This window comes from Streptomyces sp. NPDC087845, from assembly GCF_044742755.1.
Classification (GTDB): domain Bacteria; phylum Actinomycetota; class Actinomycetes; order Streptomycetales; family Streptomycetaceae; genus Streptomyces.
In genome coordinates, this window is the sequence record NZ_JBIUVC010000028.1 from 1 (window position 1) to 57,103 (window position 57,103).

Here is a 57,103-nt window from a genome sequence, read left to right on the forward strand (position 1 = left end):
AGCAGGCCGCGCAGGGCGGCGCGTTCGGTCTGCCGGCGCAGGACGACAAGAACTTCGAGCTGCCCGACGAGTTCAAGAAGTTCATGGGCTGAACGGCCGACGGCATCGGCATGTGCAAGGGGCGCTCACCGCGGGTGGGCGCCCCTTGCGCATGCCCGCCGTGCGGCCCGGCCGAGGCCGACCCGGCCCCAGCCGGGCCGCGGCAGGAAGCTCCGGTGCCTTGCGCGGACGTGATCGCGAACGGCGCGCCCGCCTTCCTCTTCAACGGCGCCGCGCGGCCCGGACGGGCATCCATCGGGCCTCGCTTCCCCCGGTGGGACCACTGGAAGGGTCCACCGGGGGCTCTGGGGCGTTTTCTCATCTAATGTCACATTCAGTTGCTGTCGGCAGAGGAGCGCGTGTGACCACCCCCGTACCTCCCCGCGACCGACCCGATCAGCCGTGGCGCTCCGAGGGTGCGCCGCCGCCCCCGCCACCGGGCCGGAAGATGCCGGGAGGCTGGGGCGGACTGCTGCTGACCGCGCTCGCCGTCTACCTGATCGCCAATCTGGTGCTGTCCTTCTTCAACGGGGAGGAGGAGCGCACGATCGCGTACACGGAATTCAGCAAGCAGGTCACCTCGGGCAATGTCTCCAAGATCTACTCCAAGGGCGACGCCATCGAGGGACAGCTCAAGAAGGAGGCGAAGGTCCCGGGAAGCGACAAGACGTACACCAAGTTCGTCACCCAGCGGCCCGCCTTCGCGGACGACAACCTCTGGGCCGAACTGGTCAAGGACGACGTCATGGTCACCGCCGAGCCCGTCGTCCAGCAGCGCAGCTTCCTCGCCAACCTGCTGATCTCGCTGGCCCCGATGCTGCTGCTCGTCCTGCTCTGGGTGTTCATCGCCCGGCGGATGGCCAAGGGCATGGGCGGCGGGATGGGCGGCTTCGGGCGCAAGGCCCCGCCCAAGCCCGTCGAGCTGGAGGCCGGCAAGCGCACCACCTTCGAGGACGTGGCCGGGATCGACGAGGTCGAGGGCGAGCTCAACGATGTCGTGGACTTCCTGAAGAACCCGCAGGCGTACCGGAAGATGGGCGCCCGGATGCCCGGGGGAGTGCTCCTCGCGGGACCGCCCGGCACCGGCAAGACCCTGCTCGCACGGGCCGTCGCGGGTGAGGCGGGGGTGCCGTTCTTCTCGGCATCGGCCTCCGAGTTCATCGAGATGATCGTCGGCGTCGGCGCGAGCCGGGTGCGGGAGCTCTTCGCGGAGGCGCGCAAGGTCGCCCCCGCCATTGTCTTCATCGACGAGATCGACACCATCGGCCGGGCCCGCGGCGGTGGCTCCGGCATGGGCGGGCACGACGAGCGCGAGCAGACGCTCAACCAGATCCTCACCGAGATGGACGGCTTCTCCGGTTCGGAGGGCGTCGTCGTCCTCGCCGCCACCAACCGCGCCGACGTCCTCGACCCCGCCCTCACCCGGCCCGGCCGCTTCGACCGGATCGTCCAGGTCAGCCCGCCGGACCGGACCGGCCGGGAGGCGATCCTGGAGATCCACACCCGGCAGATCCCGCTCGCCGACGACGTGAACCTGGCCCAGGTGGCCGGGACGACCCCGGGAATGACCGGCGCCGATCTCGCCAACCTCGCCAATGAGGCCGCTCTGCTCGCCGTCAAACGCCGGCAGCCCGAGGTCAGCCAGTCCGATCTCTCGGACGCCCTGGAGAAGGTCCAGCTGGGGGCGGAACGCTCGCTGGTCATGTCGGACGAGGAGCGCCACCGGACCGCGTACCACGAGAGCGGGCACGCCCTGCTCGGCATGGTCCAGCCGGGTGCCGACCCGGTCCGCAAGGTCACCATCGTGCCGCGCGGCCGGGCCCTGGGCGTCACCCTCTCGACGCCGGACGCCGACAAGTACGCCTACACCGAGGAGTACCTGCGCGGCCGTATCATCGGCGCGCTCGGCGGGATGGCCGCCGAACAGGTGGTCTTCGGCGTGGTCACCACCGGCGCGGAGAGCGACCTGGAACAGGTCACCAATCTGGCCCGCGGCATGGTCGGCCGCTGGGGCATGAGCCAGAAGGTGGGCAGGCTGACGGCGATCCCGAGCGATGCCCAGCAGGCGTACGGGCTCTCCGCGGCCCCCGCGACGCTCGACGCGGTGGACAGCGAGATGCGGCGCATCGTCGACGAGTGTTACGAGTCCGCGTGCCGGCTCCTGCGCGAGAACCGGGACAGGCTGGACTCGCTGGCCGCGGCACTGCTGGAGAACGAGACGCTGGACGAGGCCGCGGCCTACCGTGCGGCGGGCATCCCCCGCCTGGCCAAGTAGCCGCCGCGGCCCGAACGGCGCCCGCGGGGTTCAGGTGGTGCACACGAGGTAGCGGAAGACGTTCGGCATCCAGATCGTGCCGTCCCGGCGCAGGTGCGGATGGAGGGCCTCCGCGACCTCTTTCGCCACCTGGCCCCGGTCCGTCGCCCGTACCGCCGCGTCGAAGAGCCGCGTCGACAGCAGCCCGCGTACCGCGCTGTCGACGTCCGCGTACCCGAACGGGCACGCCACCCGGCCCGAGCCGTCCGGGTTCAGACCCGACCGGAACGCCACTTCCTCCAGATCGTCCCGCTCCCACGGCCGCCAGCCACCGCCGCGCGGCGCCCCGGAATCGTCGGAGAACCGGCCCGCCACCCGCAGTACCGGCGCCGTCGCACACCGTTCCGGCGGCCCCCACGCGGTCAGCACGACCGTGCCGCCCCGGGCGGCCAGCGGCACGGCGGCTCGCAGCGCGTCCACGAGTCGTTCGCCGTCACCGGACGAGCAGCCGATCGGGGTGAACGCCGTGATCAGGTCGTACGGGGCTCCGTCGGCCGGGGCGGCCGCGGACGGATCACCGTCGAGGAGCCGGGCGTGCCCGGCCGGGAGTCCGGCGTCGTTCCCCGCACCGGGCAGCAGCCGGGCCCGCGCGAGTGCCAGCCGTTCGGAATCGCTGTCGACGCCCGTGACGCGCGCCCCGCGCGCGGCCGCGATCAGCAGCGCGAGACCGGAGCCGCAGCCGAGGGAGAGCAGCCGGGTCCCGGTTCCCACTTCAAGCCGCTCGTACACCGCTTCGTACAGCGGTGCGAGCATCCGCTCCTGGATCTCGGCCCAGTCCCGGGCACGGGTCCCCGGGTCCACAGGGGTGGCCGTGTCCGCGTAGCTGTGGTGCCGGACGAGCGTTGGTGTCATGGAAGCGCCCCAATCCGCCGAGAGGTCGGTCGTGTCCGATCGGTCGTGCCCGAGTGGATGCTCCCCCCTGCGTGTCTGCGCCCGTTCCCCCCCGTATGTCAGAGAACTGCGCATCCGCGCCCGCGTCCAGAGGTCTGATGGCAATGGTTGTGTGCTGCGGTGATGCGCCCGTGGGTCCGGTCCGTGGAGGCAGGGCCCGTCGCTCCGTGTGGTGGGCGGTGTCGCCGTACGATGCGCGCCATGGCAAAGGCACCCGTTCTCACGCCCCAGGCCGAGGACTTTCCCCGCTGGTACCAGGATCTGATCAACAAGGCCGAACTCGCGGACAACGGTCCGGTGCGCGGCACCATGGTCATCCGGCCGTACGGATACGGCCTGTGGGAGCGGATGCAGCAGGAGATGGATGCCCGGATCAAACAGGCCGGCGCCCGGAACGCCTACTTCCCGCTCTTCATCCCCCAGTCTTACCTGACACGCGAGGCCGAGCACGTCGAGGGCTTCGCACCGGAGCTCGCGATCGTGACCCGCGCCGGTGGAAAAGAGCTCGAAGAGCCCGTGGTGGTGCGGCCGACGTCCGAAACGATCATCAACGAGTACTTCTCGAAATGGGTCCAGAGCCACCGCGATCTGCCGCTGCTGATCAACCAGTGGGCCAACGTCGTGCGCTGGGAGATGCGCCCGCGGGTCTTTCTCCGCACGACGGAGTTCCTCTGGCAGGAGGGCCACACCGCCCACGCCACGTACGAGGAGGCCCGCGACTACGCCGCGCACATCCACCGGGACGTCTACGCGGACTTCATGGTCAATGTCCTGGCCATCGATGTGGTCCTGGGCCGCAAGACCCCGGCCGAGCGCTTCGCGGGGGCCGTCAACACCCTGACGCTCGAAGGAATGATGCGGGACGGCAAGGCCCTGCAACTGGGTACGAGCCACGAACTCGGCACCAATTTCGCCAGGGCCTTCCACACCAGCTATCTGTCCAGGGAGGGCAGGCAGGAGCTCGTCTGGCAGACCTCCTGGGGCTCGTCGACCCGCATGGTCGGCGGCCTGATCATGGCGCACGGCGACGATCACGGCCTCCGGGTGCCGCCGCGTCTCGCCCCCGTCCAGGCCGTCGTCCTCGCGGTCAAGGAGGGCGACGCGGTACTGGCCGCGGTCCGGTCGATCGGGGAGCGGCTGCGCGCCGCCGGGATCAGGGCCGAGGTCGACGACCGCACCGACGTCCCGTTCGGCCGCCGCGCGGTCGACTGGGAGCTGAAGGGCGTGCCGGTACGGATCGAGGTCGGCCCGCGTGATCTGGAGAACGGCACCGCGATGCTGGCCCGGCGCGTCCCGGGCGGAAAGGAACCGGTGGCGATCGAGGCCCTGGCCGCGCTTCTCCCGGCCGTTTTGGAGGAGGATCAGGCAGCCCTGCTGTGGGAGTCCCGGAGCAGGCGCGAGTCGGCCACCAGCGAGGTCGCGTCGGTCGAGGAGGCCGTGGAAGCGGCGGCGGCGGGCGGTTGGGCGCGTATCGCCTGGTCGGCCCTCGGCCCGGCGGGGGAGGCCCGGCTCGCGGAGCACGGGGTGTCCGTGCGGTGCCTGGTCGCCGAGGACGGGTCGGTGCCGGATTCGGACGACGCCCCCGGTACTGTCGCCCTGGTGGCCCGCGCCTACTGACGCGCCACCCGCCTCCCGGGCCGACGGACGGCCCGGCGTACGGTTGCTCTCCACGCTGCTTTCTGCGCGTCCGGGCGTACGGGCCGCTACGTACCACCTTGGTGTGAGCTGTGAGACTTCTCCGCAGATCTGCGCACCCGCCCTCGTCAGGACGCATCAACGGCAACTGACTGGTACGTGCAAAATATTTGGGATGGCCCGGAATCGGAACACCGGGGCACTCGCGCTCGTTGTCACGACGTGAGCACGACACCACCTGTACTTGCCGCAGAGCTGGCGCAGGCGTGGGCCGACATTCAGCGGTACCACCCCGAGCTGCCGGATCTAGCCGCGCCCGAGTCCCTGATCGGAGAGTCCTCGTCCGCCTGCGGCGCCGAGCTCTCCTTCGAACGACTGCTCCATGAGGCAGTCCATGGCATCGCCGCCGCGAGAGGTGTCCGCGACACCTCGCGGGCCGGCCGTTACCACAACCGACGATTCCTCGCGATCGCCGAGGAGTTGGGCCTCGACCACGCCGAGGAGCCCCACCCCAGCAGCGGTTTCTCGCTGGTCGCGCTCAACCCCGAGGCCAAGCGGAGGTACCGCCCGACGATCGAGCGGCTGCAGCGCGCCCTCAAGGCGCACACGGTCGCCACCGCCGCCGACACCAAGCGTTCCTTCCGCGGGCCGGCCGCCCGGCACGGCTCCTCCGGTGGGGGCGTCCGCGTCAAGGCCGTCTGCGACTGCGGACGCAATGTGCGGGTCGTCCCGTCGGTGCTGGCGCAGGCGCCGATCGTCTGCGGCGGCTGCGGAAAGCCGTTCCGCATCCCCGAAGCCGCGGTCGCGGTGGGGTGACCCGATGCGGTGTGGCACAATAGCTAGCTGTACTCGACAGTCGCACAGGACCCCTCTCTCCTCCGGCTGACGCGTCCATCGGGCACCCGAGTACCGCAACCCCACGTGGCATCTTCGTTGTGCCCAACCACGTCATAGACCAGGAGACACCACTTCCGTGGCAGTCAAGATCAAGCTGAAGCGTCTGGGCAAGATCCGTTCGCCTCACTACCGCATCGTCGTCGCCGACTCCCGTACCCGCCGTGACGGCCGGGCCATCGAGGAGATCGGCCTGTACCACCCGGTGCAGAACCCCTCGCGCATCGAGGTCAACTCGGAGCGTGCGCAGTACTGGCTGTCCGTCGGCGCCCAGCCGACCGAGCCGGTTCTCGCGATCCTGAAGCTCACCGGTGACTGGCAGGCCCACAAGGGTCTTCCGGCCCCCGCGCCGCTGCTGCAGCCGGAGCCCAAGGCTGACAAGCGCGCCCTGTTCGAGGCCCTGGCCAAGGACACCGGCGAGGAGTCCAAGGGCGAGGCCATCACGCAGAAGGCGAAGAAGTCCGACAAGAAGGCGGACGAGGCTGCTGACGCGGCTGCGCCCGCCGAGTCGACCGAGGCCTGAGCATGCTCGAGGAGGCTCTCGAGCACCTCGTGAAGGGCATTGTCGACAACCCTGACGATGTGCAGGTCGCTTCGCGCAACCTGCGCCGCGGTCGCGTGCTGGAGGTCCGGGTCCACCCCGACGACCTCGGCAAGGTGATCGGCCGCAACGGCCGCACCGCTCGCGCGCTGCGTACCGTCGTGGGCGCCATCGGCGGCCGTGGCATCCGCGTCGACCTCGTCGATGTGGATCAGGTTCGCTGACAGAGTTGAACACCGGCACGGGCCGGGGAGGGCCAAGCGCCCGCCCCGGCCCGTCGTCGTATGACAGGAGAGACACAAGGTGCAGTTGGTAGTCGCGCGGATCGGCCGTGCCCATGGCATCAAGGGCGAGGTCACCGTCGAGGTGCGTACGGACGAGCCGGAGCTGCGGCTCGCGCCCGGGGCCGTACTCGCCACCGAACCGGCCGGCGCCGGACCGCTGACGATCGAGACCGGCCGGGTGCACAGCGGACGGCTGCTGCTGCGCTTCGAGGGCGTACGCGACCGTACGGCTGCCGAGGCCCTGCGCAACACGCTCCTGATCGCCGACGTCGACCCGGCGGAACTCCCCGAGGACCCCGAGGAGTTCTACGACCACCAGCTCATGGACCTCGATGTGGTCCTCGCCGACGGCACCGAGGTCGGCCGGATCACCGAGATCACGCATCTCCCGTCCCAGGACCTCTTCATCGTCGAGCGGCCCGACGGCAGCGAGGTGATGATCCCCTTCGTCGAGGAGATCGTCACCGAGATCGATCTCGACGAGCAGCGCGCGGTGATCACCCCGCCGCCCGGTCTGATCGACGAGAGCCAGGCCGTGATCGACTCCTCGCGCGACGAAGAGAGCGGCGGGGACGAGGCGCCCGGCACCGGGAAGGACGCCTGATGCGCCTCGACGTCGTCACGATCTTCCCGGAGTACCTGGAGCCGCTGAACGTCTCCCTCGTCGGCAAGGCCCGCGCGCGCGGCCGCCTCGACGTGCACGTGCACGACCTGCGTGACTGGACGCACGACCGGCACAACACGGTCGACGACACCCCGTACGGCGGCGGCCCCGGCATGGTCATGAAGACCGAGCCGTGGGGCGAGGCGCTGGACGACGCGCTGGCGTCCGGGTACGAGGCGGGGGCGCACTCCCCGGTGCTCGTGGTGCCCACGCCCAGCGGCCGTCCGTTCACCCAGGAGCTCGCCGTCGAGCTCTCCGGGCGGCCGTGGCTGATCTTCACTCCGGCCCGCTACGAGGGCATCGACCGACGGGTGATGGACGAGTACGCGACCCGCGTGCCGGTCGTCGAGGTATCCATCGGTGACTACGTGCTGGCCGGCGGGGAGGCCGCGGTACTGGTGATCACGGAGGCGGTGGCCCGGCTGCTGCCCGGCGTGCTCGGCAACGCCGAGTCGCACCGGGACGACTCGTTCGCCCCCGGCGCGATGGCCGACCTGCTGGAGGGACCCGTCTACACCAAGCCGCCCGAGTGGCGCGGCAGGGGCGTCCCGGACGTCCTGCTCAGCGGGCACCACGGGAAGATCGCCCGCTGGCGGCGGGACGAGGCGTTCCGTCGCACCGCGCTCCACCGACCCGATCTGATCGAGCGCTGCGAGGCGAGCGGCTTCGACAAGAAGGACCGCGAGATCCTCTCCATCCTCGGCTGGTCACCGGAGCCCGGGGGCCGATTTTGGCGCAGGCCCGAGGCCGTGGAACAATAGGCCGCTGCTGTACGTCCGACGTGCGCCCCTGCCACAGGGGGAAAGCGACCGTTGTGACCCCCGTGCGCATGGGGGTGGTCCCGACGCCCGTCCGGCGCGATCAGCACTCCCATCTCCTCACGAACTCCCGCCGATGACCTGTGGCATCGGCGAAGAAAGCAGACAACATGGCTTCCCTGCTCGATGGCGTCAACGCCGCATCGCTGCGTACCGACGTCCCGGCGTTCCGCCCCGGTGACACCGTCAACGTCCACGTGCGAGTGATCGAGGGCAACCGCTCCCGTATCCAGCAGTTCAAGGGCGTGGTCATCCGCCGCCAGGGCTCGGGCGTCAGCGAGACCTTCACGGTCCGCAAGGTCTCCTTCAGCGTCGGCGTCGAGCGCACCTTCCCGGTGCACAGCCCGATCTTCGAGAAGATCGAGCTCGTCACCCGCGGTGACGTCCGCCGCGCCAAGCTGTACTACCTCCGTGAGCTGCGCGGCAAGGCCGCGAAGATCAAGGAGAAGCGCGACAACTGAGCTGACTCCCAGGTCCACAGGGCGGCCGGTTAAGCTCTGGCCCCGATGGACACGGAAGCCAAGCCCTCGGAGCGCGACCGCTCCTTCGCACCCGCAGCAGGGTCGGAGGAGGGGTCGCGCTCCTCGCGTATCCCCGAGCGGTTGACCACCTCGACGTCGTGGCGGCGGACCGCCGTGCTCGGAGCCGTCTGCTCGGTCTTCGTGCTGCTCGTCAGCGCCTTCGTGGTGCAGCCCTTCCTGATCCCCAGCGGCTCGATGGAGTCCACCCTGCGGGTGGGGGACCGGGTGCTGGTGAACAAACTGGCGTACCGTTTCGGCTCCGAACCGCGCCGCGGCGACGTGGTGGTCTTCGACGGCACCGGTTCCTTCGTGCGGGAGCCGCCCCGGGAGAACCCCGTCACCGGACTGCTGCACGGCGCGGCAGCGTCCCTGGGCCTGGTGGAGCCCGCCGAGACCGACTACGTGAAGAGGGTGGTGGGCGTGGGGGGCGACCGGGTGGTCTGCTGCGACAAACGGGGAAGGGTCGAGGTGAACGGCCACCCGGTCGACGAGGACTATCTGTACCCGGGCGATGTGCCGTCCCGGGTGCGCTTCGACATCGTGGTCCCCGACGGCACGCTGTGGATGATGGGCGACCACCGCAGCAATTCCCGCGACTCGCGCGACCACCTGGGAGAGCCGGGCGGTGGCATGGTCCCGGTCGGCAGGGTGATCGGCCGGGTGGACTGGATCGGCTGGCCGCTGGGCCGGCTGGGCTCGCTGCCGGGCAGCGCGGCCTTCTCCGGTGTACGGGCGCCGGGCGGTGCCCATGAGTAGCCGCGACCGGGGGCAGGGTGGGGCCGCCGACTCGGAGATACCGCCGTCGACCGGCCCCCGGCCGACGGCCGCGCGCTCGCTGCCGACCAGGGCGGAGCGGCGCAGACTGGCCCGCAAGGTCGCGCGGCGGCGGCGCCGGTCGGCCGTCCGGGAGATACCCCTCCTCATCACCGTGGCGCTGCTGATCGCGCTCGTGCTCAAGACCTTCCTGGTGCAGGCCTTCGTGATCCCGTCGGGATCGATGGAGCAGACCATCCGGATCGGCGACCGGGTGCTCGTCGACAAACTGACCCCCTGGTTCGGATCCCGGCCCCAGCGCGGCGATGTGGTCGTCTTCAAGGACCCGGACCACTGGCTGAAGCAGGAGAACGCCGACAAGAAGACCCCGCCCGTCGTCGTCAAACAGATGAAGGAAGCCCTGACCTTCATCGGGCTGCTGCCGTCGGACGACGAGCAGGATCTGATCAAGCGGGTGGTCGCGGTCGGCGGCGACACCGTGAAGTGCTGTGACAAGGGCGGCCGGATCACCGTCAACGGCGTACCGCTCGACGAGCCCTATCTGAACCCCGGCAATCCGCCCTCCCTCATCAAATTCGAGGTAAAGGTTCCGGCCGGCCGGATCTTCGTGATGGGCGACCATCGGTCGGATTCGGCCGATTCGCGCTATCACCTGGACGAGCCGGGGCACGGAACGGTTTCCGAGGACGAGGTCGTGGGACGTGCTGTGGTCATCGCCTGGCCCTTCGGGCACTGGCGAAAACTGGAGGAACCGGAGACATTCGACTCGGTCCCTGACGCGCGCGCCGGGACGGCCGCTGTTTCGGGCCCGTCGAATAGTGTGTTGTCCAAGGATCCCAACGGAATGATCCCTCTCCCGACCCCTGCGGAACTCCCGCTCGTTATGGGAGTGGTGGGCCTGCACCGGCTAGGGCGCGGGCGGTGGCACGGAGTAAGGAGTGGATGTGGGGGATTTGGCGGTCGGCGCACGATCCGGACACGAGGAACCCGAGGACCGGCCGGAAAATCCGGAGAATGTCGAGTCAGCCGGGGCGACAGGCCGTACGGAGAGTGACGGCGACTCTCCGGACAGCGGCGGTACGGCCCTGAAGAAGCCGCGCTCCTTCTGGAAGGAGCTGCCTCTGCTCATCGGTATCGCGCTGGTTCTCGCGCTGCTGATCAAGACGTTTCTGGTGCAGGCGTTCTCCATCCCCTCGGACTCGATGCAGAACACGCTCCAGCGGGGCGACCGGGTGCTGGTCGACAAGTTGACCCCGTGGTTCGGCGCGGAGCCCAAGCGGGGCGAGGTCGTGGTCTTCCACGACCCGGGCGGCTGGCTGGAGGACACCCAGGCGGCCAATCCGAATGTGGTGCAGAAGTTCCTCAGCTTCATCGGACTGATGCCGTCCGCCGAGGAGAAGGACCTCATCAAGCGGGTCATCGCGGTCGGTGGCGACACGGTGGAGTGCAAGAAGGACGGCCCTGTCGTCGTCAACGGCAAGGCTCTGGACGACAAGTCGTTCATCTTCCCGGGGAACACCGCCTGCAACGACGAGCCGTTCGGCCCGATCAAGGTGCCCGAGGGCCGGATCTGGGTGATGGGCGACCACCGTCAGAACTCCCTCGACTCCCGCTACCACCAGGAGCTGCCGGGCGGCGGCACGGTCTCCGACGACGAGGTCGTCGGCCGGGCCATCGTCGTGGCGTGGCCGATCAACCGCTGGGCGACGCTGCCCGTCCCGAAGACCTTCGACCAGCCGGGGATCAACGCGGCGATGGGCCTGGCGCCCGGAGCGCTCGGTGCGGCCGGTGCGATCCCCATTGTGCTGTGGCGTCGCAGGAGGCTGACCAGCGGGCGTACCGCCGGGTAGTGTGCCGACTCGGATCAGCGGGTGTCGATCTCCGAGGTGGGGGCGCTGGGATGAGTGGAACAGGAAGTACGGGTGACGGCCACGGTCGGCTCGGCAGCAAGCTGTCGGGGCTGGCCGTGGCCGTCGGCTGTGTGCTCTTCCTCGGCGGTTTCGCCTGGGGAGCCGTGGTGTACCGGCCGTACACCGTGCCGACCGCGTCGATGACGCCGACGGTGCACGCCGGCGACCGGGTGCTCGCCCAGCGGATCGACGGCAGCGAGGTGCACCGCGGCGACGTGGTGGTCTTCACGGATCCGGCGTGGGGCGCGGTACCGATGGTGAAGCGGGTCGTCGGGATCGGCGGCGACAAGATCGCCTGCTGCGACAAGGGCCGGCTCACCGTCAACGGCACATCCATTGAGGAACCGTATCTGCACACCAAAAACCTCGCCTCGGTGAACGACTTCACGGCGGACGTGCCCGAGGGACAGCTCTTCCTGCTCGGTGACGAGCGCGCCTCCTCGCTGGACTCGCGGGTCCATCTGGACGACCCGGGACAGGGCTCCGTGCCGCGCAGCGCGGTGCAGGCCCGGGTGGACGCCGTCGCCTGGCCGATGGGCGGCATGATCGGGCGGCCGCAGGCCTTCGCCACCCTCCCGGGCGGGGTGTCGTCACCGGGGCCGCTGCGGTTGCAGCTCGGTGCCGTGGTGGCCGGTGTGGTGCTCATCCTCGGCGGTGCCGCGTACGGCCCGATCGCGGCACGGTCCACGCGATCGGCACAGAGCAGGCGGGCAGGGGCAGCGACCGGTGCACACTGAGAAGCGGAAGGTCGCCCGGGTGGTGCTCCTGGATCCCGACGACCGCATCCTCCTCGTGCACGGGTTCGAACCGGAGGACCCCGCGAGCACCTGGTGGTTCACCCCGGGGGGCGGCCTGGAGGGCGAGGAGACCCGGGAGCAGGCCGCGCTTCGCGAACTCGCCGAGGAGACCGGGATCACCGAGGTCGAGCTGGGCCCGCTGCTCTGGCAACGGATGTGCTCGTTCCCGTTCGACGGGCGCCGCTGGGACCAGGACGAGTGGTACTACCTGGCACGTACGACGCAGACCGCCACCGACACCAGTGGGCTGACCGGGCTGGAGCAGCGCAGCGTCACGGGTCTGAGGTGGTGGACCTCCGCCGAACTGTCGGCGGCGCGTGAGACGGTGTACCCGACCAGGCTCGCCGAGCTGCTGCGCACGCTGCTCGACGAGGGTCCTCCGCGTACGCCACTGGTCCTGGCCCCCGAAATCGCCTAAGCGCCCAGGGGCGCCGGGGTCTGGCGCACAATGGGGGCACGCACGGCTGAAGGGGAACATGCCAATGAGCGCCGAGGACCTCGAAAAGTACGAGACCGAGATGGAGCTGAAGCTCTACCGGGAGTACCGAGATGTCGTCGGTCTGTTCAAATATGTGATCGAGACCGAACGGCGCTTCTACCTCACCAACGACTACGAGATGCAGGTGCACTCGGTTCAGGGCGAGGTGTTTTTCGAAGTTTCCATGGCGGACGCCTGGGTCTGGGACATGTACCGGCCCGCACGCTTCGTCAAGCAGGTACGGGTATTGACGTTCAAGGACGTCAACATCGAGGAGCTCAACAAGAGCGATCTTGAACTTCCGGGCGGCTGAGCCCGTTCTCCGCGGGGATACGGGAAGGATTGATTCCCGCTTCCGAGGAATGATTCCCCCTTCCGGGGACTGACTCCGCCTCGGGGGGTTGATTCCCACCTTCGGGTGGTCGGGTTGTCCACAATCCCGGAGTTGTCCACCAAGATCCACGAGCCGGGACCGAACGCGTCAGAGTCGGTCCCGGAGGTGGTGCCGATATGAACGCACGGGGGGCACTCGGGCGGTACGGCGAGGATCTGGCAGCGCGGCTGCTGACCGACGCCGGTATGTCCGTACTGGAACGGAACTGGCGCTGTCGTGCCGGTGAGATCGACATCGTCGCGATGGACGCCGGCGCACTCGTGGTCTGCGAGGTGAAGACCCGCAGGAAGGGTGCCTTCGAGCATCCGATGGCAGCCGTCACCCCGGTCAAGGCGGAGCGGCTGCGACGGCTGGCCGGGATCTGGCTCCACCGGCACGGCGGCCCGCCGTCCGGCGGGGTCCGGATCGACCTGGTCGGCGTGGTACTGCCCAGGCGAGGGGCGCCCGTTGTCGAGCATGCGCGCGGGGTGGCCTGATGGGGTTCGCACGGGCGTGTTCGGTGGCGCTCGTCGGTGTCGAGGGCGTGGTGGTGGAGGTCCAGGCGGACCTGGAGGCGGGGGTGGCCGCGTTCACCCTGGTGGGGCTGCCGGACAAGAGCCTGGTGGAGAGCCGGGACCGGGTCAGGGCCGCGGTGGTGAATTCCGGGGCCGAGTGGCCGCAGAAGAAGCTCACGGTGGGTCTGTCACCGGCTTCGGTGCCGAAGGGCGGCTCCGGTTTTGATCTGGCGGTCGCCTGCGCGGTGCTGGGAGCGGCCGAGCGGATCGATCCGGCGTCCGTCGCCGATGTGGTGATGATCGGTGAGCTCGGGCTGGACGGCCGGGTGCGGCCGGTGCGCGGGGTGCTGCCCGCCGTGCTCGCCGCGGCGGACGCCGGATACCGCCAGGTCGTCGTGCCCGAGCAGACCGCGGGGGAGGCGGCGCTGGTGCCCGGGGTCTCGGTTCTCGGGGTGCGGAGCCTGCGGCAGCTGATCGCGGTGCTCTGCGACGAGCCCGTGCCGGAGGAGCAGCGGCCCGATGACGACGGGCGCCCCGACACCCTGCTGGCCGGGCTGATGGTGCCCGGCGCGGGCATCGGCACCGGGCTCGCCCGGGGGACCGGGCAGGGGGACGGCAATTCGCCGGACCTCGCGGACGTGGCGGGACAGCGGCGGCCCCGCAAGGCCCTGGAGGTGGCCGCGGCGGGCGGTCACCACCTGCTGCTCTCCGGACCGCCCGGAGCCGGCAAGACCATGCTGGCCGAGCGGTTGCCGGCAATCCTGCCGACGCTCACCAGAAAGGAGTCCCTGGAAGTCACCGCGGTGCACTCCGTGGCCGGCATTCTGCCGCCGGGGGAACCGCTCGTCACCCGCGCGCCGTACTGCGCACCGCACCACTCGGCGACGATGCAGTCGCTGGTCGGCGGGGGCAACGGGCTGCCGCGGCCGGGTGCGGTATCCCTCGCGCACAGGGGAATTCTCTTTCTGGACGAGGCGCCGGAATTCTCCATGCGGGTGCTGGACGCCCTGCGCCAGCCGTTGGAGTCGGGGCATGTGGTGGTGGCACGCAGCGCCGGGGTGGTGCGGCTGCCCGCCAGATTCCTGATGGTGCTGGCCGCCAACCCCTGTCCGTGCGGTCGGCACTCGCTCAGCGGCGCCGGTTGCGAGTGCCCGCCGTCGACGGTCAGGCGTTATCAGGCGAGACTCTCCGGGCCGCTGCTCGACCGGGTGGATCTGCGGGTGGCCGTCGATCCCGTCGGACGCGCGGACCTGATGGGGCACGGCGGCAGGGGCGAGACGACGGCCACCGTCGCGGCCCGCGTCCAGGCGGCCAGGGCACGGGCGGCGAAGCGGTTGGCCGGCACGGCGTGGACGACCAACAGCGAGGTGCCCGGCCATGAGCTGCGGACCCGGCTGGTCGCGGCACCGGGAGCGCTCCTGGAGGCCGAACGGGACATGGAGCGCGGCATGCTCACCGCTCGCGGCCTGGACCGGGTGCTCAGGGTGGCATGGACGGTCGCCGATCTGCGCGGTGCCGGTCGTCCGGAGGCGTCCGACATCGCGGTGGCGCTGGAACTGCGGACCGGGATTCCACGGGGCGCCCTGACGAAGGCCGGAGCGTCATGACACTGCGGGCGGACCATGGCCCGGGGCAACGGCCGCGGCGCCCGCCGGGGCAAGGCCCGGAGCACGGCGCGGGGACCGGACCGGAGGCGGGGCCGGAACCGGAAGCGGGGCCGGGAGTGGCGGTGAGCGATCGGGAACGCCTGGCTCGGGCCGCGCTGACCCGCGTCCTGGAACCTGGGGACGAGCGCGGGGGCCGATGGCTGCGCGAGCTCGGCGCCGTCGAGCTGATACGGCGGATCACCACCGGGGACGGGGCCGCGGAGCAACTGAACGGCATGACTCCGAAACGCCTCGCCGGATACCGGTTGCGGGCCGCGGACTTGGAGCCCGAGCGGGACCTGGCGGCGGTCGCCGCGCTCGGCGGGCGGTTCGTCTGTCCGGGCGAGCGCGAGTGGCCCAGCCAGCTCGACGACCTGGGGGACGCCAGGCCGACCGGTCTGTGGGTGCGGGGGCCACGCGATCTGCGGCTCTGGGCGCTGCGTTCGGTCGCCCTCGTGGGAGCCCGTGCCTGCACACCGTACGGGGCCCACATGGCGGCGAGCCTCGGCGCCGGGCTCGCCGAGCTGGGGTGGGTGGTCGTGTCGGGAGCGGCGTTCGGGGTGGACGGGGCGGCTCATCGTGGTGCGCTCGCCGTCGGCGGGGCGACGATGGCGGTCCTGGCCTGCGGAGTGGACGTCGCCTATCCCCGGGGACACGCCGAGCTGATCGGGCGGATGGCGGAACAGGGTCTCGTCATCGGCGAATTACCACCGTCCGATCATCCGACCCGCAGCAGATTCATTCTCCGGAACCGCGTCATCGCCGCGTTGACGCGCGGGACCGTCGTGGTCGAGGCCGAATATCGCAGCGGTTCGCTGGTCACCGCACGCAGCGCGCAGCGGCTCGGCCGCTTCACCATGGGCGTGCCGGGACCCGCCACCAGCGGGTTGTCGGCAGGAGTCCATGAGCTCCTGCGCGGGGAGGGGGTCCTGGTGACGGACGCCGCGGAGATCGCCGAACTCGTGGGGGACATCGGCGAACTCGCTCCGGCCAGGCGCGGCCCCGTACACCCCAGGGATCTGCTGGACGCGGTCTCCGCCAGGATCCTCGATGCGCTGCCGTCCCGCGGCGCCGCCGGCGGGCGAGACGTGGCCCGCGCGGCGGGAACCAGCGTCGACGAAGCACTCGGCAGGCTGTACGAACTGCACTCACTGGGGTTCGTCGAACGCGAGGGCGATGGATGGCAGTTGACGCCGCGGCGTATATGCAATGGCGACGCGCGGCGAGGCGGTACTTGACCTGGAGCATTCGGGTGAAAAGGTGATGCCGATGACCTCGGCGGATCCTTCAGCGACGCCTCCGGGGCCGGCGCACACCGCGACGGCCCCGGACTTCAGTCATGTTCGACCGGCCGGAATCGCGCAGTGCCGATCCGCAGGCCTGCGCGGACCGCAACGCCTCGGTCACGCTACGCTCACAAGGATCCCGACTCAGACACAAGTCCCCCCGCACTCCACAGCAGAACGGCTCAAGGCACCACATGCCCCAGCACACCTCCGGGTCTGACCGCGCGGCAGTACCACCGGCTGCGCGTGGCACTGTGCGTCCCCCCGCCCCCTCCTCGCTCGACGAGTTGTGGCGTTCATACAAGTCCACGGGCGACGAGCGGCTGCGGGAGCAGCTGATCCTGCACTACTCGCCGCTGGTGAAGTACGTCGCGGGCCGGGTGAGCGTGGGCCTGCCTTCCAATGTCGAGCAGGCGGACTTCGTCTCCTCGGGCGTCTTCGGACTGATCGACGCGATCGAGAAGTTCGACATCGAGCGCGCGATCAAATTCGAGACGTACGCGATCACCCGCATCCGGGGCGCGATGATCGACGAACTCCGGGCGCTGGACTGGATCCCGCGCTCGGTGCGCCAGAAGGCGCGGGCCGTGGAACGCGCCTATGCCACGCTGGAGGCGCAGCTGCGACGCACCCCTTCCGAGCCGGAGGTCGCTGCGGAAATGGGCATCGCGCTGGAGGAACTGCACGCGGTTTTCAGCCAGTTGTCGCTGGCGAACGTGGTCGCGCTGGAGGAGCTGCTGCATGTCGGTGGCGAGGGCGGCGACCGGCTGAGCCTGATGGACACGCTCGAGGACACCGCCGCCGACGATCCGGTGGAGGTCGCCGAGGGCCGTGAGCTCAGACGGCTGCTCGCCCGGGCGATCAATACTCTTCCGGAGCGCGAGAAGACAGTCGTCACGCTCTACTACTACGAGGGCCTCACCCTCGCCGAGATCGGCAACGTGCTCGGGGTCACCGAGAGTCGTGTCAGCCAGATCCACACCAAATCGGTGCTGCAACTGCGGGCGAAACTGGCCGACGCCGGACGCTGAGGCCACCGGGCGGCCGCTGCGGACCCTGGCCGCTTCGGCCACCGATCGGGGCCGTACGCGCCCTCTCGAACACCGGTCGCCGTAGAGTGGACGGGTGCCCAGGATTCGAGCGGCCTCGGTGGCCGAGCACCGGACCATGCAGCGCGGCGCCCTCCTGGACGCCGCCCGCTCCCTGCTGTCCGAGGGCGGTACGGAAGCGTTGACCTTCCCTGCCCTCGCCGAACGCACGGGCCTCGCCAGGTCCTCCGTGTATGAGTACTTCCGCTCCCGTGCGGCCGTCGTCGAAGAGCTCTGCGCCGTCGACTTCCCCGTCTGGGCGGCCGAGGTCGAGAGCGCGATGGAGCAGGCCACCACGCCGGAGGCGAAGATCGAGGCCTACGTGCGACGGCAGCTCGATCTCGTGGGTGACCGCCGCCACCGGGCGGTCGTCGCGATCTCGGCGAGCGAACTGGACGCGGGCGCCCGCGAGAAGATCAGGGCCGCGCACGGCGGGCTGATCGCCATGATCGTCGAGGCGCTCGGCGACCTCGGCCATGAACAGCCGAGGCTGGCGGCGATGCTGCTGCAGGGCTCGGTGGACGCCGCGGTGCGGCGTATCGAACTCGGTGTGGCGGAGGAGCCGGGCGTGATCGCGGACACCGCCGTTGCCATGGTCCTGCGAGGCGTGCGGGGCGTACAGGACTGACGTCGGCGCCGCACCGCGGCGACGGCGAGCAGAACGCCGGGGGCGGCGAGTCCGTCCCCGGCCCCCTCGGCCGAGGACCGCGGCTCCGGCACGCCGAACACCGGCAGCAGCCGGGACGGTCCGCGCCGCAGCAGTCCGGGTGGCAGCAGCGACAGCGGATCCAGATACGCGTCACCGCGCCGCAGCCCCCAGTGCAGACACCCCGACGCGCAGTGGAAGGGCCCCGCCTCCACGATCGCCACGACCTGTCCCGCCGCCACCTCCTCGTCCTCCTCGACCAGCGCGCGCACCGGCTCGTACGTGGTCCGCAGGGGCGGATCGCCGGTCCCCGACACCTCGATCGCCACCACCCCGCGCCCCGCCACGGACCCGGCGAACGAGACCCGGCCCGAGGCCGCGGCGAGCACCGCCGTACCCGGCTGCGCGGCGAGGTCCACCCCGCGGTGACCGCGCCCGTACGGGCCGGCCGGCGGCTCCCAGCCCCGTACGACCGCGGGCCGCCCGGCAAGCGGCCACACGGCTGGGGGCGCGGACCCCGCCGTCGCTGCCGCCGCGGCCTGCGTGCCGCACAGCGCCGCGAGGAGGGTCGCCACCGTCGTGAGGAGGGCCGTCACCGCCACGAGCGCGGGCTCGCGGAACCGGAGTCCGCGCAGGAAGAGGGAGACGGTCGGGCCAGGTGTGCATCGCATGGCAGAACGGTCCCGCGCCGCGCGGATTCGCGGGGATCATGAACCGGATCTGTGGACTACCGACCGGTTGTGGACAACGCCGTCACCCGGTGCCCGGACCGTCCCGTACACTTCCTATGGCGATCCGGGTCACCGGGTCGACTTCGCACGCCCCGCCACCTCCCTCTCTGCGGACGGTGGCCGCGCTCCTCGGTCCCTTGTGGCACGGCGCGTCGGGGCGTCAGGCGCGACAGCAATCCTGCTGTCGCGGCAACCGAGTACCTCAAGGAGTACGGCCATGGCCGTCGTCACGATGCGGGAGCTGCTGGAAAGCGGCGTCCACTTCGGTCACCAGACCCGTCGCTGGAACCCGAAGATGAAGCGCTTCATCTTCACCGAGCGCAACGGCATCTACATCATCGACCTGCTCCAGTCGCTGTCGTACATCGACCGCGCCTACGAGTTCGTCAAGGAGACCGTCGCCCACGGCGGCTCCATCATGTTCGTGGGTACCAAGAAGCAGGCCCAGGAGGCCATCGCCGAGCAGGCGACGCGCGTCGGCATGCCGTACGTCAACCAGCGTTGGCTCGGTGGCATGCTCACCAACTTCTCCACCGTCTACAAGCGCCTTCAGCGTCTGAAGGAGCTCGAGCTCATCGACTTCGAGGACGTGGCCGCCTCCGGCCTCACCAAGAAGGAGCTCCTGGTCCTCTCCCGCGAGAAGGCCAAGCTGGAGAAGACCCTCGGTGGTATCCGCGAGATGCAGAAGGTGCCGAGCGCCGTCTGGATCGTCGACACCAAGAAGGAGCACATCGCCGTCGGTGAGGCGCGCAAGCTCCACATCCCGGTCGTCGCGATCCTCGACACCAACTGCGACCCCGACGAGGTCGACTACAAGATTCCGGGCAACGACGACGCGATCCGCTCCGTCACCCTGCTCACCCGCGTGATCGCCGACGCCGTCGCCGAGGGCCTCATCGCCCGTTCCGGTGCCGCCACCGGTGACTCGAAGCCGGGCGAGAAGGCCGCCGGCGAGCCGCTCGCCGAGTGGGAGCGCGACCTGCTCGAGGGCGACAAGAAGGCCGACGCCGAGGTGCAGACCTCCGCCGAGACCGAGAAGGTCGCGGACGCCGCCGAGACGCCGGCCGAGGCCGCTGCCGAGGCCTCTGCCGCCGAGGCCCCCGCCGCCGACGCCCCGGCCGCGGACGCCGAGCAGGCCTGACACCTCTGTCACGGCTGAATGACGGCGGGGGCAGGTGCCACAAGCACCGCCCCCGCCGTTCACCCGTAGATCTTTCAGACTTCGAGAGAGAAACACAGACTCATGGCGAACTACACCGCCGCTGACGTCAAGAAGCTCCGCGAGCTGACCGGCGCCGGCATGATGGACTGCAAGAAGGCGCTCGACGAGGCCGACGGCAACGTCGACAAGGCCGTCGAGGCGCTCCGTATCAAGGGCCAGAAGGGCGTCGCCAAGCGCGAGGGCCGTTCTGCCGAGAACGGCGCCGTCGTCTCCCTCATCTCCGAGGACAAGACCTCCGGCGTTCTGCTCGAGCTGAAGTGCGAGACGGACTTCGTCGCCAAGGGCGAGAAGTTCCAGGCCGTCGCCAACACGCTCGCCGCCCACGTCGCCGCGACCTCCCCGGCCGACCTGGCCGCGCTGCTCGCCTCCGAGATCGAGGCCGGCAAGACCGTCCAGGCGTACGTCGACGAGGCCAACGCCAACCTCGGCGAGAAGATCGTCCTGGACCGCTTCGCGCAGTTCACCGGCGGATACGTGGCTGCGTACATGCACCGCACGATGCCCGACCTCCCGCCGCAGGTCGGCGTCCTGGTCGACCTCGACAAGGGCACCGCCTCGGACGAGGCGGCCGCGACGGCCGCCAAGGACGTCGCGCAGCACATCGCCGCCTTCGCCCCGAAGTACCTCAACCGCGACGAGGTCCCGGCCGAGACGGTCGAGAACGAGCGTCGTGTCGCCGAGGCCACCTCTCGCGAGGAGGGCAAGCCCGAGGCCGCCCTTCCGAAGATCGTCGAGGGTCGCGTCAACGGCTTCTTCAAGGAAGTCGTCGTCCTGGAGCAGGCGTTCGCCAAGGACAACAAGAAGTCCGTCCAGAAGGTCCTGGACGAGGCCGGTGTCACCCTGAAGCGCTTCTCGCGCATCAAGGTCGGCATCTGAGTCCGTCCGCGAACAACGGTGGGCCCCGATAGGGTCCAGTGCAGTCGTCGGCCGCACACATGCCGTACGACCGCAGATCTGACGAGGAGGCCATTGCCGCTGAGGGACACCAGACCCACAGGCAATGGCCTTCTTCGTATGTGCACGAGGAGAATCTCCATGAACAAGGGCGCGGACGCCGCAAAAGGTGACCACAAGCGCGACGACGGCAAGGTGCCCGGACGCTTCATGCTGAAGCTGTCCGGAGAGGCGTTCGCCGGCGGCGGGGGTCTCGGTGTCGACCCCGACGTCGTACACGCCATCGCCCGGGAAATCGCGGCAGTCGTCCGCGACGGCGCGCAAATCGCGATCGTCATCGGCGGCGGCAACTTCTTCCGCGGTGCCGAGCTCCAGCAGCGCGGCATGGACCGGGCCCGGTCCGACTACATGGGCATGCTCGGCACGGTCATGAACTGCCTGGCGCTCCAGGACTTCCTGGAGAAGGAGGGCATCGACTCCCGCGTCCAGACCGCCATCACCATGGGGCAGGTCGCGGAGCCGTACATCCCGCTGCGCGCCGTGCGCCACCTGGAGAAGGGCCGCGTCGTCATCTTCGGCGCCGGCATGGGGATGCCGTACTTCTCCACCGACACCACCGCCGCCCAGCGCGCCCTGGAGATCGACGCCCAGGGTCTGCTCATGGGCAAGAACGGGGTGGACGGGGTCTACGACTCCGACCCGAAGACCAACCCCGGCGCGGTGAAGTTCGACGCCCTTGAGTACAGCGAGGTGCTCGCCCGCGATCTCAAGGTCGCCGACGCCACCGCCATCACGCTCTGCCGTGACAACCAGCTGCCGATCCTTGTCTTCGAGCTGACCGCCACGGGCAATATCGCCCGCGCGGTCAAGGGTGAGAAGATCGGCACGCTCGTGAGTGACCAGGGCACCCGGGCCTGAGAACCGGGGGGCCTTCCCGGGAAGCCGCGGGAGGGCCCGGGGCCTGCGGGGAACACCCCGGGACAGGTCCCGAAGGATGGACAACGGCCTGCCGGTCGGACACCGTGCAGGTGAGGACGCGACCCAGGACCCGTCGGGCCCGAGCACGCAGGGCCCACTCAAGACACGCAGGAGCACGTGGTGATCGAAGAAACCCTCCTTGAGGCCGAGGAGAAGATGGAGAAGGCCGTCGTCGTAGCGAAGGAGGACTTCGCCGCGATCCGTACCGGCCGTGCCCACCCGGCGATGTTCAACAAGATCGTCGCCGACTACTACGGCGCGCTGACCCCGATCAACCAGCTCGCCTCGTTCTCGGTGCCCGAGCCGCGCATGGCCGTCGTGACGCCGTTCGACAAGACCGCGCTGCGCAACATCGAGCAGGCCATCCGCGACTCGGACCTCGGCGTCAACCCGAGCAACGACGGCAATATCATCCGGGTGACCTTCCCGGACCTCACCGAAGAGCGTCGTCGCGACTACATCAAGGTCGCGAAGACGAAGGCGGAGGACTCGAAGATCTCCATCCGGGCCGTGCGCCGCAAGGCCAAGGAGACGCTCGACAAGCTGGTCAAGGACAAGGAGACCGGCGAGGACGAGGTGCGTCGTGCCGAGAAGGAGCTCGACGACACCACCGCGAAGTACGTCGCCCAGGTCGACGAGCTGCTCAAGCACAAGGAAGCCGAGCTGCTCGAAGTCTGATGAACGACTCTTCCTGGGGCGCCCCGCAGGGAGCCGGCCACTGGGGTCCGCCCGAGATGCGGGCCGCTCCGGCGGGTCCTGCATACGATGTGCACGGCGCCCAGCAGACTCGGCCCATGCCCATCGTGCCGGACGCTCCCGACGCAGGTAGAGACGCTGACGACCGTGATGACAGGGACCAGGGGGCCGCACGCCTGAGTGGCGGCCCCCTGTTCCGCGACGAGAAGCCGCAGGAGCCCATGTCCACCGCACCACCGCCCCCGCAGAAGAAACGTGCGGGCCGTGATCTGCGAGCCGCCATAGGGGTCGGTGTGGGGCTCGGCGCCGTCATCGTCGCCTCGCTGTTCATCGTGAAGGCCGTCTTCGTCGGTGTGGTCGCCGTCGCTGTCGTCGTGGGCCTGTGGGAGCTCACCTCCCGGTTGGAGGAGCGCAAGGGCATCAAGGCGCCGCTCGTCCCGCTGGCTGTCGGCGGTGCGGCCATGGTCGTGGCCGGATACTGGCGGGGCGCCGAGGGAGCCTGGGTGGCGATGGCGCTGACGGCACTCGCGGTGCTCGTCTGGCGGATGACCCAGCCTCCGGAGGGCTACCTCAAGGACGTCACGGCCGGCGTGTTCGCCGCGTTCTACGTACCGTTCCTGGCCACCTTCGTCGCCATGCTCCTGACCGCGGACGACGGACCGCAGCGGGTGCTCACCTTCCTGCTGCTGACGGTGGTCAGCGACACGGGTGCGTACGCCGTGGGCTGGCGCTTCGGGAAGCACAAGCTCGCGCCGCGCATCAGCCCCGGGAAGACCCGCGAGGGCCTGTTCGGGGCCATCGCCTTCGCGATGGTCGCCGGTGCGCTGTGCATGCAGTTCCTGATCGACGGCGGTTCCTGGTGGCAGGGGCTGCTGCTGGGGCTCGCGGTCGCGGCCAGCGCCACCCTCGGCGACCTGGGCGAGTCGATGATCAAGCGGGATCTCGGCATCAAGGACATGGGCACGCTCCTGCCGGGGCACGGCGGCATCATGGACCGGCTGGACTCGCTGCTGCCGACCGCTCCGGTGGTGTGGCTGCTGCTGGTGCTGTTCGTGGGATCCGGCTGATCCTGAGGGCGGTTCACCGCCCTGACCTGGGCATGTGCGAGTGAGGGTCCGTTGTCCACAGGGCGGCGGGCCCTCACTGCTTTGTCTGCGACACTGGATGAACCATGCCTAAGCCCGGAGAACTCACTTTCGTCGCGCCCCGCGGAGCCAAGAAGCCGCCGCGGCACCTCGCCGACCTCACGCCCGCCGAGCGCAAGGAAGCCGTCGTCGCGATCGGCGAGAAGCCGTTCCGCGCCCAGCAGCTCTCGCAGCACTACTTCGCTCGGTATGCGCACGATCCGGCCGAGTGGACCAACATCCCGGCCGCTTCGCGGGACAGGCTCGCCGAGGCGATGTTCCCCGGCCTGATGTCGGTGGTCCGCCACATCAGCTGCGACGACGACACCACCCGCAAGACGCTGTGGAAGCTGCATGACGGGACGCTCGTCGAATCCGTCCTGATGCGCTACCCGGAGCGGGTGACGATGTGCATCTCGTCGCAGGCGGGTTGCGGGATGAACTGCCCGTTCTGCGCCACGGGGCAGGCCGGTCTCGACCGCAATCTGTCGACCGCCGAGATCGTCCACCAGATCGTGGACGGCATGCGGGCGCTGCGCGACGGGGAGGTCCCGGGAGGCCCGGCACGCCTCTCCAACATCGTCTTCATGGGCATGGGCGAGCCGCTCGCCAACTACAAGCGGGTGGTCGGCGCGATCCGTCGGCTGACCGATCCGGAGCCGGACGGGCTGGGGCTTTCGCAGCGCGGGATCACCGTCTCCACCGTCGGCCTGGTGCCCGCGATGCTCCGCTTCGCCGACGAGGGGTTCAAGTGCCGCCTCGCCGTCTCGCTGCACGCACCGGACGACGAGCTGCGCGACACACTCGTCCCCGTGAACACGCGGTGGAAGGTGCGCGAGGTGCTGGACGCCGCGTGGGAGTACGCGGAGAAGTCCGGCCGCCGGATCTCCATCGAGTACGCGCTGATCCGGGACATCAACGACCAGGCATGGCGTGGTGACCTGCTCGGCCGACTCCTCAAGGGCAAGCGGGTGCATGTCAACCTGATCCCGCTGAACCCGACCCCCGGGTCCAAGTGGACGGCCTCGCGGCCCGAGGACGAGAAGGCTTTCGTCGAGGCGATCGCGGCACACGGGGTGCCGGTGACCGTGCGGGACACCCGAGGCCAGGAGATCGACGGAGCCTGCGGTCAGTTGGCGGCAGCCGAGCGCTGAGGCCGGAACGGCCCGTGTAACCTGGGCCTGAAATCAACTTCATACAAATCAACTTCATATTCCGACAGGGGAGCGCCACAGCGCTGAGAGTGCGGCACCGAGAACAGGTCGGCCGCAGACCCTCTGAACCTCGCCCGGGTCATTCCGGGTAGGAAGTTCGGTCATCAACTCATGCTGTTGCGCCCTGCCCGCTTTTCGCGGGCGGGGCCGCGTCTCTTCCTGGCCAAAACCCAGGAGGAATCCACATTGAGCACCACGCGCAGAACCACGCACCTCGCGGCGACGGCCGTCGCCGCCGCGCTCGGCGTCACGGCACTGGCCGGATGCGGGAGTTCCGATACGTCGGACTCCGGTTCCGGCGGCACGAAGAGCTCCGGCTCGAAGACCGTGACGCTCGTCAGCCATGACTCCTTCAACGTCTCCAAGGATGTGCTGAAGGAGTTCACCGAGCAGACCGGCTACACCGTCAAGGTGCTGAAGAGCGGCGACGCGGGTGTCGCGCTCAACCAGGAGATCCTGACCAAGGGATCACCGCGCGGCGATGTGTTCTTCGGTGTCGACAACACCCTGCTTTCCCGCGCCCTCGACAGCGGTCTCTTCACGCCGTACGAGGCGAAGGGCATCGACCAGGTGGCGGCCGGCACCCGACTCGACGCCGAGCACCGGGTCACCCCGATCGACACCGGTGACATCTGCGTCAACTACGACAAGGAGTACTTCGCCGAGAAGAAGCTCGCGCCGCCGCGGACCTTCGACGACCTGGCGAAGCCCGCGTACAAGAACCTCCTCGTCACCGAGAACGCCGAGACCTCCTCGCCCGGCCTCGGTTTCCTTCTCGGTACCGTCGCCACCTACGGCGAGAAGGGCTACCAGGACTACTGGAAGAAGCTGAAGGACAACGGCGTCAAGGTCGTCGACGGCTGGGAGCAGGCGTACAACGAGGAGTTCTCCGGTTCCGCGGGCGGCAAGAAGGCCAAGGCCGACCGGCCGCTCGTCGTGTCGTACGCCTCCAGCCCACCCGTCGAGGTGCTCTACGCGAAGCCGCAGCCGGCCGAGGCACCGACCGGGGTCGCCACCGGGACCTGCTTCCGCCAGATCGAGTTCGCGGGCCTGCTGAAGGGTGCGAAGAACGAGGCGGGGGGCAAGGCCCTGCTGGACTTCCTGATCAGCAAGAGGTTCCAGGAGGACATGCCGCTCAGCATGTTCGTGAACCCGGTCGACGAGAGCGCGAAACTGCCGGAACTCTTCACGAAGTTCGGCGCGACGGTCGACACGCCGGCGACCGTCGCCCCCGACAAGATCTCCAAGAACCGTGAGCAGTGGGTCCAGTCGTGGTCCTCGCTCGTAGTGAAGTAACGCGGACCCCCGTACGCGGAACGGACGCGGGCGGGAAGGGCGCGCCCGAGGAGGGGCCGCGGGGGGAGAAGCCGCGCGCCCGCTCTGGGCACGCGGACTTCGCGCGCGCGAAGGCGCGGCGCGGGAGTGCGGTGCGGCTCGGCCTGATGGCCGTGCCCGTCGCGTTCTTCGCGCTGTTCTTCGCCTACCCCGTCACCGCGATCGTCGGCCGCGGGCTGAAGGCGGACGGTGTCTGGCAGTTCGGCCGGGTTGCCGAAGTGCTGACCCGGCCGGACATCCGCGACGTCCTCTGGTTCACGACCTGGCAGGCGCTCGCCTCGACCGCGCTGACTCTGCTGATCGCGCTGCCCGGCGCCTATGTCTTCGCCCGCTTCGACTTCCCCGGCAAGCAGCTGCTGCGGGCGGTCGTCACCGTGCCGTTCGTCCTGCCGACCGTCGTCGTCGGGACGGCCTTCCTGGCGCTGCTGGGACGCGGCGGGTTCCTCGACGAACTCTGGGGCGTACGCCTCGACACCACCGTCTGGGCGATTCTGCTCGCCCATGTCTTCTTCAACTACGCGGTGGTCGTACGGACCGTGGGCGGGCTGTGGTCACAACTCGACCCGCGGCAGGAGGAGGCCGCGCGGGTGCTGGGTGCCGGGCGGTTCGCCGCCTGGCGGCGGGTCACCCTGCCGGCCCTCGCACCCGCCGTGGCCGCCGCCGCGTTGATGGTCTTCCTCTTCACCTTCACCTCCTTCGGGGTCGTACAGATCCTCGGCGGTCCGGGGTACTCCACGCTGGAGGTGGAGATCTACCGGCAGACGGCCCAGTTGCTCGCCCTGCCGACGGCGGCCGTGCTGACGCTGGTGCAGTTCGCCGCGGTCGGCGCGATCCTCGCCGTGCACGCGTGGACCGTACGGCGCAGGGAGACCGCGCTGAGACTGGTCGACCCGGCGCAGACCGCCCGCAGGCCGCGCGGCGCCGGAGCGTGGGCGCTGCTCTGCGGCGTACTGCTGACCGTGCTGGTGCTGATCCTGCTGCCGCTCGGGGTGCTGGTGGAGCGCTCGCTGGACACCCCCGGCGGCCATGGCTTCGACTACTACCGAGCCCTGCGGTCCGTGGACGCGGGCGGCGGTACATTCCTGGTCGCGCCGCTCGAAGCGGTGTGGAACTCACTGCAGTACGCACTCGTCGCGACGGTCGTCGCGCTGGTAGTCGGCGGGCTCGCCGCCGCGGCGCTGACCCGGCGCGGGGGCCGGCTCGTGCGCGGTTTCGACGCCCTGCTGATGCTGCCGCTCGGGGTGTCCGCGGTCACCGTCGGCTTCGGTTTCCTGATCACCCTGGACAAGCCACCGCTGGATCTGCGGACGTCATGGATTCTGGTGCCGCTCGCCCAGGCGCTGGTCGGTGTGCCCTTCGTCGTACGGACCATGCTGCCGGTCCTGCGCGCGGTGGACGGGCGGCTGAGGGAGGCGGCCGCGGTGCTCGGCGCATCACCCCTGCGGGCCTGGCGGGAGGTCGATCTGCCGCTGGTGCGACGGGCAGTGCTGGTCGCGGCCGGCTTCGCGTTCGCCGTGTCGCTCGGCGAGTTCGGCGCGACGGTGTTCATCGCGCGGCCCGACCGCCCGACGCTGCCGGTCGCCGTGGCCCGGCTGCTGGGGCGGGCCGGGGAGCTCAACTACGGCCAGGCGATGGCCCTCAGCACCCTTCTGATGGTGGTCTGCGCCCTCTCGCTGCTGCTGCTCGAACGTATGCGCACGGACCGGTCCGGGGAGTTCTAGAGATGCTGACACTGGAATCGGCCACGGTCCGCTTCGGCGAGCGAGCCGCGCTCGACCGGGTGGACCTGGAGGTCGCCGAGCACGAGATCGTGTGCGTGCTGGGGCCGAGCGGCAGCGGCAAGTCGACCCTGCTGCGGGTGGTCGCCGGGCTGCACCCGCCGGACGGCGGCCGGGTGTTGCTGGACGGCGCGGACCAGGCGGGCGTGCCGGTGCACCGGCGCGGTCTCGGCCTGATGTTCCAGGACCACCAGCTGTTCCCGCACCGGGACGTCGGCGCCAATGTCGCCTTCGGGCTGCGGATGCGGGGGATGCCGCGACGCGATCAGGCGAGCAGGGTCGGTGAACTCCTCGACCTGGTGGGCCTGCCCGGCGCCGAGCGGCGGGCCGTCGGCGCGCTGTCCGGCGGTGAGCAGCAGCGTGTCGCCCTCGCGCGGGCGCTCGCCCCGCGCCCCAAACTGCTGATGCTGGACGAGCCGCTCGGCCAGCTCGACCGCGGCCTGCGTGAACGGCTCGTCGTCGAACTGCGCACGCTCTTCGGACGGTTGGGTACGACGGTGCTCGCCGTCACCCACGACCAGGGCGAGGCGTTCGCCCTCGCCGACCGGGTGGTGGTGATGCGCGACGGACGGATCGCCCAGGTGGGAACCCCGCTGGAGGTCTGGCAGCGGCCCGCGTCCGCCTTCGTCGCCCGGTTCCTCGGCTTCGACAACGTGGTGGAGGCGACGGTGACCGGCACGGCCGCCGACACGGTGTGGGGCGAGGTGCCGGTGCCCGAGGGCTCGCCGCAGGGGGCGTGCGATCTGCTGGTGCGCCCGGCCGGGGTCCGGATCGTCGCCCCGGACGACGGGCTGCGCTGCACGGTGGGAACGCGTACGTTCCGGGGCAACCATGTCGCCGTACAGCTGATGCCCGAGGACGGTCCGGTGCTGGAGGCGGAGTACCCGTTGCGGGACGCCCCCGAGGAGGGCGCGACGGTCGGGGTCGGTTTCGACGCGGCGGAGACCGTCGTCCTGCCCGCCGTCCGCTGACCGGACTCGCGCCCGACGAGGGCCCGCCCGCGTTCACTGGACCGGCCGAGCCGTGTCCGACGCCCGCGCCCGCCGTTTCCGGCCGTCCGGGACTGCCGGGCGGTCCGGACCGGGTCGTTCGCGCCAGGTCGGCACGGTGGTGTCCGTGCAAGCTGGGGAGGACATGCGGAAGATCCGGAGCGACTCCGGGAAGGACGGGAACAATGACCGGTTCAGCACGCGAGGGCATCGACATCACCCGGGTCCTCGACGCCCCGCCGGAGCGCGTCTTCGAGGCGTGGACGACCCCCGAGCACTTCGCCGCCTGGTACGGCGGGGACGCCGAGGTTCCGCTCGACCGGGTGTCGATGGACGTCAGGCCGGGCGGCGCCTGGAGCCTGGTCATCGTGGTGCCGGGCACCGAGATGCCGTTCCACGGGGTCTACCGCGAGGTGGTCGCGCCCGAGCGGCTGGTCTTCACGCTGAAGGACGCCACCGCGCCCGCCGGCATCGAGGGCGAGACCGTCACCGTCACCCTCGCCGACCGCGGCGGGAAGACCACCGAAATGGTCTTCAGACAGCGCGGGGGCAACCTCACGGCCGAGCAGTACGCGGCGGCCGAGGACGGCTGGGAGGCCTTCTTCGACGCGCTGGTGGCCCGCCTCGCGTCCCGCTGAACCCGCCGCGGCCGGTCGCCGGCCGGCGACCGGCCCCGGCTACCCGTCCGCCGACAGCCGGGCGAGTGCCTCGGGCGCCTCGTCCACCGTGTCGACGAGTGCGATGCGGGACTCCATCGTCCGGCCGCCGGCCAGCGCGCGCAGCAGGGGCCACGCGGGCAGCCCCCGCGTCCAGTGGGCGCGGCCGACCAGCACCATCGGGGTCGGACCGCCGCGCGAGCCGTAGTAGTTCGGCGTCGCGTTGTCGAAGATCTCCTGTACGGTGCCGGCCGCGCCGGGCAGGAAGATCACGCCCGCCGTGGAGCGGGTGAGCAGCCCGTCCTCGCGCAGGGCGTTGGCGAAGTACTTGGCGATGTGGTCGGCGAACGGGTTCGGCGGCTCGTGCCCGTAGAACCAGGTGGGGATCGACACCGAGCCGCCGCCACCGCGCCAGCTTTCCCGCACGGCGAAGGCGGCCAGCGCCCACTCGGTGACGGATGGGATGAACGAGGGGGTCGAGGCCAGCATCCTGCAGGCCTTGTCCAGCATCGGGTCGGGGTGCGGCGCCGCGTACGCCCCGAGGTTCGCGGCCTCCATGGCGCCCGGCCCGCCGCCGGTCACCACGGTCAGGCCGCCCCGGGCCAGAGCCCGGCCCAGCCGGGCCGCCGCCGCGTACTGCGCGCTGCCGCGCGCCGTGGCGTGGCCGCCCATCACCCCGACGACGCGGGCACCGAGGAGGTGTTCGTCCAGGGCGTCGGAGACCGCGTCGTCATGGAGCGCGCGCAGCATCGACGCGAAGGCGTCGCCACTCGCCCGGGTCTCCTGGAACCAGCGGTACGCGCGGGCGTCGGGCGTCGCCGCGTAGCCGCCGTCCGTCAGCCCTTCGTAGAGCGCGTCGGGGGAGTAGAGCAGGCCCCGGTACGGATCGAAGGGCAGTCCGGGCACCGGCGGGAAGACGATCGCGCCGTCCGCCCGTACCTTCGCCGCCGCTCCGGGCGCCATCCGGCAGCCGAGGAAGACCGTGCCGGTCGTGTCGGCGGCCAGCAGCGCGGCGCTCCGGTCCGTCAGGTCGACGGACTGGATCCGGCGTCCGGCCAGCGTTCCGGCGGAAACGGCCGCATCGAATGCGGCGAGCGACTCGATCTCGGGGCGGGACGGGCCCGCCGGGCTGGACGGCCCCGGCGAGCCGGATACGGGACTGCTTTCGTCCGGAATGTCCACGGTGTCATGCTACGTAGCGGCCGAGGTGCGCGGGCGCCGCCGGGTGGCGACGTCCTCAGGCCGTCAGCGGCAACGCCGCCAGCTGGGCGATCAGCCAGGTCAGCGGGGCGAAGACGACCAGCAGGGTGGCGGCGCGCAGCGCCGTCGCCACCCGCAGCGCCGGGGCCGCGGCGCCGAGCCTCCGCAGCACCTGCACCGTCCTGGCGCGGTCCTGCCTCGCCTCCAGGGCCGAGGTCAGCAGCGTCGCTGCCGTACAGCCGAGGACGAGCACCGCGCCCAGTTCCGTGAGCGGGCCGAAGGGGCGCGGCCCCGTCCCGTACAGCGCGTAGGCGGCGGTCACCGCGGAGAGCACCGCGCAGACCACGCCGAGCGGCCCGCCGATCCGGCGCGCCTCGTCCATCAGCACCCGGCCGGCCAGCAGGCGTACGGCGCCGGGGCGCACCGACTGCAGCAGCCGCCCGCACAGATACGCCAGGCCGGGGCCGGCCATGGCCAGGCCGATCGCCGACAGCGTCCACCCCGCCAGCACTCCGGCCGGGGTGGCGTCGAGCCTGCCGGGGAGCGGCAGCAGGCTGCGCCCGTCGCCGCGGCTCATGTACGCCTCGACGGCGAGGCCGACCGCGATCAGCGCCACCCCCCACGGCAGACCGGCCGGGGGCGCCGCGGGCACGGGCACCAGGTCGTCCGGCAGGGCGTCCGCGGAGGCGTCGTCCTCGACCGTCGCGGAGGCCGGGGCCGTCGAGACCGGCCGGGCGCGCAGCGCCAGCGCGCTCGCCGTCGCCGCGGACACCGGGACCAGGGTCAGCAGCACGAGCACCGCCGCGAGCGGCAGCGGGGCATCCGCGTCGAGCAGCCCGGCCGCGGCCCCGTCGAACGGCAGCCCGGACAGATCGCCGCGCAGATGCAGGAAGAGCAGCAGGGCCACCACCGACCCGAGGGTGCAGGAGACGGCGGTGGAGACCGCGGCGAGCACGGTGAGCTTCACCGGCCCGAGGCCCACGGCGGACAGCCCGGAACGCGGCCGGGTGCCCGGGTCCGTACGGGCCACCGCGACCGCGAACTGCACGGTGGCGGCGAGCGGGACGAAGCACCACAGCAGCCGCACCACGGCACCGGTGGAGTGCGCCGGGTGCCCCGAGGCGTAGCCCAGGGCGCACAGCAGCAGGAGGCCGACCCCGGCGGACGCGGCTGCGACCAGCAGCCGCCGCATCAGGACCAGCGGATGGGAACCCCGGGCTAGACGGAGAGCGAGCACGCCGCGCGGCCCTCCGCATCGGATACGGCGGGCAGCGCGACGGTGGCGACGCGGCGGCCGTCCAGCAGCGGGACCGTACGGTCGGCGAGGGCGGCGACCTCCGCGTCATGGGTGGCCAGGACGACCGTGATGCCGTGCGAACGGGCCGCACTGGTGAGCGTGCGCAGCACATGCGTCCGGTCGGTGCGGTGCAGGGTCGCGGTCGGCTCGTCGGCGAAGATCACCGCGGGTGAGGCCACCAGCGCGCGGGCCACGGCGATCCGCTGGCGCTGTCCCTGGAGCAGCGTGTGCGGTCGCTTCTTGGCGCACGGGCCGATGTCGAGCCGCTCCAGCCATTCCAGGCCGGCCTTCTTGGCCACCCGGTGCGAGGCGCCGCGCAGCAGCAGCGGAAGGGCCACGTTCTCCCAGGTGTTCAGCTCCGGCACGAGCTGGGGCTCGGGGGCGATCCAGCCGAACCTGTCGCGGCGCAGCCGTTCGCGCATCCGGGGGCCCATGGTGTGGACGGGGACGCTGTTGAACCACACTTCGCCCTGCTGGGGCACCAGTTGACCGGACAGGCAGTGCAGCAGGGTGGTCTTGCCGCTGCCTCTGGGGCCGGTCACGGCGAGGATCTCGCCGTCGTGGACGCCCATGGAGACACCGCCGAGCGCGGGTGAGCCGTTGTGGGAGTGCTGCAGGGAACGCGCCCAGATCACGTCGTTGTCCGGCGGGGCCACCATGGCGTACACCTCGGTTCAGATCGTCATTCCCGTCCCCCGTACGGGGGAACGAAGAGGGGGCCGGTCGGTCACTCGGCACCGTAAGGATTCGAACCGCGGTGTGGGCACAGCACACGGCCCGGGTGCGCCCCTTCCCACTCGAATGGGCGCATCCGGGCCGTGTGGACCGTATGGAACGACGGCTGGAAGCCGGTCGTGCGGTGGTCAAGCGAGGGTCAAGCCGCAGTGTCCGGCCGGCCGGCCGGTCCGTGGTCGGCCGACCGGCCGGACCACTGTCAGAGCTTGGTCCACGCCTCGGTGAGGACGCTCCGCAGAATGCCCTCGATCTCGTCGAACGTCGACTGGTCGGAGACCAGCGGCGGCGCGAGCTGGACGACCGGGTCGCCGCGGTCGTCGGCCCGGCAGTACAGGCCGTTGTCGTACAGCGCCTTGGAGAGGAACCCGTACAGGACGCGCTCGGTCTCCTCGTCGGTGAAGGTCTCCTTGGTGGCCTTGTCCTTCACCAGCTCGATGCCGTAGAAGAAGCCGTTGCCGCGGACGTCGCCGACGATCGGCAGGTCGAGCAGCTTCTGCAGCGTCGTGAAGAACGCGTTCTCGTTGTCCAGGACGTGCTGGTTGAGGCCCTCGCGCTCGAAGATGTCGAGGTTGGCGAGGCCGACCGCCGCGGAGACCGGGTGGCCGCCGAAGGTGTAGCCGTGCAGGAAGGTGTTGTCGCCCTCGTAGAACGGTGCGGCGACGCGGTCCGAGACGATGCAGGCACCGATCGGGGAGTAGCCCGAGGTCATGCCCTTGGCGCAGGTGATCATGTCCGGCACGTAGCCGAACTTGTCGCAGGCGAACATCGTGCCGAGACGGCCGAAGGCGCAGATGACCTCGTCGGAGACGAGCAGCACGTCGTACTTGTCGCAGATCTCGCGCACGCGCTGGAAGTATCCGGGCGGCGGCGGGAAGCAGCCACCGGCGTTCTGCACCGGCTCCAGGAAGACCGCGGCGACGGTGTCCGGGCCCTCGAAGAGGATCTCCTGCTCGATCTGGTCGGCGGCCCAGCGGCCGAAGGCCTCCGGGTCGTCGCCGTGGATCGGGGCGCGGTAGATGTTGGTGTTCGGCACCTTGTGGGCGCCGGGGACCAGCGGCTCGAAGGGGGCCTTCAGGGCCGGCAGGCCGGTGATCGACAGGGCGCCCTGCGGGGTGCCGTGGTAGGCGACCGCACGCGAGATGACCTTGTACTTGGTCGGCTTGCCCTGGAGCTTGAAGTACTGCTTGGCCAGCTTCCAGGCGGTCTCGACGGCCTCGCCGCCACCGGTGGTGAAGAAGACCTTGTTGAGGTCGCCCGGCGCGTAGTCGGCGAGACGCTCGGCCAGCTCGACGGCCTTCGGGTGGGCGTAGGACCACACCGGGAAGAAGGCCAGCTCCTGGCCCTGCTTGTACGCCGCCTCGGCGAGCTCGTGACGGCCGTGACCGGCGTTGACCACGAACAGGCCGGACAGGCCGTCGAGGTAGCGCTTGCCCTGGTCGTCGTAGATGTAGGTGCCCTCGCCACGCACGATGGTGGGAACGGGCGCGTTCTCGTAGTCCGACATGCGGGTGAAATGCATCCACAGGTGGTCGTACGCGGTTCGGCTGAGGTCCTTGCTCACGGCTATCGGGTTCCCCACATATAGGTCTGCTTCTTGAGCTTCAGGTACACGAAGCTCTCGGTGGAGCGCACGCCGGGGATGGCCCGGATGCGTTTGTTGATCGTTTCCAGCAGGTGGTCGTCGTCCTCGCAGACGATCTCCACCATCAGGTCGAAGGAGCCCGCGGTCATCACCACGTACTCGCACTCGGCCATGGCCGACAGTGCCTCGGCGACGGGATCGAGGTCGCCGTCGACATTGATGCCCACCATCGCCTGCCGCCGGAATCCCACGGTGAGCGGGTCCGTGACGGCGACGATCTGCATCACGCCCTGGTCGAGCAGCTTCTGGACACGCTGCCGTACGGCCGCCTCGGAGAGGCCGACGGCCTTGCCGATCGCGGCGTACGGGCGACGCCCGTCCTCCTGGAGCTGCTCGATGATTGCGAGGGACACGGCATCGACCGCTGGGGACGATCCGTTCCCGGTCCTGGAGTCTGCGCTGCGACTGGCCACGTATCCACTGTGCACTGGGACTCGTCTGTCTGGCAACCCCAAATCGATGAAATTCGTTGTCTGAGGGTCTAGATCTAACTGAATCCGAAGTTCACGGCGGGTGGGCATGTCGAAAGCGACACCTGAGCGACTAGGCTGGTCATCTCACCCATTGGACGTGTCGACAGGAGGGGTGGTTGTGACCACCGAGGTGCGCCGTCTGCGCAACTACATCAACGGAGAGTTCCGGGACGCCGCCGACGGGCGGACCATCGACGTGGTCAACCCGGTGACGGAAGAGGTCTATGCGACCTCGCCGCTCTCCGGCCAGGCCGATGTCGATGCCGCGATGGAAGCCGCCGCAGCCGCTTTCCCCGCCTGGCGCGACATCACGCCCGCCGAGCGCCAGAAGGCCCTGCTGAAGATCGCGGACGCCTTCGAGGAGCGTGCCGAGGACCTCATCGCCGCCGAGTCGGAGAACACCGGCAAGCCGATCGAGCTCACCCGCACCGAAGAGCTCCCGCCGATGGTGGACCAGATCCGCTTCTTCGCGGGTGCGGCGCGGATGCTCGAAGGCCGCTCGGCCGGCGAGTACATGGAGGGCCTCACCTCCATCGTCCGGCGTGAGCCGGTCGGCGTCTGCGCGCAGGTCGCGCCGTGGAACTACCCGATGATGATGGCCGTCTGGAAGTTCGCCCCGGCGCTGGCCGCAGGCAACACCGTCGTCATCAAGCCGTCCGACACCACTCCGGCGTCGACCGTCCTGATCGCCGAGATCATCGGCCAGATCCTTCCCAAGGGCGTCTTCAACGTCATCTGCGGCGACCGCGACACCGGCCGCGCGATGGTCGAGCACCCGATCCCGGCGATGGCCTCCATCACCGGTTCGGTACGGGCCGGCATGCAGGTCGCCGAGTCCGCCGCCAAGGACGTCAAGCGGGTCCACCTGGAGCTCGGCGGCAAGGCCCCGGTCGTCGTGTTCGAGGACACCGACATCGCCAAGGCCGTCGAGGGCATCTCCGTCGCGGGCTACTTCAACGCGGGCCAGGACTGTACGGCCGCGACCCGCGTCCTGGTCCACGAGTCCATCCACGACGAGTTCGTCACCGCCCTCGCCAAGGCCGCCGCCGAGACCAAGACGGGGCAGCCGGACGACGAGGACGTGCTGTACGGTCCGCTCAACAACGCCAACCAGCTGAAGCAGGTCAGCGGCTTCATCGACCGCCTCCCCGCCCACGCCAAGGTCGAGGCGGGCGGCCACCGGGTCGGCGAGAAGGGCTACTTCTACGCCCCGACCGTCGTCTCCGGCCTCAAGCAGGACGACGAGATCATCCAGAACGAGGTGTTCGGCCCGGTCATCACCGTCCAGAAGTTCACGGACGAGGCCCAGGCCGTCGCGTACGCCAACGGCGTCGAGTACGCCCTGGCCTCCTCGGTGTGGACCAAGGACCACTCCCGCGCCATGCGGATGTCCAAGAACCTCGACTTCGGCTGTGTGTGGATCAACACCCACATTCCGCTCGTCGCCGAGATGCCGCACGGCGGGTTCAAGAAGTCCGGCTACGGCAAGGACCTCTCCGCGTACGGCTTCGAGGACTACACCCGCATCAAGCACGTCATGACCTCGCTCGACGGCTGACACTCCGTCCGCCGACGCGTACGGCCCCGGGCCCGGCCCGGGGCCGTACGCATGCCGGAGAGCGGGGGACGGCATCGACAGGGTGTGCGGACGGAGCGGGTGCCGCTGGACGGTTGGTCCATTGCCCGCGCCGACCTGCGACCGGCATCCTGCGCGGGTGCGAGCAACCCCGAACCACCCCATGTCCCGCCGGTCCCTGCTGCGCGCCTTCGGGGCAACAGCGGCCGGTGCCGCTCTGGCCGGCTGCGGAGTGCCCGCCGCCTATGTGCAGCCCGGTGACCGCGCCGGACGCGACACCTCCGCGAGCGACCGTTCCCTGCACTTCTCGAACTGGCCCCTCTACATCGACACCGACGACAAGGACACGTCGAAGCGGCCCACCCTCGACGCGTTCGGCAGGCGCACCGGGATCTCGGTCACGTACACCGAGGAGATCAACGACAACGACGAGTTCTTCGGGAAGATCAGCCCGGCGCTGATGAACCACCAGGAGACCGGCCGGGACCTGATCGTCATCAGCGACTGGATGGCCGCCCGGTTCGTACGGCTCGGCTGGGTGCAGGAGATGGACCGGGCCGAGCAGCCCAACGTCACCAAGTACCTGGACCCGCAGCTGCGTTCGCCCGCCTTCGACAAGGGCCGGATGCACAGCGTCCCCTGGCAGTCCGGGATCACCGGCATCGCGTACAACCGCAAGAAGCTCGGCCGCGAGATCAAGCACACCGGCGATCTGTGGGCGGACGACCTGCGCGGCAAGGTCACGCTGCTGTCCGGTCTCGACGAGTCCTTCGCACTCCTGATGCAGGGCAACGGCGTCGATGTCACCCGCTGGGAACGCGACGACTTCTACCAGGTGTGCGACCAGGTGGAGAAGCTGGTGAAGAAGAGGCACATCCGCCGCTTCACCGGCAACGACTACATCAAGGACCTGTCGACCGGCGATGTGCTCGCCTGCCAGGCCTACTCCGGCGACGTCATCCAGCTCCAGGCCGACAACCCGGAGATCGAGTTCGTGGTGCCCGAGGAGGGCGCCGAGCTCTGGGCGGAATCGCTCATGATCCCCAACCTCGCCCACCACAAGCGCAACGCCGAGAAACTCATCGACTACTACTACGAACCGGAGGTCGCCGCGGAACTGGCGACCTGGGTCAACTACGTCTGCCCGGTGCCGGCCGCCCGTGAGGTGCTGGCCTCGTCCAAGGACGAGGAGACCGCCGCACTCGCCGAGGACCCGCTGATCTTTCCGGACGGCGCGATCCGCCGGCGACTGGCGATCGCCCGCGACATCACGTCCGAGGAACGCACCGAGTTCGCGAAGAAGTGGAACTCCGTCGTCGGCCTGTGAGCCGTGGCCGGGGTGGTGTGAAGAGCGGGTGAACGCGGGCGTACGCTGCGGCCATGAGCGAGCGGAGAGCCCTGCTGAGGCGCATACGCGTGTGGTTGGCCGTCTTTGTCGTCTGTCTGGCGCTGAGCGGGCTGACCGCCTTCCCGCTGGTTCATGAACTCCACTGGGCCGAGGACCTGCTGAGGTCCTCGGCCTCTCCCGTGCCCGAGCACTTCCCGGCCCTGATGGAGTGGATCACCCGGGTCCGCACCGGTCTCGACGAGGCCGACGCGGAGTATCCCTTCGTGCTGTACGGCACCGACTGGCTGGCCTTCGCGCACCTCGTCATCGCGGTCGCCTTCTACGGCCCCTACCGCGACCCGGTCCGCAACATCTGGGTCGTCGAGTTCGGCATGATCGCCTGTGCCGGGATCATCCCGCTCGCCCTGATCTGCGGACCGATCCGCGGCATTCCCTTCTGGTGGTCCGTCATCGACATGTCGTTCGGGGTCTTCGGGGTGATCCCGCTGCTCGTCGTCCGCCGCATGATCAAACGGCTGGAGGCGCTGCCGCAGGCACCGTCACCGGAACCGCTCGCCGCCGCGGCGGCCGGCTGAGTCACTCCCGCGCCGGGGCCCGAGGCGCCGGCTGCCAGGCCCATCACGACGCCGTCGGTGCCCTGCCCCTTCGCGTCCGTGGAGTTCATGCTGTGGACGAGGGCGCGGGAGAGATCGCGGGTGCCCCCGTCCCCGCGTTGCCGCCCCGGCGGCCACCGGTCTCGGGGCCGCCCCGATGTCCGCCGCCCGGGGCCGAGGCTCCCCACTCCCCGGGCGCGCGCCCACCCCGGTGTGCCCACTACGGCTTCCGGGCCACCGCGCCGAACTGCGCGACCTCCACCGCGCCCGGCTCGGCGCGCCAGCGCGCGCAGGACACGATGCCCGGCTCCACCACGTCGAGCCCCGTCAGGAACCCGGTGAACTCGGCCCGGCTGCGCGCGGTGATCGCAGGCGTGGCGTTCTCGTTCCAGAACCGCATCGCCGCCTCGTTGCCCTCGCCGCCCAGCTCCAGTGTGGGGTGGGTGAGCACCAGATGGCTGCCGGACGGCACCGCGTCCATCAGCGTGCGCACGATGCGCCGGGCCTCACCGGTGTCGAGGACGAAGTTGAGGATGCCGAGCAGCATGACCGCGACCGGCTTCTTCAGGTCCAGCGTCGGTTCGACGGCCCGCAGGATCGACTCCGGGTCGTGGGCGTCCGCGTCGATGTACTCGGTCGCGCCCTCCGGTGAGCTGGTGAGCAGCGCCCGGGCGTGGGCCAGGACGATCGGGTCGTTGTCGACGTACACGACGCGGGAATCGGGCGCCGTGTGCTGGGCGACCTCGTGGGTGTTGTCGGCGGTGGGCAGGCCGGTGCCGATGTCCAGGAACTGGCCGATCCCGGCGTCACCGGCCAGATACCGGACCGCTCGCCCCAGGAACGCCCGGTCGGCGCGCGCCACTTCACCGATGCTCGGGTACATGCCGGTGACCTGGTCGCCGACCGCGCGGTCCACCGGGTAGTTGTCCTTGCCGCCGAGCCAGTAGTTCCAGACCCGCGCGTTGTGGGCGATGTCGGAACGGACGCGGGCGGGGTGGGGGATGGTGCGGGGATCGGTCACGTCTGTGCTCCTCTTGATCCGGGCCTGGCATCGCGGTGGATGCGGCGCTGTCCATGATGCAGGACCGATCAAGAGGGGTTGCCGGACGGGGAGTTTCCGAGGACGTCGCGCAGGGCGTCGACCCGGTTGGTGGTGATCGAGTCCACGCCCTGCCGGACCAGGCGGCGCATGGTGCGCTTGGTGTCGGCGGTCCAGACGGAGACCAGCAGCCCGTCCCGGTGGAGCCGGTCCGTCAGCTCCCGGTCCACCAGGCCGAACCGGTAGTTCAGCCACCGCGGCCGCACCGCGTCGAGCAGTGCGGCGCGCGGCGGCGCGAGCGTCGTCCGGGTCAGGGCGATCTCCGCGGACGGGTCGGCGGCACGCACCCGCAGCATGGCCTCGGAACCCGCGCAGTAGTACACCCGCTCACCCGCGCCGCACTCGCGCACCACCGCGACGGTCTCGCGGACCGAAGCATCCGTGGAGCCGGGCAGATCGACCATGACGCGGTGGCTCCCGGCGGCGAGCAGCGCGTCGCGCAGGGTGGGCACACCGCCCGCGGTCAGCCCGGTGAGCTCCTCGTGGGTCAGCCGGTCCAGACGCAGGTCGTGGCCCCACAGCCGTCCCAGCGTGGCGTCGTGCAGCAGGACCGGTACGCCGTCGCGGGTGACCCGCACATCGATCTCGACCGCGTCCGCCCCCCGGTCGAGGGCGGAGCGGATCGAGAGGAGCGTGTTCTCGCGGACCCGGTACGGATCGCCGCGGTGGGCGACGGCGGTGACAGTGGTGGCCATGGGGCCATTGTCACCAACGGGGTCAGCGGCCCGTACGCGCCGACCAGTTCGTCGTGTACGTGTCGATCTCGGCGGCCAGCGCCCGCTTGCCGGCCGCGTCGAGGTACGACGCGTCGACCGCGTTCTTCGCCAGCGCGGCGAGGCCCCGCTCGTCCAGGTCGAGGAGGCGGGCGGCGACCGCGTACTCGTTGTTGAGGTCCGTGCCGAACATCGGCGGGTCGTCGCTGTTGATGGTGACCAGGACGCCCGCCCGCACCATCTCCTTGACCGGGTGCTTCTCGATGTCCGCCACCGCCCGGGTCGCGATGTTCGACGTCGGACAGACCTCCAGCGGGATGCGGTGCTCGGCGAGGTGGGCCAGCAGTTCCGGGTCCTGGACGGAGTGGGTGCCGTGGCCGATGCGCTCGGCGCGCAGATGGGTCAGCGCGTCCCAGACGGTCTGCGGCCCGGTGGTCTCCCCGGCGTGCGGCACGGAGTGCAGGCCCTCGGCGATGGCCCGGTCGAAGTAGGGCTTGAACTGCGGGCGCTCCACACCGACCTCCGGACCGCCGAGCCCGAACGAGACGAGCCCCTCGGGCCGCAGGTCCACGGCCAGCCGGGTGGTCTCCTCGGCAGCTTCGAGCCCGGCCTCACCGGGAATGTCGAAGCACCAGCGCAGGACGACCCCGAGCTCGGCCTCGGCGGCCCTGCGGGCGTCCTCTATCGCCTCCATGAACCCCTGCTCCGGGATGCCGCGCCGGGTCGAGCTGAACGGGGTGACGGTCAGTTCCGCGTACCGGATGTTCTGCCGGGCCATGTCACGGGCGACCTCGAAGGTCAGCAGCCGGACGTCCTCCGGGGTGCGGATCAGGTCCACGACGGAGAGGTACACGTCGATGAAGTGCCGGAAGTCCGTGAAGGTGAAGTAGTCGGTCAGCGCCTCGGGGTCGGTGGGGACCTTCGAGTCGGGGTGATGCGCGGCCAGTTCCGCGACGATACGGGGCGAGGCGGATCCGACATGGTGGACATGCAGTTCCGCCTTGGGCAGCCCCGCGATGAAGGGGTGCAGATCGGGCATCGGACTCTCCGGGGCGTGGGACGGTCGGGGTGCCGGGCGCGGTCGGCCGGGCAGGGGACGGGGATCATCGTAGGCCGGGTCCTGCCGTACGGGGCCTGGCCGTAGCATGACGGGATCACGATGGGGGAGGCCCATGTCAGAGAACACAGAGCAGCCTGCGGGCGGGCCCGCGCCGAGCGATCCGTGGGCTCCGCCGGACAGCAGGGTGCCGCTGGACAAGCCGGCCGCCGACCCCCGGCCGCCCGCTGCGCACGATCAGCCGACGGTGACCTCGATGCCGGGTGCCGAACCCGGCCCCGCACCCGCCCCGGGACCGGGGCCCGGTGCCGGGGTGCAGGCCGGGCCGGCGCCGGGCCCCGCAGGCGGCTTCGGGCCCGGCTTCGGCACCGGGGAGGTACCGCCGCCGCCGATCGCACCGAACGGACCGGGCCAGCAGGTCCCGCCCGCGGGGCAGTACGGCTACCCGGCCGCGCCCGCCCCGCAGTACGGCGGCTACCCGGGATACTCCGCCTACGGCCAGGCACCCTGGGGCAGTCCCGCGCCCTCCAACGGGATGGGCACGGCGGCCATGGTGCTCGGCATCCTGGCCGTCTGCCTGTTCTGCGTCTACGGCATACCCAGCCTGATCCTGGGCGTACTCGCCCTGATCTTCGGCATCCTGGGCCGCAAGCGGGTGCAGCGCGGCGAGGCGACCAACAACGGTCAGGCACTCGCCGGGATCATCATGGGATCCATCGGCATCGTCTTCGGCGTCGCGATCATCAGCTTCTTCATCTGGCTGTTCGTCGCCCACGGGGACGAGCTCGACGACAACACCTACAACGACCCGTACTCCACGTCCCTGGTGGTCGACGCTAGGTCCTAGGTGTTCTGCCCGGACCTCCGCGGGCACGGGCACCGCATCCCTTCCGACGGCCGGGCGGCCCGGACTTCTCCGGCCCGCCCGGCCGTCGGGCGTCCAGGGCCTCTCGTTTGGATCGGGCCGCCTCAGGACCCGCGCAGCTCCGCCCGCGCGTCCATCAGCGCGAACCCCAGCAGATTCAGCCCCCGCCAGGTCGCCGGATTCTCCGCACGCGGGTCGTCCGCAGCCAGCCCGATGCCCCAGATCCGGTCCATGGGGCTGGCCTCGACCAGCACCCGGTCCCCGGTGTTCAGCAGGAATTCCCGCAGCTGAGGGTGGTGGCGGAACTTGTGGACGCTGCCGGCCACCACCAGCGCGTACCGCTCGCGCACCCACACCGCCTCGTCGAATCCGCGGACCAGCCGGCCCACCTTCTTCGCCTGGGCCGGGCTCTTCGCCGACACCGCCCGGGTCTCCGCCTCCGTGTCGCCGAACAGCCGCGCCTTCGCGGCCATCATCCAGTGCTCGGCCGACGCGTAGGTCACGCCGTCGACCGTGAAGGGCGACGGCCACCACTGACTGAGACAGCTCGCACCGATGCGGCCGTCGGGCCGGGGGCGGTGCCCCCAGAAGCGCAGGTACTTCACTTTCTCGCCGCGCGCGGACCGCGCCAGGAGGTCGTCCATGTGTTCCATGACACGCGAGTCTGGCATCCGCCACTGACACTCCGTACGGGGATTTCCGCACTGACGCGACACATGGTCGAAGGATTCCGTCGCGTAACCAAAAGGCAACAACGGAATCACTTGTTGGGGTCGATCCCCTCTGTCAGGATCGGCACTCAAATCGAGCAGAGACTACGCCGCTCCCGTATTCCCGGGAACGCGGCGGAGGAGAGCGTCATGGGCAACGGCATCCAGGTGCGGGACCGCTTCGCGGACGGCGCACAGTACATCGGCGGAAAGCTGCGGTCCGGTACATCGGGACGTCACCACGAGGTGGTGAATCCGGCAACGGGCGAGACCGTCTACCGCTACGAACTGGCGGGCACCGCCGACGTCGACGCGGCCGTCGCCGCCGCACGCGAGGCGTTCCCGGGCTGGTCGGGGGCGACTCCGGCCGAGCGGGCCGAGGCGATGCACCGCTTCGCCGCCGTCCTCGCCGAGCAGGCCGACGACTTCGCGTACGTCGAGTCCCTCCAGTGCGGAAAGCCGATCAAGCTCTCCACCGAGTTCGACGTGCCCGGCACCGTCGACAACACCTCCTTCTTCGCGGGTGCCGCCCGCCATCTGGAGGGCAAGTCCGCGGCCGAGTACGACGGCGACCACACCTCCTACGTACGCCGTGAGGCGATCGGCGTCGTCGGCTCCATCGCGCCCTGGAACTACCCGCTCCAGATGGCCGCCTGGAAGGTCCTCCCGGCCGTCGCCGCGGGCAACACGATCGTGCTCAAGCCCGCCGAGATCACCCCGCTGACCTCGTTGATGTTCGCCCAGGCGGCCACGGAGGCGGGCATCCCGGACGGTGTGATCAACATCGTCACCGGCGCGGGCAAGGACGCCGGCGAGCACCTCGTCGGCCACCCGGACGTCGTCATGACCTCCTTCACCGGCTCCACCGCCGTCGGCAAGCGGGTCGCGGAGATCGCCACCTCCACCGTCAAGCGCCTCCACCTCGAACTCGGCGGCAAGGCACCCTTCGTCGTCTTCGACGACGCCGACCTCGAAGCCGCGGTCCACGGCGCGGTCGCCGGAGCGCTCATCAACACCGGCCAGGACTGCACCGCCGCCACCCGCGCCTACGTCCAGCGCCCCCTCTACGACGCCTTCGTGCAGGGCGTCGCCGAACTCATGGAAACCGTCCGGCTCGGCGACCCCTTCGACCCGGCGACCGACCTCGGCCCGCTGATCAGCCATGCCCAGCGGGACCGGGTCGCCGGATTCGTCGAGCGCGCCCGCGCGTACGCCACCGTGGTCACCGGCGGCGAGGCACCCGGCGGCGAACTGGCGGCCGGGGCCTACTACCGGCCGACCCTGGTCGCCGGTGCCGCCCAGGACAGTGAGATCGTCCAGTCGGAGATCTTCGGCCCGGTCCTCGTCGTGCTGCCCTTCGACACCGACGACGAGGGCATCCGCCTCGCCAACGACACCCCCTACGGGCTCGCCGCCTCCGCCTGGAGCCGCGACCTGTACCGGGCGAACCGCGCCACCCGCGAGATCAAGGCGGGCTGCGTCTGGGTCAACGACCACATTCCGATCATCAGCGAGATGCCGCACGGCGGATACAAGGCCAGCGGCTTCGGCAAGGACATGTCCTCGTACTCCTTCGAGGAGTACACGCAGGTCAAGCACGTCATGTACGACAACACCGCGGTCGCCCGCAAGGACTGGCACCGCACGATCTTCGGGGACCGATAACCCGGCCGCCCCCGGCCACACACACCCGAAAGGGCAACGCGCATGGAGCAGTACGAGCCCGAGCGCCTCTCCGCGGCCCAGCTGGCCGCGATGCGACGCAGTCTGACCAGCGGCCGGGGCGCCCTGACCCGCCGTTCGCTACTCCGCGCCTCCGGCCTGGGGGCGCTCGCGATCGGCGGGCTGGGGACGCTGAGCGCATGCGGCATCCCGCCGGCGAAGCGGGAAGGGGATGCCGCGGCGGCCTCGGACGACCACTCGGCCCAGGAGAAGCAGGTCAACTTCTCCAACTGGACCGAGTACATGGACGTCACCGACGACGGCAAGCACCGGCCGACGCTGGAGGCGTTCACGAAGCGCACCGGGATCAAGGTCAAGTACACCGAGGACATCAACGACAACGTCGAATTCTTCGGCAAGATCAAGCCGCAGCTCGCGGCCGGCCAGGACACCGGCCGCGACCTCATCTGCGTCACCGACTGGCTGGCCGCCCGCATCGTTCGCCTCGGCTGGGCGCAGAAGCTCGACCCGTCGCATCTGCCGCACGCCTACGCCAACCTCTCGGCCCAGTTCCGCACCCCGGACTGGGACCCGGGCCGCGCCCACTCGTACCCGTGGGCGGGCATCCCCGCCGTCATCGCCTACAACTCCAAGGCGACCGGCGGCCGCAAGGTCGATTCCGTCAGCCAGCTGCTCGACGACCCGAAGCTCAAGGGACGGGTCAGTTTCCTCTCGGAGATGCGCGACACCGTCGGTATGACCCTGCTCGACATGGGCAAGAACCCCGGCACCTTCACCGACGCCGACTACGATGCCGCGATCGGACGGCTCCAGAAGGGCGTCGACAAGAACCAGATCCGGCGCTTCACCGGCAACGACTACACGGCCGACCTCGACAAGGGCGACATCGCCGCCTGTGTCGCCTGGGCCGGCGACATCATCCAGCTCCAGGCCGGAAACCCGGACATCAAGTACGCCATCCCGGCCGCCGGCTACCTCATATCCAGCGACAACCTGCTCGTCCCGGTGAAGGCGCGGCACAAGACCAACGCCGAGAAGCTCATCGACTACTACTACGAGCCGAAGGTCGCCGCCGAACTCGCCGCGTACATCAACTTCGTCTGTCCGGTCGACGGCGTCCGCGACGAGCTGGCGAAGATCGACCAGGCGATGGCCGACAACGTCCTGATCCTTCCGGACGAGGAGATGGCGGCCCGGTCGCACGCCTTCCGCTCCCTGACATCCGAGGAAGAAACGGCGTACGAGGAGAAGTTCGCCAAGCTCATCGGCGCCTGACCGCCGCGCGTTCCCCTTCCCCGATCTCCCCCCTGACACCACTGGGACTGCGATCCATGACACAGCAGCAGACAGGCGGCGATGTCCGCCTCACCGGGATCAGCAAGACGTACGGCTCCTTCGCCGCCGTCAAGCCGCTCGATCTGACCGTCCCGCAGGGCTCGTTCTTCGCGCTGCTCGGCGCGTCCGGCTGCGGCAAGACCACCACCCTGCGGATGATCGCGGGCCTGGAGGAGGCGACCACCGGCACCGTCTCCCTCGGCGGCCGCGACATCACCGACCTGCCCCCGTACAAGCGGCCCGTCAACACGGTCTTCCAGAGCTACGCGCTCTTCCCGCACCTCGACATCACCGAGAACGTCGCCTTCGGTCTGCGCCGGCGCGGCATCAAGTCGGTGAAGAAGCAGGTCGACGAGATGCTGGAGCTCGTCCAGCTCGGCGACTTCGCCAAGCGGAAACCGCAGCAGCTCTCCGGTGGCCAGCAGCAGCGCGTCGCCGTCGCCCGCGCCCTGATCAACCACCCGCAGGTGCTCCTCCTCGACGAGCCGCTCGGCGCCCTCGACCTCAAGCTGCGCCGCCAGATGCAGCTGGAGCTCAAGCGCATCCAGACCGAGGTCGGCATCACCTTCATCCACGTCACCCACGACCAGGAGGAGGCCATGACCATGGCCGACACCGTCGCGGTGATGAACGGGGGCCGGGTCGAACAGCTCGGCGCCCCCGCCGATCTGTACGAGAACCCGAAGACGACCTTCGTCGCCAACTTCCTCGGCACCTCCAACCTCATCGAGGGCGAGATCGTCTCCGCAGGCACCGACGTCGTCGTCGCGGCCGGCGACGGGAAGCTGCGGCTGCCCGCCGACCGATGTACGGCCCCGACCGTGAACGGCGGCAAGCTGCTGCTCGGCGTACGCCCGGAGAAGATCTCGCTCGCGCACGCCGACGACGCGGACGCGATAGCCGACGGCCGCAACCGGGCCACCGGCCGGATCGTCGACTCCAGCTTCATCGGCGTGTCCACGCAGTACGTGGTGGAGAGCCCGGCGGGCAAGGCCCTCCAGGTCTACGAGCAGAACATCGAGCGCGATGGCCGGCTCGTCCCCGGTGCCGAGGTCGTGCTGCACTGGAACCCTGCGCACACCTTCGGTCTGGACGCGGCGCAAGACATCGACGCCGGTGTGGAGACGGTGGAGGACGCGGCGTGACCGTCACCGAGGCGCCGCCCACCGCGCCCACCGCCGAACCGAAGCTACGCAAGGCCTCCGCCCGCAAGCGCCTCGTCCCCTACTGGCTGCTGCTCCCCGGCATTCTGTGGCTCGTCGTCTTCTTCGCGCTGCCGCTGGTCTACCAGGCGTCGACCTCCGTACAGACCGGCTCCCTGGAGAAGGGCTTCGAGGTCACCTGGCACTTCCAGACGTACTGGGACGCGCTGACGGACTACTACCCGCAGTTCATCCGGTCCCTGCTGTACGCGGGCACCGCCACGACCCTGTGCCTGCTGCTCGGCTACCCGCTCGCGTACCTGATCGCCTTCAAGGCCGGCCGCTGGCGCAACGTCGTCCTCGTGCTGGTCATCGCGCCCTTCTTCACCAGCTTCCTGATCCGTACGCTCGCCTGGAAGACGATCCTCGCGGACGGCGGCGCGGTCGTCGACGTACTGAACACACTGCACGTCCTGGACGTCACCAGCTGGCTCGGCTGGACCGAGTCGAACCGGGTGCTGGCCACGCCGATGGCGGTGGTCTGCGGTCTCACGTACAACTTCCTGCCGTTCATGATCCTGCCGCTCTACACCTCGCTGGAGCGGATCGACGGCAGGCTGCACGAGGCGGCCGGCGACCTGTACGCCACCCCCGCCACCACCTTCCGCAAGGTGACCTTCCCGCTCTCCATGCCGGGTGTCGTCTCCGGAACGCTGCTGACCTTCATCCCGGCCAGCGGTGACTACGTCAACGCGGAACTCCTGGGCTCCACCGACACCAAGATGGTCGGCAGCGTCATCCAGACCCAGTTCCTGCGCGTCCTCGACTATCCGACGGCGGCCGCGCTCTCGTTCATCCTCATGGCGGTCGTCCTGATCATGGTCACCGTCTACATCCGCCGCTCCGGGACGGAGGACCTGGTCTGATGCCCGTACTGCGCTGGATCCGCCGGAATCTGATCGTCATCGCGGGTCTGCTGACCCTCGCCTACTTGATCCTTCCGAACATCGTCGTGATGGTGTTCTCGTTCAACAAGCCGAAGGGGCGCTTCAACTACGCCTGGCAGCACTTCTCCCTGGACGCCTGGAAGGACCCCTGCGGCGTCGCCGACATGTGCGGCTCGCTCTCCCTGTCCCTGCAGATCGCCACCTGGGCCACCGTCGGCGCGACCGTCCTCGGCACGATGATCTCCTTCGCGCTGGTCCGCTACCGCTTCCGGGCGCGCGGCGCGATCAACTCGCTGATCTTCCTGCCGATGGCGATGCCCGAGGTCGTCATGGCCGCCTCGCTGCTCACGCTCTTCCTCAACATGGGGGCGCAGCTCGGCTTCTGGACGATCCTCATCGCGCACATCATGTTCTGCCTGAGCTTCGTCGTGACCGCGGTCAAGGCCCGTGTGATGTCGATGGACCCGCGACTGGAGGAGGCGGCCCGCGATCTGTACGCGGGGCCCGTGCAGACCTTCCTGCGCGTGACGCTGCCGATCGCCGCCCCCGGAATCGCGGCGGGAGCGCTGCTCGCCTTCGCGCTCTCCTTCGACGATTTCATCATCACCAATTTCAACGCGGGCTCCACCGTGACCTTCCCCATGTTCGTCTGGGGTTCGGCACAGCGCGGCACGCCCGTGCAGATCAACGTCATCGGTACGGCGATGTTCATCATCGCGGTGCTGGTGGTTGTCGTCGGCCAGCTCATCGCGAACCGGCGGAAGAACACCGCTCGATAGAAAGCCTCGAAGGAGTTGGAAACCATGGCCCCAGCCGCCATGCGTACTGCTGCACAATCACTCTCCGACGCCAAGCCGGTCTCGTTCTGGCTGGACGACCCGGGCAGGCCCGACGCGCTGCCCGCGCTCACCGGTGACGAGCACTGCGATCTCCTCGTCGTCGGCGGTGGCTACAGCGGACTGTGGACCGCGCTGATCGCCAAGGAACGCGATCCGGAGCGGGACGTCGTCCTGATCGAGGGGCACGAGGTGGGCTGGGCCGCCTCGGGCCGCAACGGCGGATTCTGCGCCGCCTCCCTCACCCATGGCCTGCCCAACGGCCTGGAGCGCTGGCCGGACGAGATCAAGAAGCTGGAGGAGCTGGGCGAGCGGAACCTCGACGCCATCGAGGCCGCCGTCGCCCGCTACTCCATCGACTGTGAATTCGAGCGCACCGGCGAAATCGACGTCGCCACCGAACCCCACCAGCTCGAAGAGCTCCTGGCATGGCACGAGGAGGCCGAAAAGCTCGGATTCACCGGGCTGGAGTTCCTGGACCGGGACGCGCTGCGCGCCGAGGTCGACTCGCCCACGTTCCTCGGCGGACTCTGGGACCGGCGCGGGGTCGCCATGCTGCACCCCGCCAAGCTGGCCTGGGGCCTGAAGCGGGCATGCCTCGACCTCGGTGTGCGGATGTACGAGCACACCCGGGGACTCGAACTGGCCAGGACCAGCGCCGGAATGGCGGTCCGCACGCCCTACGGAAGGGTCTTCGCGCGCCGCGTCGCCCTCGGTACGAACATCTTCCCGTCCCTGGTCAAGCGGGTCCGCCCGTACACCGTGCCGGTCTACGACTACGCGCTGATGACGGAACCCCTCACCGCCGACCAGCTCGCCTCCATCGGCTGGAAGAACCGGCAGGGGCTGGGCGACAGCGCCAACCAGTTCCACTACTTCCGGATGTCGGCCGACCACCGGATCCTGTGGGGCGGCTATGACGCCATCTATCCCTACGGCGGCCGGCTGAGCGCCGATCTCGACCAGCGTCCGGAGACCTTCCTCAAGCTCGCGGGGCAGTTCTTCGACTGTTTCCCGCAATTGGCCGGAATCCGGTTCAGCCACGCCTGGGGCGGGGCGATCGACACCTGTTCCCGCTTTTCCGCATTCTTCGGTACGGCCCATCAGGGCCGGGTCGCCTATGCCGCCGGATATACCGGACTCGGCGTCGGAGCGACCCGTTTCGGGGCCGATGTGATGCTCGATCTGCTGGCGGGCGAGCGGAATGAAAGGACCGCTCTGGAAATGGTCCGCAAGAAGCCGATGCCGTTCCCGCCGGAGCCCTTCGCCTGGGGCGGGATCGAACTCACCAAGAGGTCCCTGGCCAGGGCGGACAGCAACGGCGGGCACCGCAATCTGTGGCTGCGGACGATGGACCGGCTGGGGCTCGGTTTCGACAGTTGAGCGCGGTCCGGCGCGGCGTGACCCAGTTCACTGCCAACTGGTAGCCCGAAGTCGCGTCATGGTTCGGCGCCACCCCTCTCTCCTGTGTGGACACACCGGCAACGCATGGCCGGTGCACACGGAATGGAGGCCGGTCATGGCTGGCGCGGGGGCCAAAGCAGCAGTCGAGTGGCTCGTATCGGTGGCGCCGGATCCGGACGCCTGCCGGTGGGAATGGGAGCGCAATCCCGAGGGGATCGCGCTCCTGCCCGCCGGCCGGCGCTGGGACGTACTGATTCTTCCGGGGGAGCTGGGCTGTCCGGCGCTCGATGTGCTCACCCGGCTCATCGACCGGCCCGGACCGGTCCTCTCCGATTCCGGCGATGCCCGCATGGGTTTCTTCGTGCCGCCGGGCACCGCCGGCCGCTGGCTCGGCACCGGCGTACGGGGGGCGGGGCAGGGGACCTGGATCGTCGTGCCGCACCCGGGGCGGGAGGCCCTGGGCGGGATGCACTGGCTGATCCCGCCGGACGGCTCGGGAACGCTCGTCGACGCGGCGCTGCTGGAGCTCGCGATGCATGAGGCGGCCGCCGGGCGGGCCGAGAGCGGCGGGAACTGACGGGGAGCGGCGGGGGCCGGCCGGGGGAACGAGAGACGTGGACGGCCGCACACCGGAGCGGCCCGGGTGCGGCCGCCGCCGCACCGGGGTGCTGCCAGAGGTCTTGACAACCTGATTGGTCTGGACCATGTTGTGGCCGCCGCACTCAATTCCCCCATGCACGGAGGCCGTTGTGGAACGCACGGGACCCCCCGCCCGATTGACCGGACTTCTGGCCGCCTTCTCGGCGGCCCTGCTCACCGCCGGTGGCCTCGCCGCCGCCCCGTCCGCCGCCGCGGCCGACTCCGATCTGGCGCGCAACGGCGGCTTCGAGGCCGGACTCGACGGCTGGAGCTGTACCGCCGGCAGCGGAGCCGCCGTCAGCACTCCTGTCCGCACCGGCACTTCGGCGCTGAAGGCGACCCCCTCCGGCGGCGACAACGCCAGATGCTCCCAGTCCGTGACGGTCAAGCCGGACTCCACGTACACGCTGAGCGCCTGGGTACAGGGCAGTTACGTCTACCTCGGCGCGGACGGCACGGGCACGACCGACGTGTCCACCTGGACACAGTCGGCGGCCGACTGGAAGCAGCTCACCACCACCTTCAGGACCGGGCCCGCCACCACCTCGGTGACCGTCTACACCCACGGCTGGTACGGCACCCCCGCCTACTACGCCGACGACCTCACCCTGATCGGCCCCGGCGGCGACCCGGCCGAACTCCCGGCCACCCCCACCGGGCTGAAGGCCGGCACGGCCACCGCCTCCTCGGTCGACCTCTCCTGGACCGGCTCCTCGGGCGCCACCGGCTACAACGTCTACCGGGGCGGCGCGAAGGTCCTCTCGGTCACCGGCACCTCCGCCACCGTGACGGGCCTGGCCGCGTCGACCGCGTACAGCTTCCAGGTCGCCGCGACCAACTCCGCCGGTGAGTCCGCCAAATCCGCCGCCGTCTCCGCCACCACCACGGCGGGCGGCGGAGGCGGCGGGGGCGGCTCCCTGCCCGCCCACGCGCTCGTCGGCTATCTGCACTCCAGCTTCGCCAACGGCTCCGGCTACACGCGGATGGCGGACGTGCCCGACTCCTGGGACGTCATCGACCTGGCCTTCGGCGAGCCGACCTCGGTCACCTCCGGCGACATCCGCTTCTCGCTCTGCCCGGTCAGCGAGTGCCCGAACGTCGAGTCGGCGGCCGAGTTCAAGGCGGCCATCAAGGCCAAGCAGGCCGCGGGGAAGAAGGTGCTGATCTCCATCGGCGGTCAGAACGGCCAGGTGCAGCTCTCCACCACCGCCGCCCGTGACACCTTCGTCTCCTCGGTCAGCAAGATCATCGACGAGTACGGTCTGGACGGCCTCGACATCGACTTCGAGGGTCACTCGCTCTCGCTGAACACCGGGGACACCGACTTCCGCAACCCCACCACCCCGGTCATCGTCAACCTGATCTCCGCGGTGAAGACCCTCAAGGCCAAGTACGGCGACAAGTTCGTCCTCACCATGGCCCCCGAGACCTTCTTCGTGCAGCTCGGCCACCAGTACTACGGCTCGGGCCCCTGGGGCGGCCAGGACCCCCGCGCCGGTGCCTACCTCCCGGTCATCCACGCGCTGCGCGACGACCTGACCCTGCTGCACGTCCAGGACTACAACTCGGGCTCCATCATGGGCCTGGACAACCAGTACCACTCGATGGGCGGCGCGGACTTCCACATCGCCATGACCGACATGCTGCTTGCCGGATTCCCGGTGGCGGGCGACCAGACCAAGGTCTTCCCGGGGCTCCGTCCCGACCAGGTCTCCATCGGCCTGCCCGCCTCCACCCAGGCGGGCAACGGCTACACCTCGCCCGCCGAGGTCACCAAGGCGCTGAACTGCCTGACGAAGAAGACCGACTGCGGCTCGTACGCCACGCACGGCACGTGGCCGGGGCTGCGCGGACTGATGACGTGGTCGATCAACTGGGACCGCTTCAACAACGGGGAGTTCTCGAAGAACTTCGACGCCTATTTCGGCAGCTGACGCCTACGGCGACGGCCGGCGGAACCGGTACCCGGTCCGGCGGCTGAGCCCCAGGGGCAGAAGCAGCAGCCCGCACAGGAACCAACTGCCCAGCACGTCCAGCGGCCAGTGGTAGCCGCGCAGCACCAGACCGATGCCCGTCGCCGTGGTCAGCAGGACAGCGGCGACGGGCATCATCCACGCCCGCCCCGTGTACGGCGCGGTGAGCAGCGCCGCCGCCCCGTACGCCACCGCGGCCGTCGCCGCGTGGCCGGACGGGTAGTAGCCGATGGCGTCGGTCAGCGGCCCGGGCCGGGCGATCCAGTCCTTCAGCGGGACGACGAGGAGGGGCACCGCCGCCATGGTGAGCGCCGCGTACAGCGGCTCCCGGCGGGCGCCGCGCACCAGCGCCCAGACGATCGCGCAGCCCAGCACGGGGAGCGCGATCTGCATGTTGCCGAGATCGGCGAGGAATTCGGTCGGGGGAGCGGGGCCGTGTCCGACGACGGCCCGCGCGATCCGCTCGTCCGCCCCGCGCAGCGGGCCGTCGGCCGCGACCTGCCAGGTGGTGAGCGCGAAGAGCGCCAGGAGACAGGACGCCGCGGAAACGAGAAGAGCCGGCCGCCCGGGAACAGGGGGGGTGGTTCCGGGGCGGCCGGTCGGACCGGTTTGCCGCGCGCCCCGGGGGGTCTGGGGCGGGCGGCCATCCGATCGGTGAGGAGTTCCGGAGCCAGAGGCTCCAGTGGTGTGCGCGAAGGCACGGCCAGGACGGTGCTGGGGAAGCTCCGTCCCGGCGTCGCCGGCAGTCCCCTGCGGGCGGGGTGTTTCTCTCATCTGCGGAAACCGTACGTCAGCGGACGGGGGACCGACAGGCGGAAACAGATCCCGCCATCGCCCCCCCACACCTTCTTCACAGGCCCTCACGCGGGCCCTGCATCCCCGGCGGAAACGCAGTCCGCCACCGCCGGGGGATTCGCACAGATCAGATCTGGCCGAAAGCCTGCTCGATGACGTCGAGGGCCTCGTTCAGCAGGTCCTCGCCGATCACCAGCGGCGGGAGGAAGCGCAGGACGTTGCCGTACGTGCCGCAGGTGAGGACCAGCACGCCCTCCGTGTGGCAGGCCTTGGCGAGCTTCGCGGCGGCCTCCGGGTTCGGGTCCTTCGTGCCGGACTTCACCAGCTCGATCGCGATCATCGCGCCGCGGCCGCGGATGTCACCGATGACATCGCCGTTCGGCAGCTTCGCCTGCATCTCGGCGAGGCGGCCCTTCATGACCTCCTCGATGCGCTTCGCCTTCCCGTTCAGGTCCAGCTCGCGCATCGTCTCGATGGCGCCGAGCGCACCCGCGCAGGCCACCGGGTTTCCGCCGTAGGTGCCACCGAGGCCACCGGCGTGGGCGGCGTCCATGATCTCGGCGCGGCCGGTCACGGCGGAGAGCGGAAGCCCGCCCGCGATGCCCTTGGCGGTGGTGATCAGGTCGGGGACGATGCCCTCGTCCTCACAGGCGAACCACTGGCCGGTACGGCAGAAGCCGGACTGGATCTCGTCCGCGACGAAGACGATTCCGTTGTCCTTGGCGAACTGGGCGATCGCCGGGAGGAAGCCCTTGGCCGGCTCGATGAAGCCGCCCTCACCGAGCACCGGCTCGATGATGATCGCGGCGACGTTGTCCGCCCCGATCTGCTTGGTGATCTGGTCGATGGCCTGGGCGGACGCCTCCGCACCGGCGTTCTCGGCACCGGTCGGCCAGCGGTAGCCGTACGCCACCGGCACCCGGTAGACCTCGGGCGCGAACGGGCCGAAGCCCTGCTTGTACGGCATGTTCTTCGCGGTCAGCGCCATCGTGAGGTTGGTGCGGCCGTGGTAGCCGTGGTCGAAGACGACGACCGCAGTGCGCTTGGTGTAGGCGCGGGCGATCTTCACCGCGTTCTCGACGGCCTCGGCCCCCGAGTTGAACAGCGCGGACTTCTTCGCGTGGTCGCCCGGCGTCAGCTCGGCGAGCTGCTCGCAGACCTCGACGTACCCCTCGTACGGCGTGACCATGAAACAGGTGTGGGTGAAGTCGGCGAGCTGCGCGGACGCACGGCGCACGACGGCCTCGGCGGAGGCGCCGACCGACGTCACGGCGATACCGGAACCGAGGTCGATCAGACGGTTGCCGTCCACGTCCTCGATGATCCCGCCACCGGCGCGGGCGGTGAACACCGGCAGGGTGGAGCCCACACCTGCGGCCACCGTCGCGAGACGGCGGGCCTGCAGCTCCACCGACTTCGGGCCGGGAATGGCAGTGACGACGCGGCGCTCCTGCGGAATTGCGGTCATGAGGGGCTCCTGTGGGGTGTTTCGGACGCTTCTCTTCCTGCAGGCTATGGGCGGGCCCGGGGGTGTGGCATGTTCCGTTCGGGAGTGGTGGCCGGACGCCGTTGTCCGCCACGGACATAGCGAGGGGTGCGGGGCCGGGCCGCGGCGGCGCGCGGACGGGTCCTCAGGCTCCCGGGGCACGGGCGGAGACTTCCCGCCGGACCGCGTCCGACGGGGTGGCCCGGGGCACTAGATTGATGACTTCGGGCGCGTGCGCCCGGAGTTACCGGTCGGCGCTGGTCAGGGGACGAGGGACAGCACATGGACACCGAGGGCACGTACGACTCACGCTCCACCCGCTCGGGTCCACCGGTGCCGCGTCCGGCGGGCCCGCCGCCTCCCGGACTGCCGCCCAGGCCGGGATACGCCCCCGCCACGGGCCCCTCCCTGGGGGACTGGCTCCGCATCCCGAGGCCCGCCGCGGAACCCGGTGTCTGGCGGCTCGGCCATGCCCCCCGGCCCGCCGAGGAGAAGGAGCGCACCCCGGACCGCACGCTGGTGAGCGGCGCGGTGATCTCGCTGCTGGCCTGCGTCCTCGTCTGGTCGCTCTGGCGCAACAACTACATCCCGTACTGGCGGGTCCCGCTGAAGCTCTTCACCCCCGGCGACTGGTGGGGGCCCTTCGGCGACGCACCGCAGACCCGGGGCGCGGTCCGCGCCCTCGACATCTACCGGCTGCTGATCATCGGGGGCCTCGTCTACGGATTCGGCCGGCTGGGCAACTGGCCGGCCGCCTTCGAGCGCTGCGTCGCCGCCCGGGGCGCCGCGGCACGGGCGGTCGGTGCGGCGGTCGGCGCGCTGCTGGTCTGGACCCTCGTCTGGAACGGGACCGTGCCGGGGATGGGACTGGCCTTCGGCCTGGTTCCCGGCTCCTGGCTGGGCCCCGACCAGCCGATGTCCCCGGTGATCAGCTATGGGCTGTACGTCCTGCTCACCCTGGTGATCGTGTGGCCGTTCGCCGGGCTGGGGCGCTGGGCCGAGGCATGGCGCCGCAACCGGTCCCCGCAGCCGGCACCCGGCCGGGACGCCCGCGACACGGCAAAACCGGAGATGCCCGCCGGTGCGGACGCCGTCGTCGAGGGCGGCGAGGACGACCCGGCCGAATGGCCCGACCTGCGCGCCGCCGGACAGCACCAGGCCGCCGCCAAACTCGCCGGGGAGACCAGGTCCGGGCGGATGAACGACGTCGACTACGCCCGCATCCGCCGTGCCTGGACGTCCGTTCGCGCCGACCACGCCCGCCTCTCCGCCTTCACCGACACCGTGCTCCGCAACGGCTCCGCCGCCTGCACCCACCCCTCGGGCGCGCGTGACCTCCCGGTCCGCGCCGCCCGGCACGATCTGCTGGTCCAGCAGGTCAGGCTCGGCACCGTCGAGGACGGCGAGCGCAACCCGTACGCCCGCCGGGGCAGCGGCATCGCCCTCGATCCCGGGCTGCTGGGCACGTCCCTGCTCGCCGTCGGACCGCCCGGAGCGGGCAAGAGCCGGGCCCTGATCCGGCCCGTCGTCGAATCCCTCGCTCTGCAGGCGCTCGCCGGACAGGCCGCCGTCGTCGCCGTGTGCGCCGCCGGTACCCAGCTCGGCGGCGACCAGGGATTCGACGTCGTCATCAAGATCGGCGACCCGTCCTCCGTGCACGACCTCGACCTGTACGGCGGCACCACCGACCCCGACGAGGCCGCGACCGTTCTCGCCGACGGCCTCGTCGGTGACCTCCCCGAGGTGGACAGCCGGCGCGCCGCCACGGCCCTCGCCCAGCTTCTCGGCCCCTTCCGGGCCGCCCACGGCCGCTTCCCCTCCGTA

General features: G+C 70.3%; 54 protein-coding genes, 1 pseudogene and 1 riboswitch (1 of these 56 cut by a window edge). Of the genes and pseudogenes, 42 read left to right on the forward strand and 13 right to left on the reverse strand.

The genetic code is table 11. The features are described from left to right. Positions 1–400: 400 nt before the first annotated feature. A complete protein-coding gene (gene ftsH / locus ACIOMQ_RS38335; RefSeq protein ID WP_362209161.1) occupies positions 401–2,314 on the forward strand; it encodes an ATP-dependent zinc metalloprotease FtsH in 1,914 nt (637 codons plus the stop codon). A gap of 30 nt (positions 2,315–2,344) precedes the next feature. Here ftsH and ACIOMQ_RS38340 read toward each other — a convergent pair whose 3' ends face one another. Then, on the reverse strand, positions 2,345–3,205 hold the full coding sequence (locus tag ACIOMQ_RS38340) for a class I SAM-dependent methyltransferase (RefSeq protein WP_402192413.1): 861 nt from the start codon (positions 3,203–3,205) through the stop codon (positions 2,345–2,347). A 240-nt stretch (positions 3,206–3,445) separates the two neighbouring features. Between ACIOMQ_RS38340 and proS the strand changes: the two genes are divergently transcribed. The 18 genes from proS (at position 3,446) to ACIOMQ_RS38430 (ending at position 18,096) form a co-directional block, all read left to right on the forward strand. Beyond that, positions 3,446–4,861, forward strand: coding sequence for a proline--tRNA ligase (gene proS / locus ACIOMQ_RS38345; protein ID WP_401944322.1), 1,416 nt, complete (start codon positions 3,446–3,448; stop codon positions 4,859–4,861). 240 nt (positions 4,862–5,101) lie between these two features. Then, positions 5,102–5,695 carry a hypothetical protein gene (locus ACIOMQ_RS38350; RefSeq protein ID WP_072487235.1) on the forward strand — a complete coding sequence of 198 codons (594 nt, stop codon included), beginning with the start codon at positions 5,102–5,104 and terminating at the stop codon, positions 5,693–5,695. A 157-nt stretch (positions 5,696–5,852) separates the two neighbouring features. Next, positions 5,853–6,296 carry a 30S ribosomal protein S16 gene (rpsP, locus tag ACIOMQ_RS38355; RefSeq protein ID WP_037689851.1) on the forward strand — a complete coding sequence of 148 codons (444 nt, stop codon included), beginning with the start codon at positions 5,853–5,855 and terminating at the stop codon, positions 6,294–6,296. A gap of 2 nt (positions 6,297–6,298) precedes the next feature. After that, positions 6,299–6,538, forward strand: a complete 240-nt coding sequence (locus ACIOMQ_RS38360; RefSeq protein ID WP_005311361.1) for an RNA-binding protein — start codon at positions 6,299–6,301, stop codon at positions 6,536–6,538. A gap of 79 nt (positions 6,539–6,617) precedes the next feature. Further along, positions 6,618–7,202, forward strand: coding sequence for a ribosome maturation factor RimM (gene rimM, locus ACIOMQ_RS38365; protein ID WP_362209151.1), 585 nt, complete (start codon positions 6,618–6,620; stop codon positions 7,200–7,202). Next, positions 7,202–8,023: a tRNA (guanosine(37)-N1)-methyltransferase TrmD gene (gene trmD, locus ACIOMQ_RS38370; protein WP_362209148.1), complete on the forward strand. Its 822-nt coding sequence runs from the start codon at positions 7,202–7,204 to the stop codon at positions 8,021–8,023. The genes rimM and trmD overlap by 1 nt, the downstream gene beginning before the upstream one ends. Positions 8,024–8,190: 167 nt before the next feature. Further along, positions 8,191–8,541 carry a 50S ribosomal protein L19 gene (gene rplS / locus ACIOMQ_RS38375; protein WP_093899094.1) on the forward strand — a complete coding sequence of 117 codons (351 nt, stop codon included), beginning with the start codon at positions 8,191–8,193 and terminating at the stop codon, positions 8,539–8,541. Between the two features lie 45 nt (positions 8,542–8,586). Beyond that, positions 8,587–9,357, forward strand: coding sequence for a signal peptidase I (gene lepB / locus ACIOMQ_RS38380; RefSeq protein WP_401269024.1), 771 nt, complete (start codon positions 8,587–8,589; stop codon positions 9,355–9,357). Next, positions 9,350–10,429, forward strand: coding sequence for a signal peptidase I (gene lepB / locus ACIOMQ_RS38385; RefSeq protein ID WP_362209141.1), 1,080 nt, complete (start codon positions 9,350–9,352; stop codon positions 10,427–10,429). The genes lepB (ACIOMQ_RS38380) and lepB (ACIOMQ_RS38385) overlap by 8 nt, the downstream gene beginning before the upstream one ends. Next, positions 10,329–11,225: a signal peptidase I gene (lepB, locus tag ACIOMQ_RS38390; RefSeq protein WP_362209177.1), complete on the forward strand. Its 897-nt coding sequence runs from the start codon at positions 10,329–10,331 to the stop codon at positions 11,223–11,225. Before lepB (ACIOMQ_RS38385) ends, lepB (ACIOMQ_RS38390) begins: the two co-directional genes overlap by 101 nt. Before the next feature lie 50 nt (positions 11,226–11,275). Continuing rightward, a complete protein-coding gene (gene lepB, locus ACIOMQ_RS38395; RefSeq protein WP_402192416.1) occupies positions 11,276–12,022 on the forward strand; it encodes a signal peptidase I in 747 nt (248 codons plus the stop codon). Next, a complete protein-coding gene (locus ACIOMQ_RS38400; RefSeq protein ID WP_401269020.1) occupies positions 12,012–12,500 on the forward strand; it encodes an NUDIX hydrolase in 489 nt (162 codons plus the stop codon). Before lepB (ACIOMQ_RS38395) ends, ACIOMQ_RS38400 begins: the two co-directional genes overlap by 11 nt. Before the next feature lie 64 nt (positions 12,501–12,564). Continuing rightward, positions 12,565–12,873, forward strand: a complete 309-nt coding sequence (locus tag ACIOMQ_RS38405; protein WP_003965949.1) for a DUF2469 domain-containing protein — start codon at positions 12,565–12,567, stop codon at positions 12,871–12,873. 197 nt (positions 12,874–13,070) lie between these two features. Continuing rightward, positions 13,071–13,430 carry a YraN family protein gene (locus tag ACIOMQ_RS38410; RefSeq protein ID WP_362209134.1) on the forward strand — a complete coding sequence of 120 codons (360 nt, stop codon included), beginning with the start codon at positions 13,071–13,073 and terminating at the stop codon, positions 13,428–13,430. Further along, positions 13,430–15,055 (forward strand): YifB family Mg chelatase-like AAA ATPase, encoded by a 1,626-nt coding sequence (locus tag ACIOMQ_RS38415; protein ID WP_401759174.1) that lies wholly within the window; start codon positions 13,430–13,432, stop codon positions 15,053–15,055. Before ACIOMQ_RS38410 ends, ACIOMQ_RS38415 begins: the two co-directional genes overlap by 1 nt. Further along, a complete protein-coding gene (dprA, locus tag ACIOMQ_RS38420) occupies positions 15,052–16,332 on the forward strand; it encodes a DNA-processing protein DprA (protein ID WP_401944310.1) in 1,281 nt (426 codons plus the stop codon). Before ACIOMQ_RS38415 ends, dprA begins: the two co-directional genes overlap by 4 nt. Before the next feature lie 242 nt (positions 16,333–16,574). Further along, positions 16,575–17,411: an RNA polymerase sigma factor WhiG gene (gene whiG / locus ACIOMQ_RS38425; protein WP_362209127.1), complete on the forward strand. Its 837-nt coding sequence runs from the start codon at positions 16,575–16,577 to the stop codon at positions 17,409–17,411. Between the two features lie 118 nt (positions 17,412–17,529). After that, a complete protein-coding gene (locus ACIOMQ_RS38430) occupies positions 17,530–18,096 on the forward strand; it encodes a TetR/AcrR family transcriptional regulator (protein ID WP_389804770.1) in 567 nt (188 codons plus the stop codon). Between the two features lie 77 nt (positions 18,097–18,173). Here the strand turns inward: ACIOMQ_RS38430 and ACIOMQ_RS38435 are convergent. Continuing rightward, positions 18,174–18,785 (reverse strand): annotated as a pseudogene (locus ACIOMQ_RS38435) (M23 family metallopeptidase); the annotation flags it as partial. A 277-nt stretch (positions 18,786–19,062) separates the two neighbouring features. Here ACIOMQ_RS38435 and rpsB point away from each other — a divergent pair. The 10 genes from rpsB (at position 19,063) to ACIOMQ_RS38485 (ending at position 29,713) form a co-directional block, all read left to right on the forward strand. After that, entirely contained in the window at positions 19,063–19,986 is a 924-nt protein-coding gene (gene rpsB / locus ACIOMQ_RS38440) for a 30S ribosomal protein S2 (RefSeq protein WP_362209124.1), read from the forward strand. A gap of 102 nt (positions 19,987–20,088) precedes the next feature. Then, a complete protein-coding gene (gene tsf, locus ACIOMQ_RS38445; protein WP_362209121.1) occupies positions 20,089–20,943 on the forward strand; it encodes a translation elongation factor Ts in 855 nt (284 codons plus the stop codon). Between the two features lie 159 nt (positions 20,944–21,102). Beyond that, a complete protein-coding gene (pyrH, locus tag ACIOMQ_RS38450; RefSeq protein WP_362209118.1) occupies positions 21,103–21,879 on the forward strand; it encodes a UMP kinase in 777 nt (258 codons plus the stop codon). Between the two features lie 180 nt (positions 21,880–22,059). Then, complete coding sequence (gene frr, locus ACIOMQ_RS38455) at positions 22,060–22,617, forward strand: ribosome recycling factor (protein WP_362209115.1); 558 nt, start codon at positions 22,060–22,062, stop codon at positions 22,615–22,617. After that, entirely contained in the window at positions 22,617–23,702 is a 1,086-nt protein-coding gene (locus tag ACIOMQ_RS38460) for a phosphatidate cytidylyltransferase (protein ID WP_362209112.1), read from the forward strand. Before frr ends, ACIOMQ_RS38460 begins: the two co-directional genes overlap by 1 nt. Positions 23,703–23,806: 104 nt before the next feature. Beyond that, positions 23,807–24,913, forward strand: a complete 1,107-nt coding sequence (gene rlmN, locus ACIOMQ_RS38465) for a 23S rRNA (adenine(2503)-C(2))-methyltransferase RlmN (protein WP_402192420.1) — start codon at positions 23,807–23,809, stop codon at positions 24,911–24,913. Positions 24,914–24,969: 56 nt separating this feature from the next. Further along, a riboswitch (TPP riboswitch) is annotated at positions 24,970–25,086 on the forward strand. Positions 25,087–25,090: 4 nt separating this feature from the next. After that, a complete protein-coding gene (locus ACIOMQ_RS38470) occupies positions 25,091–26,269 on the forward strand; it encodes a thiamine ABC transporter substrate binding subunit (protein ID WP_402192443.1) in 1,179 nt (392 codons plus the stop codon). A 146-nt stretch (positions 26,270–26,415) separates the two neighbouring features. Continuing rightward, positions 26,416–28,029 carry an ABC transporter permease gene (locus ACIOMQ_RS38475; RefSeq protein WP_401759166.1) on the forward strand — a complete coding sequence of 538 codons (1,614 nt, stop codon included), beginning with the start codon at positions 26,416–26,418 and terminating at the stop codon, positions 28,027–28,029. A 2-nt stretch (positions 28,030–28,031) separates the two neighbouring features. Then, complete coding sequence (locus ACIOMQ_RS38480; protein WP_402192423.1) at positions 28,032–29,057, forward strand: ABC transporter ATP-binding protein; 1,026 nt, start codon at positions 28,032–28,034, stop codon at positions 29,055–29,057. Between the two features lie 203 nt (positions 29,058–29,260). Beyond that, complete coding sequence (locus tag ACIOMQ_RS38485) at positions 29,261–29,713, forward strand: SRPBCC domain-containing protein (RefSeq protein WP_401268965.1); 453 nt, start codon at positions 29,261–29,263, stop codon at positions 29,711–29,713. Positions 29,714–29,752: 39 nt separating this feature from the next. Here ACIOMQ_RS38485 and ACIOMQ_RS38490 read toward each other — a convergent pair whose 3' ends face one another. The 5 genes from ACIOMQ_RS38490 to ACIOMQ_RS38510 all read right to left on the reverse strand — a co-directional run bounded on the left by ACIOMQ_RS38490 (position 29,753) and on the right by ACIOMQ_RS38510 (position 35,018). Further along, positions 29,753–30,835 (reverse strand): LOG family protein, encoded by a 1,083-nt coding sequence (locus ACIOMQ_RS38490; RefSeq protein ID WP_402192445.1) that lies wholly within the window; start codon positions 30,833–30,835, stop codon positions 29,753–29,755. A gap of 133 nt (positions 30,836–30,968) precedes the next feature. Next, positions 30,969–32,168 (reverse strand): hypothetical protein, encoded by a 1,200-nt coding sequence (locus ACIOMQ_RS38495; protein WP_401268963.1) that lies wholly within the window; start codon positions 32,166–32,168, stop codon positions 30,969–30,971. Beyond that, entirely contained in the window at positions 32,150–32,887 is a 738-nt protein-coding gene (locus ACIOMQ_RS38500) for an ATP-binding cassette domain-containing protein (RefSeq protein ID WP_362209096.1), read from the reverse strand. Before ACIOMQ_RS38500 ends, ACIOMQ_RS38495 begins: the two co-directional genes overlap by 19 nt. Positions 32,888–33,162: 275 nt before the next feature. Further along, a complete protein-coding gene (locus ACIOMQ_RS38505; RefSeq protein ID WP_362209093.1) occupies positions 33,163–34,542 on the reverse strand; it encodes an aspartate aminotransferase family protein in 1,380 nt (459 codons plus the stop codon). After that, on the reverse strand, positions 34,527–35,018 hold the full coding sequence (locus tag ACIOMQ_RS38510; protein WP_176740396.1) for an Lrp/AsnC family transcriptional regulator: 492 nt from the start codon (positions 35,016–35,018) through the stop codon (positions 34,527–34,529). Before ACIOMQ_RS38510 ends, ACIOMQ_RS38505 begins: the two co-directional genes overlap by 16 nt. A gap of 178 nt (positions 35,019–35,196) precedes the next feature. Here ACIOMQ_RS38510 and ACIOMQ_RS38515 point away from each other — a divergent pair, with 178 nt between their 5' ends. The 3 genes from ACIOMQ_RS38515 (at position 35,197) to ACIOMQ_RS38525 (ending at position 38,577) form a co-directional block, all read left to right on the forward strand. Next, positions 35,197–36,636 (forward strand): gamma-aminobutyraldehyde dehydrogenase, encoded by a 1,440-nt coding sequence (locus tag ACIOMQ_RS38515; RefSeq protein ID WP_402192426.1) that lies wholly within the window; start codon positions 35,197–35,199, stop codon positions 36,634–36,636. Positions 36,637–36,817: 181 nt separating this feature from the next. Further along, entirely contained in the window at positions 36,818–37,981 is a 1,164-nt protein-coding gene (locus ACIOMQ_RS38520) for a spermidine/putrescine ABC transporter substrate-binding protein (protein WP_362209167.1), read from the forward strand. A 53-nt stretch (positions 37,982–38,034) separates the two neighbouring features. Beyond that, positions 38,035–38,577 (forward strand): hypothetical protein, encoded by a 543-nt coding sequence (locus ACIOMQ_RS38525; RefSeq protein ID WP_362209086.1) that lies wholly within the window; start codon positions 38,035–38,037, stop codon positions 38,575–38,577. A gap of 238 nt (positions 38,578–38,815) precedes the next feature. On the opposite strand, the gene ACIOMQ_RS38530 is transcribed toward ACIOMQ_RS38525, so the two are convergent. The 3 genes from ACIOMQ_RS38530 to ACIOMQ_RS38540 all read right to left on the reverse strand — a co-directional run bounded on the left by ACIOMQ_RS38530 (position 38,816) and on the right by ACIOMQ_RS38540 (position 41,446). Next, complete coding sequence (locus ACIOMQ_RS38530) at positions 38,816–39,616, reverse strand: SAM-dependent methyltransferase (RefSeq protein WP_362209083.1); 801 nt, start codon at positions 39,614–39,616, stop codon at positions 38,816–38,818. A gap of 68 nt (positions 39,617–39,684) precedes the next feature. Continuing rightward, positions 39,685–40,389, reverse strand: a complete 705-nt coding sequence (locus ACIOMQ_RS38535) for a glycerophosphodiester phosphodiesterase (protein ID WP_401759160.1) — start codon at positions 40,387–40,389, stop codon at positions 39,685–39,687. A 22-nt stretch (positions 40,390–40,411) separates the two neighbouring features. Then, positions 40,412–41,446, reverse strand: coding sequence for an adenosine deaminase (locus ACIOMQ_RS38540; protein ID WP_362209077.1), 1,035 nt, complete (start codon positions 41,444–41,446; stop codon positions 40,412–40,414). Positions 41,447–41,579: 133 nt separating this feature from the next. Here ACIOMQ_RS38540 and ACIOMQ_RS38545 point away from each other — a divergent pair, with 133 nt between their 5' ends. Continuing rightward, positions 41,580–42,311: a DUF4190 domain-containing protein gene (locus tag ACIOMQ_RS38545; protein WP_402192429.1), complete on the forward strand. Its 732-nt coding sequence runs from the start codon at positions 41,580–41,582 to the stop codon at positions 42,309–42,311. 122 nt (positions 42,312–42,433) lie between these two features. On the opposite strand, the gene ACIOMQ_RS38550 is transcribed toward ACIOMQ_RS38545, so the two are convergent. Further along, positions 42,434–42,982 carry an NADAR family protein gene (locus ACIOMQ_RS38550; protein WP_401268955.1) on the reverse strand — a complete coding sequence of 183 codons (549 nt, stop codon included), beginning with the start codon at positions 42,980–42,982 and terminating at the stop codon, positions 42,434–42,436. A 207-nt stretch (positions 42,983–43,189) separates the two neighbouring features. Between ACIOMQ_RS38550 and ACIOMQ_RS38555 the strand changes: the two genes are divergently transcribed. From ACIOMQ_RS38555 to ACIOMQ_RS38590, 8 genes are all read left to right on the forward strand, one after another. After that, a complete protein-coding gene (locus tag ACIOMQ_RS38555; RefSeq protein WP_401268952.1) occupies positions 43,190–44,704 on the forward strand; it encodes a gamma-aminobutyraldehyde dehydrogenase in 1,515 nt (504 codons plus the stop codon). A 42-nt stretch (positions 44,705–44,746) separates the two neighbouring features. Then, positions 44,747–45,997, forward strand: coding sequence for a spermidine/putrescine ABC transporter substrate-binding protein (locus tag ACIOMQ_RS38560; protein WP_362209065.1), 1,251 nt, complete (start codon positions 44,747–44,749; stop codon positions 45,995–45,997). 56 nt (positions 45,998–46,053) lie between these two features. After that, a complete protein-coding gene (locus tag ACIOMQ_RS38565; RefSeq protein WP_362209062.1) occupies positions 46,054–47,202 on the forward strand; it encodes an ABC transporter ATP-binding protein in 1,149 nt (382 codons plus the stop codon). Beyond that, on the forward strand, positions 47,199–48,125 hold the full coding sequence (locus ACIOMQ_RS38570; protein WP_362209059.1) for an ABC transporter permease: 927 nt from the start codon (positions 47,199–47,201) through the stop codon (positions 48,123–48,125). Before ACIOMQ_RS38565 ends, ACIOMQ_RS38570 begins: the two co-directional genes overlap by 4 nt. Beyond that, the gene (locus ACIOMQ_RS38575; RefSeq protein ID WP_362209056.1) at positions 48,125–48,925 is read left to right on the forward strand and encodes an ABC transporter permease; all 801 of its coding nucleotides are present in this window, start codon (positions 48,125–48,127) and stop codon (positions 48,923–48,925) included. Before ACIOMQ_RS38570 ends, ACIOMQ_RS38575 begins: the two co-directional genes overlap by 1 nt. A gap of 24 nt (positions 48,926–48,949) precedes the next feature. Further along, positions 48,950–50,365: an NAD(P)/FAD-dependent oxidoreductase gene (locus ACIOMQ_RS38580; protein WP_401268944.1), complete on the forward strand. Its 1,416-nt coding sequence runs from the start codon at positions 48,950–48,952 to the stop codon at positions 50,363–50,365. A 136-nt stretch (positions 50,366–50,501) separates the two neighbouring features. Beyond that, on the forward strand, positions 50,502–50,963 hold the full coding sequence (locus tag ACIOMQ_RS38585; RefSeq protein ID WP_362209051.1) for a hypothetical protein: 462 nt from the start codon (positions 50,502–50,504) through the stop codon (positions 50,961–50,963). A 172-nt stretch (positions 50,964–51,135) separates the two neighbouring features. Next, on the forward strand, positions 51,136–52,959 hold the full coding sequence (locus ACIOMQ_RS38590; RefSeq protein ID WP_401268942.1) for a chitinase: 1,824 nt from the start codon (positions 51,136–51,138) through the stop codon (positions 52,957–52,959). Positions 52,960–52,962: 3 nt separating this feature from the next. Here the strand turns inward: ACIOMQ_RS38590 and ACIOMQ_RS38595 are convergent, their stop codons facing one another. Further along, positions 52,963–53,772, reverse strand: coding sequence for a phosphatase PAP2 family protein (locus ACIOMQ_RS38595; protein WP_402192432.1), 810 nt, complete (start codon positions 53,770–53,772; stop codon positions 52,963–52,965). Positions 53,773–53,920: 148 nt separating this feature from the next. After that, positions 53,921–55,261: a 4-aminobutyrate--2-oxoglutarate transaminase gene (gabT, locus tag ACIOMQ_RS38600; protein WP_402192434.1), complete on the reverse strand. Its 1,341-nt coding sequence runs from the start codon at positions 55,259–55,261 to the stop codon at positions 53,921–53,923. Between the two features lie 300 nt (positions 55,262–55,561). Between gabT and ACIOMQ_RS38605 the strand changes: the two genes are divergently transcribed. Continuing rightward, on the forward strand, positions 55,562–57,103 hold the 5' portion of the coding sequence (locus tag ACIOMQ_RS38605) for an ATP/GTP-binding protein (RefSeq protein WP_402192437.1). 852 nt of this gene lie beyond the right edge of the window; the window shows 1,542 of its 2,394 coding nt (coding positions 1–1,542); its start codon is at positions 55,562–55,564; the stop codon falls past the right edge of the window.

Coding starts and splice junctions, on each gene's coding strand:
- ACIOMQ_RS38340 (WP_402192413.1), bottom strand. CDS start 3,205: ATGACACCAACGCTCGTCCGGCACCACAGCTACGCGGACACGGCCACC.
- proS (WP_401944322.1), top strand. CDS start 3,446: ATGGCAAAGGCACCCGTTCTCACGCCCCAGGCCGAGGACTTTCCCCGC.
- ACIOMQ_RS38360 (WP_005311361.1), top strand. CDS start 6,299: ATGCTCGAGGAGGCTCTCGAGCACCTCGTGAAGGGCATTGTCGACAAC.
- trmD (WP_362209148.1), top strand. CDS start 7,202: ATGCGCCTCGACGTCGTCACGATCTTCCCGGAGTACCTGGAGCCGCTG.
- rplS (WP_093899094.1), top strand. CDS start 8,191: ATGGCTTCCCTGCTCGATGGCGTCAACGCCGCATCGCTGCGTACCGAC.
- lepB (WP_401269024.1), top strand. CDS start 8,587: ATGGACACGGAAGCCAAGCCCTCGGAGCGCGACCGCTCCTTCGCACCC.
- lepB (WP_362209141.1), top strand. CDS start 9,350: ATGAGTAGCCGCGACCGGGGGCAGGGTGGGGCCGCCGACTCGGAGATA.
- lepB (WP_402192416.1), top strand. CDS start 11,276: ATGAGTGGAACAGGAAGTACGGGTGACGGCCACGGTCGGCTCGGCAGC.
- ACIOMQ_RS38405 (WP_003965949.1), top strand. CDS start 12,565: ATGAGCGCCGAGGACCTCGAAAAGTACGAGACCGAGATGGAGCTGAAG.
- ACIOMQ_RS38410 (WP_362209134.1), top strand. CDS start 13,071: ATGAACGCACGGGGGGCACTCGGGCGGTACGGCGAGGATCTGGCAGCG.
- ACIOMQ_RS38415 (WP_401759174.1), top strand. CDS start 13,430: ATGGGGTTCGCACGGGCGTGTTCGGTGGCGCTCGTCGGTGTCGAGGGC.
- dprA (WP_401944310.1), top strand. CDS start 15,052: ATGACACTGCGGGCGGACCATGGCCCGGGGCAACGGCCGCGGCGCCCG.
- whiG (WP_362209127.1), top strand. CDS start 16,575: ATGCCCCAGCACACCTCCGGGTCTGACCGCGCGGCAGTACCACCGGCT.
- rpsB (WP_362209124.1), top strand. CDS start 19,063: ATGGCCGTCGTCACGATGCGGGAGCTGCTGGAAAGCGGCGTCCACTTC.
- tsf (WP_362209121.1), top strand. CDS start 20,089: ATGGCGAACTACACCGCCGCTGACGTCAAGAAGCTCCGCGAGCTGACC.
- pyrH (WP_362209118.1), top strand. CDS start 21,103: ATGAACAAGGGCGCGGACGCCGCAAAAGGTGACCACAAGCGCGACGAC.
- ACIOMQ_RS38460 (WP_362209112.1), top strand. CDS start 22,617: ATGAACGACTCTTCCTGGGGCGCCCCGCAGGGAGCCGGCCACTGGGGT.
- rlmN (WP_402192420.1), top strand. CDS start 23,807: ATGCCTAAGCCCGGAGAACTCACTTTCGTCGCGCCCCGCGGAGCCAAG.
- ACIOMQ_RS38475 (WP_401759166.1), top strand. CDS start 26,416: ATGGCCGTGCCCGTCGCGTTCTTCGCGCTGTTCTTCGCCTACCCCGTC.
- ACIOMQ_RS38480 (WP_402192423.1), top strand. CDS start 28,032: ATGCTGACACTGGAATCGGCCACGGTCCGCTTCGGCGAGCGAGCCGCG.
- ACIOMQ_RS38485 (WP_401268965.1), top strand. CDS start 29,261: ATGACCGGTTCAGCACGCGAGGGCATCGACATCACCCGGGTCCTCGAC.
- ACIOMQ_RS38500 (WP_362209096.1), bottom strand. CDS start 32,887: ATGGTGGCCCCGCCGGACAACGACGTGATCTGGGCGCGTTCCCTGCAG.
- ACIOMQ_RS38520 (WP_362209167.1), top strand. CDS start 36,818: ATGTCCCGCCGGTCCCTGCTGCGCGCCTTCGGGGCAACAGCGGCCGGT.
- ACIOMQ_RS38525 (WP_362209086.1), top strand. CDS start 38,035: ATGAGCGAGCGGAGAGCCCTGCTGAGGCGCATACGCGTGTGGTTGGCC.
- ACIOMQ_RS38535 (WP_401759160.1), bottom strand. CDS start 40,389: ATGGCCACCACTGTCACCGCCGTCGCCCACCGCGGCGATCCGTACCGG.
- ACIOMQ_RS38540 (WP_362209077.1), bottom strand. CDS start 41,446: ATGCCCGATCTGCACCCCTTCATCGCGGGGCTGCCCAAGGCGGAACTG.
- ACIOMQ_RS38545 (WP_402192429.1), top strand. CDS start 41,580: ATGTCAGAGAACACAGAGCAGCCTGCGGGCGGGCCCGCGCCGAGCGAT.
- ACIOMQ_RS38550 (WP_401268955.1), bottom strand. CDS start 42,982: ATGGAACACATGGACGACCTCCTGGCGCGGTCCGCGCGCGGCGAGAAA.
- ACIOMQ_RS38555 (WP_401268952.1), top strand. CDS start 43,190: ATGGGCAACGGCATCCAGGTGCGGGACCGCTTCGCGGACGGCGCACAG.
- ACIOMQ_RS38560 (WP_362209065.1), top strand. CDS start 44,747: ATGGAGCAGTACGAGCCCGAGCGCCTCTCCGCGGCCCAGCTGGCCGCG.
- ACIOMQ_RS38565 (WP_362209062.1), top strand. CDS start 46,054: ATGACACAGCAGCAGACAGGCGGCGATGTCCGCCTCACCGGGATCAGC.
- ACIOMQ_RS38575 (WP_362209056.1), top strand. CDS start 48,125: ATGCCCGTACTGCGCTGGATCCGCCGGAATCTGATCGTCATCGCGGGT.
- ACIOMQ_RS38580 (WP_401268944.1), top strand. CDS start 48,950: ATGGCCCCAGCCGCCATGCGTACTGCTGCACAATCACTCTCCGACGCC.
- ACIOMQ_RS38585 (WP_362209051.1), top strand. CDS start 50,502: ATGGCTGGCGCGGGGGCCAAAGCAGCAGTCGAGTGGCTCGTATCGGTG.
- ACIOMQ_RS38595 (WP_402192432.1), bottom strand. CDS start 53,772: ATGAGAGAAACACCCCGCCCGCAGGGGACTGCCGGCGACGCCGGGACG.
- gabT (WP_402192434.1), bottom strand. CDS start 55,261: ATGACCGCAATTCCGCAGGAGCGCCGCGTCGTCACTGCCATTCCCGGC.